The 53,823-nt window shown below is 68.3% G+C and carries 60 protein-coding genes, 1 other RNA gene and 1 pseudogene (1 of these 62 cut by a window edge); 29 read left to right on the top strand and 33 right to left on the bottom strand.

Going from position 1 to position 53,823, the window contains the following annotated elements; genetic code table 11:
• Positions 1 to 60 precede the first annotated feature (60 nt).
• Positions 61 to 438, top strand: coding sequence for a hypothetical protein (locus ACLBWX_RS06370; RefSeq protein ID WP_447676227.1), 378 nt, complete (start codon positions 61 to 63; stop codon positions 436 to 438).
• Positions 439 to 445: 7 nt separating this feature from the next.
• On the opposite strand, the gene ACLBWX_RS06375 is transcribed toward ACLBWX_RS06370, so the two are convergent.
• On the bottom strand, positions 446 to 1,180 hold the full coding sequence (locus ACLBWX_RS06375; protein ID WP_447676228.1) for a M48 family metallopeptidase: 735 nt from the start codon (positions 1,178 to 1,180) through the stop codon (positions 446 to 448).
• Between the two features lie 56 nt (positions 1,181 to 1,236).
• Positions 1,237 to 2,308 (bottom strand): annotated as a pseudogene (gene phaZ / locus ACLBWX_RS06380) (polyhydroxyalkanoate depolymerase); the annotation flags it as partial.
• A 164-nt stretch (positions 2,309 to 2,472) separates the two neighbouring features.
• Between phaZ and ACLBWX_RS06385 the strand changes: the two are divergent.
• From ACLBWX_RS06385 to purQ, 5 genes are all read left to right on the top strand, one after another.
• A complete protein-coding gene (locus ACLBWX_RS06385; protein ID WP_447676229.1) occupies positions 2,473 to 3,858 on the top strand; it encodes an ActS/PrrB/RegB family redox-sensitive histidine kinase in 1,386 nt (461 codons plus the stop codon).
• 54 nt (positions 3,859 to 3,912) lie between these two features.
• Entirely contained in the window at positions 3,913 to 4,515 is a 603-nt protein-coding gene (locus tag ACLBWX_RS06390) for an ActR/PrrA/RegA family redox response regulator transcription factor (protein WP_447676230.1), read from the top strand.
• Between the two features lie 119 nt (positions 4,516 to 4,634).
• On the top strand, positions 4,635 to 4,871 hold the full coding sequence (locus ACLBWX_RS06395) for a hypothetical protein (RefSeq protein WP_447676231.1): 237 nt from the start codon (positions 4,635 to 4,637) through the stop codon (positions 4,869 to 4,871).
• Positions 4,872 to 4,987: 116 nt separating this feature from the next.
• Positions 4,988 to 5,227, top strand: a complete 240-nt coding sequence (purS, locus tag ACLBWX_RS06400; RefSeq protein WP_447676232.1) for a phosphoribosylformylglycinamidine synthase subunit PurS — start codon at positions 4,988 to 4,990, stop codon at positions 5,225 to 5,227.
• Complete coding sequence (gene purQ / locus ACLBWX_RS06405) at positions 5,227 to 5,907, top strand: phosphoribosylformylglycinamidine synthase subunit PurQ (protein WP_447676233.1); 681 nt, start codon at positions 5,227 to 5,229, stop codon at positions 5,905 to 5,907. The genes purS and purQ overlap by 1 nt, the downstream gene beginning before the upstream one ends.
• A gap of 45 nt (positions 5,908 to 5,952) precedes the next feature.
• On the opposite strand, the gene ACLBWX_RS06410 is transcribed toward purQ, so the two are convergent.
• The 8 genes from ACLBWX_RS06410 to gap all read right to left on the bottom strand — a co-directional run bounded on the left by ACLBWX_RS06410 (position 5,953) and on the right by gap (position 13,217).
• Positions 5,953 to 6,498 (bottom strand): adenine phosphoribosyltransferase, encoded by a 546-nt coding sequence (locus ACLBWX_RS06410; RefSeq protein WP_447676234.1) that lies wholly within the window; start codon positions 6,496 to 6,498, stop codon positions 5,953 to 5,955.
• A gap of 51 nt (positions 6,499 to 6,549) precedes the next feature.
• On the bottom strand, positions 6,550 to 7,344 hold the full coding sequence (locus tag ACLBWX_RS06415; RefSeq protein WP_447676314.1) for an inositol monophosphatase family protein: 795 nt from the start codon (positions 7,342 to 7,344) through the stop codon (positions 6,550 to 6,552).
• Between the two features lie 116 nt (positions 7,345 to 7,460).
• Entirely contained in the window at positions 7,461 to 8,465 is a 1,005-nt protein-coding gene (locus tag ACLBWX_RS06420) for a tetratricopeptide repeat protein (RefSeq protein WP_447676315.1), read from the bottom strand.
• Positions 8,466 to 8,482: 17 nt separating this feature from the next.
• Positions 8,483 to 9,145 (bottom strand): thiamine phosphate synthase, encoded by a 663-nt coding sequence (locus tag ACLBWX_RS06425; protein ID WP_447676235.1) that lies wholly within the window; start codon positions 9,143 to 9,145, stop codon positions 8,483 to 8,485.
• A 19-nt stretch (positions 9,146 to 9,164) separates the two neighbouring features.
• Positions 9,165 to 10,238 (bottom strand): class II fructose-bisphosphate aldolase, encoded by a 1,074-nt coding sequence (gene fba, locus ACLBWX_RS06430; protein WP_447676236.1) that lies wholly within the window; start codon positions 10,236 to 10,238, stop codon positions 9,165 to 9,167.
• A gap of 198 nt (positions 10,239 to 10,436) precedes the next feature.
• Complete coding sequence (locus ACLBWX_RS06435) at positions 10,437 to 11,639, bottom strand: phosphoglycerate kinase (protein ID WP_447676237.1); 1,203 nt, start codon at positions 11,637 to 11,639, stop codon at positions 10,437 to 10,439.
• 37 nt (positions 11,640 to 11,676) lie between these two features.
• Positions 11,677 to 12,138, bottom strand: a complete 462-nt coding sequence (locus ACLBWX_RS06440; protein WP_447676238.1) for a hypothetical protein — start codon at positions 12,136 to 12,138, stop codon at positions 11,677 to 11,679.
• Between the two features lie 71 nt (positions 12,139 to 12,209).
• Positions 12,210 to 13,217 carry a type I glyceraldehyde-3-phosphate dehydrogenase gene (gap, locus tag ACLBWX_RS06445; protein WP_447676239.1) on the bottom strand — a complete coding sequence of 336 codons (1,008 nt, stop codon included), beginning with the start codon at positions 13,215 to 13,217 and terminating at the stop codon, positions 12,210 to 12,212.
• Between the two features lie 459 nt (positions 13,218 to 13,676).
• On the opposite strand from gap, the gene ACLBWX_RS06450 reads away from it, so the two are divergent.
• The 7 genes from ACLBWX_RS06450 to ACLBWX_RS06480 all read left to right on the top strand — a co-directional run bounded on the left by ACLBWX_RS06450 (position 13,677) and on the right by ACLBWX_RS06480 (position 18,170).
• A complete protein-coding gene (locus ACLBWX_RS06450) occupies positions 13,677 to 13,958 on the top strand; it encodes a DUF4164 domain-containing protein (protein ID WP_447676240.1) in 282 nt (93 codons plus the stop codon).
• Positions 13,959 to 13,993: 35 nt separating this feature from the next.
• Positions 13,994 to 14,353, top strand: a complete 360-nt coding sequence (locus ACLBWX_RS06455; RefSeq protein WP_447676241.1) for a cell division protein ZapA — start codon at positions 13,994 to 13,996, stop codon at positions 14,351 to 14,353.
• A 77-nt stretch (positions 14,354 to 14,430) separates the two neighbouring features.
• A non-coding RNA gene (ssrS, locus tag ACLBWX_RS06460) (6S RNA) lies at positions 14,431 to 14,588 on the top strand.
• Positions 14,578 to 15,186: a 5-formyltetrahydrofolate cyclo-ligase gene (locus ACLBWX_RS06465; RefSeq protein WP_447676242.1), complete on the top strand. Its 609-nt coding sequence runs from the start codon at positions 14,578 to 14,580 to the stop codon at positions 15,184 to 15,186. The genes ssrS and ACLBWX_RS06465 overlap by 11 nt, the downstream gene beginning before the upstream one ends.
• 9 nt (positions 15,187 to 15,195) lie before the next feature.
• Positions 15,196 to 16,017, top strand: a complete 822-nt coding sequence (locus tag ACLBWX_RS06470; RefSeq protein WP_447676243.1) for a TIGR00282 family metallophosphoesterase — start codon at positions 15,196 to 15,198, stop codon at positions 16,015 to 16,017.
• A gap of 139 nt (positions 16,018 to 16,156) precedes the next feature.
• Positions 16,157 to 17,152 (top strand): flagellar motor protein MotA, encoded by a 996-nt coding sequence (locus tag ACLBWX_RS06475; RefSeq protein WP_447676244.1) that lies wholly within the window; start codon positions 16,157 to 16,159, stop codon positions 17,150 to 17,152.
• A 1-nt stretch (position 17,153) separates the two neighbouring features.
• Positions 17,154 to 18,170 carry a peptidoglycan -binding protein gene (locus ACLBWX_RS06480; protein ID WP_447676245.1) on the top strand — a complete coding sequence of 339 codons (1,017 nt, stop codon included), beginning with the start codon at positions 17,154 to 17,156 and terminating at the stop codon, positions 18,168 to 18,170.
• 9 nt (positions 18,171 to 18,179) lie between these two features.
• Here ACLBWX_RS06480 and ACLBWX_RS06485 read toward each other — a convergent pair whose 3' ends face one another.
• From ACLBWX_RS06485 to ACLBWX_RS06495, 3 genes are read right to left on the bottom strand one after another with little or no spacing between them, the layout of a single operon-like run.
• Positions 18,180 to 18,557 (bottom strand): hypothetical protein, encoded by a 378-nt coding sequence (locus tag ACLBWX_RS06485; RefSeq protein ID WP_447676246.1) that lies wholly within the window; start codon positions 18,555 to 18,557, stop codon positions 18,180 to 18,182.
• Positions 18,558 to 18,568: 11 nt separating this feature from the next.
• Complete coding sequence (locus tag ACLBWX_RS06490; protein ID WP_447676247.1) at positions 18,569 to 20,122, bottom strand: S10 family peptidase; 1,554 nt, start codon at positions 20,120 to 20,122, stop codon at positions 18,569 to 18,571.
• Positions 20,123 to 20,162: 40 nt separating this feature from the next.
• Positions 20,163 to 20,615, bottom strand: coding sequence for a DNA polymerase III subunit chi (locus ACLBWX_RS06495; RefSeq protein WP_447676316.1), 453 nt, complete (start codon positions 20,613 to 20,615; stop codon positions 20,163 to 20,165).
• On the opposite strand from ACLBWX_RS06495, the gene ACLBWX_RS06500 reads away from it, so the two are divergent.
• The 3 genes from ACLBWX_RS06500 (at position 20,592) to ACLBWX_RS06510 (ending at position 22,598) form a co-directional block, all read left to right on the top strand.
• Complete coding sequence (locus tag ACLBWX_RS06500) at positions 20,592 to 21,281, top strand: SDR family NAD(P)-dependent oxidoreductase (protein WP_447676248.1); 690 nt, start codon at positions 20,592 to 20,594, stop codon at positions 21,279 to 21,281. The two genes, ACLBWX_RS06495 and ACLBWX_RS06500, sit on opposite strands and share 24 nt — an antisense overlap.
• Positions 21,281 to 22,192 carry an alpha/beta fold hydrolase gene (locus tag ACLBWX_RS06505; protein ID WP_447676249.1) on the top strand — a complete coding sequence of 304 codons (912 nt, stop codon included), beginning with the start codon at positions 21,281 to 21,283 and terminating at the stop codon, positions 22,190 to 22,192. Before ACLBWX_RS06500 ends, ACLBWX_RS06505 begins: the two co-directional genes overlap by 1 nt.
• A 175-nt stretch (positions 22,193 to 22,367) precedes the next feature.
• Positions 22,368 to 22,598, top strand: coding sequence for a hypothetical protein (locus tag ACLBWX_RS06510; RefSeq protein WP_447676250.1), 231 nt, complete (start codon positions 22,368 to 22,370; stop codon positions 22,596 to 22,598).
• A 28-nt stretch (positions 22,599 to 22,626) separates the two neighbouring features.
• Here ACLBWX_RS06510 and ACLBWX_RS06515 read toward each other — a convergent pair whose 3' ends face one another.
• The 6 genes from ACLBWX_RS06515 to secG all read right to left on the bottom strand — a co-directional run bounded on the left by ACLBWX_RS06515 (position 22,627) and on the right by secG (position 27,643).
• Positions 22,627 to 22,929, bottom strand: coding sequence for a hypothetical protein (locus tag ACLBWX_RS06515; protein WP_447676251.1), 303 nt, complete (start codon positions 22,927 to 22,929; stop codon positions 22,627 to 22,629).
• A 77-nt stretch (positions 22,930 to 23,006) separates the two neighbouring features.
• Entirely contained in the window at positions 23,007 to 24,170 is a 1,164-nt protein-coding gene (locus ACLBWX_RS06520; protein WP_447676252.1) for a glutathionylspermidine synthase family protein, read from the bottom strand.
• Positions 24,170 to 24,799 carry a DUF1190 domain-containing protein gene (locus tag ACLBWX_RS06525; RefSeq protein ID WP_447676253.1) on the bottom strand — a complete coding sequence of 210 codons (630 nt, stop codon included), beginning with the start codon at positions 24,797 to 24,799 and terminating at the stop codon, positions 24,170 to 24,172. The genes ACLBWX_RS06520 and ACLBWX_RS06525 overlap by 1 nt, the downstream gene beginning before the upstream one ends.
• 122 nt (positions 24,800 to 24,921) lie before the next feature.
• The gene (locus ACLBWX_RS06530; protein WP_447676254.1) at positions 24,922 to 25,320 is read right to left on the bottom strand and encodes a DUF350 domain-containing protein; all 399 of its coding nucleotides are present in this window, start codon (positions 25,318 to 25,320) and stop codon (positions 24,922 to 24,924) included.
• A 19-nt stretch (positions 25,321 to 25,339) separates the two neighbouring features.
• Positions 25,340 to 26,968, bottom strand: a complete 1,629-nt coding sequence (locus tag ACLBWX_RS06535; protein ID WP_447676255.1) for a CTP synthase — start codon at positions 26,966 to 26,968, stop codon at positions 25,340 to 25,342.
• 246 nt (positions 26,969 to 27,214) lie between these two features.
• On the bottom strand, positions 27,215 to 27,643 hold the full coding sequence (gene secG, locus ACLBWX_RS06540; protein WP_056476208.1) for a preprotein translocase subunit SecG: 429 nt from the start codon (positions 27,641 to 27,643) through the stop codon (positions 27,215 to 27,217).
• Positions 27,644 to 28,220: 577 nt separating this feature from the next.
• Here secG and ACLBWX_RS06545 point away from each other — a divergent pair.
• Positions 28,221 to 28,673 (top strand): nuclear transport factor 2 family protein, encoded by a 453-nt coding sequence (locus ACLBWX_RS06545; protein WP_447676256.1) that lies wholly within the window; start codon positions 28,221 to 28,223, stop codon positions 28,671 to 28,673.
• Between the two features lie 18 nt (positions 28,674 to 28,691).
• Here ACLBWX_RS06545 and ACLBWX_RS06550 read toward each other — a convergent pair whose 3' ends face one another.
• Both ACLBWX_RS06550 and tpiA read right to left on the bottom strand, forming a co-directional pair.
• Complete coding sequence (locus ACLBWX_RS06550; RefSeq protein ID WP_447676257.1) at positions 28,692 to 29,450, bottom strand: GNAT family N-acetyltransferase; 759 nt, start codon at positions 29,448 to 29,450, stop codon at positions 28,692 to 28,694.
• Between the two features lie 79 nt (positions 29,451 to 29,529).
• Positions 29,530 to 30,294, bottom strand: coding sequence for a triose-phosphate isomerase (gene tpiA, locus ACLBWX_RS06555; RefSeq protein WP_447676258.1), 765 nt, complete (start codon positions 30,292 to 30,294; stop codon positions 29,530 to 29,532).
• 176 nt (positions 30,295 to 30,470) lie between these two features.
• On the opposite strand from tpiA, the gene ACLBWX_RS06560 reads away from it, so the two are divergent.
• From ACLBWX_RS06560 to ACLBWX_RS06590, 7 genes are all read left to right on the top strand, one after another.
• Entirely contained in the window at positions 30,471 to 32,375 is a 1,905-nt protein-coding gene (locus ACLBWX_RS06560) for a peptidyl-prolyl cis-trans isomerase (RefSeq protein ID WP_447676259.1), read from the top strand.
• Between the two features lie 7 nt (positions 32,376 to 32,382).
• Positions 32,383 to 33,936, top strand: a complete 1,554-nt coding sequence (gene trpE / locus ACLBWX_RS06565; protein WP_447676260.1) for an anthranilate synthase component I — start codon at positions 32,383 to 32,385, stop codon at positions 33,934 to 33,936.
• 76 nt (positions 33,937 to 34,012) lie between these two features.
• Positions 34,013 to 34,627 carry an anthranilate synthase component II gene (locus ACLBWX_RS06570; RefSeq protein ID WP_447676261.1) on the top strand — a complete coding sequence of 205 codons (615 nt, stop codon included), beginning with the start codon at positions 34,013 to 34,015 and terminating at the stop codon, positions 34,625 to 34,627.
• Positions 34,628 to 34,691: 64 nt separating this feature from the next.
• Positions 34,692 to 35,717, top strand: coding sequence for an anthranilate phosphoribosyltransferase (gene trpD, locus ACLBWX_RS06575; protein WP_447676262.1), 1,026 nt, complete (start codon positions 34,692 to 34,694; stop codon positions 35,715 to 35,717).
• A 9-nt stretch (positions 35,718 to 35,726) separates the two neighbouring features.
• On the top strand, positions 35,727 to 36,578 hold the full coding sequence (gene trpC, locus ACLBWX_RS06580; protein WP_447676263.1) for an indole-3-glycerol phosphate synthase TrpC: 852 nt from the start codon (positions 35,727 to 35,729) through the stop codon (positions 36,576 to 36,578).
• Between the two features lie 7 nt (positions 36,579 to 36,585).
• Positions 36,586 to 37,071 (top strand): cyclic pyranopterin monophosphate synthase MoaC, encoded by a 486-nt coding sequence (gene moaC / locus ACLBWX_RS06585; RefSeq protein WP_447676264.1) that lies wholly within the window; start codon positions 36,586 to 36,588, stop codon positions 37,069 to 37,071.
• 35 nt (positions 37,072 to 37,106) lie between these two features.
• A complete protein-coding gene (locus ACLBWX_RS06590; protein WP_447676317.1) occupies positions 37,107 to 38,327 on the top strand; it encodes a molybdopterin molybdotransferase MoeA in 1,221 nt (406 codons plus the stop codon).
• A gap of 13 nt (positions 38,328 to 38,340) precedes the next feature.
• Here the strand turns inward: ACLBWX_RS06590 and ACLBWX_RS06595 are convergent, their stop codons facing one another.
• The 3 genes from ACLBWX_RS06595 to ACLBWX_RS06605 all read right to left on the bottom strand — a co-directional run bounded on the left by ACLBWX_RS06595 (position 38,341) and on the right by ACLBWX_RS06605 (position 41,091).
• Entirely contained in the window at positions 38,341 to 38,475 is a 135-nt protein-coding gene (locus ACLBWX_RS06595) for a hypothetical protein (protein ID WP_447676265.1), read from the bottom strand.
• A gap of 81 nt (positions 38,476 to 38,556) precedes the next feature.
• Complete coding sequence (locus tag ACLBWX_RS06600) at positions 38,557 to 39,717, bottom strand: hypothetical protein (protein WP_447676266.1); 1,161 nt, start codon at positions 39,715 to 39,717, stop codon at positions 38,557 to 38,559.
• A 3-nt stretch (positions 39,718 to 39,720) separates the two neighbouring features.
• On the bottom strand, positions 39,721 to 41,091 hold the full coding sequence (locus ACLBWX_RS06605) for an RsmB/NOP family class I SAM-dependent RNA methyltransferase (protein ID WP_447676267.1): 1,371 nt from the start codon (positions 41,089 to 41,091) through the stop codon (positions 39,721 to 39,723).
• An 84-nt stretch (positions 41,092 to 41,175) separates the two neighbouring features.
• Here ACLBWX_RS06605 and ACLBWX_RS06610 point away from each other — a divergent pair, with 84 nt between their 5' ends.
• Together ACLBWX_RS06610 and ACLBWX_RS06615 are read left to right on the top strand one after the other, a co-directional pair.
• On the top strand, positions 41,176 to 41,403 hold the full coding sequence (locus tag ACLBWX_RS06610; protein WP_447676268.1) for a DUF1674 domain-containing protein: 228 nt from the start codon (positions 41,176 to 41,178) through the stop codon (positions 41,401 to 41,403).
• 76 nt (positions 41,404 to 41,479) lie between these two features.
• Positions 41,480 to 41,788, top strand: coding sequence for a cupin domain-containing protein (locus tag ACLBWX_RS06615; protein ID WP_447676269.1), 309 nt, complete (start codon positions 41,480 to 41,482; stop codon positions 41,786 to 41,788).
• Positions 41,789 to 41,795: 7 nt separating this feature from the next.
• Here ACLBWX_RS06615 and ACLBWX_RS06620 read toward each other — a convergent pair whose 3' ends face one another.
• Together ACLBWX_RS06620 and ACLBWX_RS06625 are read right to left on the bottom strand one after the other, a co-directional pair.
• Entirely contained in the window at positions 41,796 to 41,975 is a 180-nt protein-coding gene (locus ACLBWX_RS06620) for a hypothetical protein (protein WP_447676270.1), read from the bottom strand.
• A 68-nt stretch (positions 41,976 to 42,043) separates the two neighbouring features.
• On the bottom strand, positions 42,044 to 43,087 hold the full coding sequence (locus ACLBWX_RS06625; RefSeq protein WP_447676271.1) for a double zinc ribbon domain-containing protein: 1,044 nt from the start codon (positions 43,085 to 43,087) through the stop codon (positions 42,044 to 42,046).
• A gap of 186 nt (positions 43,088 to 43,273) precedes the next feature.
• Here ACLBWX_RS06625 and ACLBWX_RS06630 point away from each other — a divergent pair, with 186 nt between their 5' ends.
• Together ACLBWX_RS06630 and ACLBWX_RS06635 are read left to right on the top strand one after the other, a co-directional pair.
• Positions 43,274 to 43,642, top strand: coding sequence for a DUF4440 domain-containing protein (locus tag ACLBWX_RS06630; protein ID WP_447676272.1), 369 nt, complete (start codon positions 43,274 to 43,276; stop codon positions 43,640 to 43,642).
• Between the two features lie 406 nt (positions 43,643 to 44,048).
• A complete protein-coding gene (locus tag ACLBWX_RS06635) occupies positions 44,049 to 45,053 on the top strand; it encodes an SDR family oxidoreductase (RefSeq protein ID WP_447676273.1) in 1,005 nt (334 codons plus the stop codon).
• 21 nt (positions 45,054 to 45,074) lie between these two features.
• Here the strand turns inward: ACLBWX_RS06635 and ACLBWX_RS06640 are convergent, their stop codons facing one another.
• From ACLBWX_RS06640 to bluB, 3 genes are all read right to left on the bottom strand, one after another.
• Entirely contained in the window at positions 45,075 to 45,962 is an 888-nt protein-coding gene (locus tag ACLBWX_RS06640; protein ID WP_447676274.1) for a 3'-5' exonuclease, read from the bottom strand.
• 554 nt (positions 45,963 to 46,516) lie between these two features.
• Positions 46,517 to 46,981, bottom strand: a complete 465-nt coding sequence (locus tag ACLBWX_RS06645; RefSeq protein WP_447676318.1) for a L,D-transpeptidase — start codon at positions 46,979 to 46,981, stop codon at positions 46,517 to 46,519.
• Positions 46,982 to 47,241: 260 nt separating this feature from the next.
• A complete protein-coding gene (gene bluB / locus ACLBWX_RS06650; RefSeq protein WP_447676275.1) occupies positions 47,242 to 47,874 on the bottom strand; it encodes a 5,6-dimethylbenzimidazole synthase in 633 nt (210 codons plus the stop codon).
• 392 nt (positions 47,875 to 48,266) lie between these two features.
• Between bluB and ACLBWX_RS06655 the strand changes: the two genes are divergently transcribed.
• On the top strand, positions 48,267 to 48,641 hold the full coding sequence (locus ACLBWX_RS06655) for a DUF2794 domain-containing protein (protein WP_056476279.1): 375 nt from the start codon (positions 48,267 to 48,269) through the stop codon (positions 48,639 to 48,641).
• A gap of 88 nt (positions 48,642 to 48,729) precedes the next feature.
• Here ACLBWX_RS06655 and ACLBWX_RS06660 read toward each other — a convergent pair whose 3' ends face one another.
• The 4 genes from ACLBWX_RS06660 to pheS form a co-directional block, all read right to left on the bottom strand.
• Entirely contained in the window at positions 48,730 to 49,497 is a 768-nt protein-coding gene (locus ACLBWX_RS06660) for a Bax inhibitor-1/YccA family protein (protein ID WP_447676276.1), read from the bottom strand.
• 349 nt (positions 49,498 to 49,846) lie between these two features.
• Entirely contained in the window at positions 49,847 to 50,686 is an 840-nt protein-coding gene (locus ACLBWX_RS06665) for a DUF1186 domain-containing protein (RefSeq protein WP_447676277.1), read from the bottom strand.
• Positions 50,687 to 50,701: 15 nt separating this feature from the next.
• Complete coding sequence (gene pheT, locus ACLBWX_RS06670) at positions 50,702 to 53,125, bottom strand: phenylalanine--tRNA ligase subunit beta (protein WP_447676278.1); 2,424 nt, start codon at positions 53,123 to 53,125, stop codon at positions 50,702 to 50,704.
• Between the two features lie 106 nt (positions 53,126 to 53,231).
• Positions 53,232 to 53,823: the 3' portion of a phenylalanine--tRNA ligase subunit alpha gene (pheS, locus tag ACLBWX_RS06675; protein ID WP_447676279.1), read on the bottom strand. It continues 491 nt past the right edge of the window; only the last 592 of its 1,083 coding nucleotides appear in the window; the start codon falls outside the window, past its right edge — the gene reads right to left on this strand; the stop codon is at positions 53,232 to 53,234.

Genomic DNA, 53,823 nt, shown 5'->3' on the forward strand with positions numbered 1-53,823 from the left:
CGCGCCGCGCGTACAGCCTCTAGTGCTGGCCGCCACGCTTGCCCGCCAACGGACAGATCCATGCGACTGCGCGCCATACTCTTTATCACCACTCTCGTCATCGCAGGCCCGGTCATCGCCGACCCTCTGCCGGCGGGCGAGACGACTTACATCGAGCGCTCCCTCAACCGGGACGGCCCCCTTGTCGTCGAGCATCGGCCCGTGGCGCGCACGCCCGGCGGCCGCCGCGGCGGAGGCTCTGCCGAACTCTCAGGCTCCTGCCGTGACGGCGGCATCATTCGCCGCCGCGACGAGTTCGGCCAACCGGTGATCCTGCGCCAGCGTGAGATCTGCGACAGCGTTGCGCCGCGCACCCTGAACCCAGGCGACGTCGACCCTCGTCCGACCTGGCCGGCGGAGCAGGTCGAGCGCAGCCGGGCTCTTCGCGTCCGCGGCTAAGCGGCCCTCAGCCGTATCGGTGTAGGCTGGCGCCGTTGCGCTTGAGCCAGCGCTCCGCTTCGTCCATGTGCGGGCAGAGCGAGCCGACCAGGGACCAAAACCGTGCCGAGTGGTTCATCTCACGCAGATGTCCCATCTCGTGTGCAACGAGGTAGTCGAGCACGAGGGGTGGGGCGAGGATCAACCGCCAGGAAAAATTCAATTCGCCACGCACCGTACAGGAGCCCCAGCGGCTTCGGGTGTCGCGCAGCGTGATGCGGGACGGCCTGTGGCCAAGCTTCTCGGTGTAACGGGCTACCGCCTCGGTTAGATCGCGTCGCGCCTCGCGCTGAAGGAACTCCGTGATCCGTCGGGCGATGTGCGGTGCGTCGCAGGCCACCGACAGAATGGACTCGTCCGCGAGGGCCTCGAGCCGGGTGATCCCGCTGCGGCGCTCGCGATGCACGACTCTGTGTGGAACCCCCCGGATCGGAAGCAGGGCATCGGGCTCGAACAGCACCCGCTCGGGCACCCGCGCCAAGCGCGCCGCGATCCATCCACCATGGCTGATTGCAAAGGTCCGGGCGACACCGACCGAGGTCCGAGGCGGGAGAGTCATCACCACGTCGCCAGTGGCGCTGGAGACGCGAAGCGTCAGGCGGCGCGCGGTCGGCCGGCGACGTAACAAAACGCGAAGCGTTTCGCCTCCATGCACGATGTCGAGGTGATCCGGGTCCGCCCCGCGCAGCAATGCCAAACGCATGACGCCAGCTTAACCGCTGTAGCCCGCCTTCGCCATCGATCCGCGCACCGTCATCCTCAGGCGGGCGATCCAAGCAGATCAGCTTCGGGCTGCTGCGTACTCGCGGGGCCATCGCGGTCGGAACAAGCCATCTCGCGGACGAAGGTGGCGATCCGAGGCGCGATGATGGTACGGTAGGGCGAACCGTTGAAGACGTCGGAATGCCCGACTCCCTTCTGCAGGTGATAGGCTTTTCGCTCGGGCGGGAGGTTTGGTGTGAGGTCCAGGGCGGCCTGTCTCTGCCCAACTCCGGAGATGTCGTCGTTCTCACCCTCGATCGCGTGGATGGCGCAAGTGCGGAGCGCACCGAGATCGACGCGGGCGCCGCGATGAAACATCATTGCTTTCGGCAGCACGTGATCGACTAAGACCGTCTTCACCGTCTGGAGGTAGAACTCGGCCGTGAGATCCATCACGGCGAGGTACTCATCGTAGAACTCGCGGTGCTTCACCGCCGAATCGCCGTCTCCTCTGACGAGATGGTCGAACATCTCAGCATGGGCGTTGACGTGTCGGTCGAGGTTCATCGCCATGAAGCCCGATAGCTAGAAGAAGCCGGGATAGACGCTGCGCCACACGCCGGGATAGCCTGCGGGAACCGTTGTGATGCAGTTGCGCTCGAACCAAGCGGTACCACGCTCCTGTGCCACGCAGTTCACAGCTGTTGGTGAGCACCGGGTGTCGATGGGGCCGCCCATCAGGGTCATGGAGCGCGGAACCGGTGCATAGTCCTGCGCCTCCATCACGGCGATCGCCGCGAGGACCGGTACGGCTGGCTGACACACGGCCATGACATGGAGATCCGGACCGAGGTCGCGGAACATGTCGATGAGGTAATTGATGTAGGAATCGAAATCGAACCGCCCGGTTCCGATCGGTACCATGCGGGCGTCGGCCCAATCGGTGATGAAGACCTGATGGTCCGGAAGCATGGCTTCCACGGTACCACGCAGAAGCGTGGCCTAGTGACCCGACATCGGCGCGACAATGAGGAGCTTGGGCTGCGGCTCTGCGGGGCCGCGCACGAAACCCCCGATCGAAGGTGAAGATGCGGCAGAAGGGGCGCTCGCTCACCGGTACGCTTGTTCCACCTGTGGTGATGCCGGAGAAACGCGAATCCTGCCGGGCGCCCTCCAGAATGATCCCGGCGGATTTGGTCGGATCGATTTAGCGCAAAAGCGACAGCGGCAGGAGCGCATGACGGTGGCCGAAGGGATAGACGCGAGACAGCCGAGCCCTATCGTTTCCCTGACATGATCGACATGAGCACCAACGGCTTCGTCCGCGACGCACGGCACCTGCGTCTCGACACCTTCGTGCGGCTGCGATGGCTCGCGATCACCGGACAAAGCGCGGCGGTAGTCGGAGCCCAGTTCGGGTTGGGCCTGCCGCTTCCCTTCGGCTGGTGCTTCCTCGTGATCGCCACTTCGTCCTGGCTGAATCTCGCGCTACGCATTCGGTTTCCCGCGAGCTACCGCCTGAGTGATGACTCCGCGGCCCTGCTCCTCGCCTTCGACATCGTCCAGCTTGCGGCCCTGCTGTTCCTCACAGGTGGATTGCAGAATCCATTCTCGCTGCTGTTCCTCGCCCCCGTGCTGATCTCGGCGACAGCGCTGCCGCCCGAGCGGACACTGGCGTTAGGGCTCTTGGCAATCGGCCTCGCGACCCTGCTCGCCCTGGTCCACCGCCCGCTCCCTTGGTTCGCCGACGGACGGCTGGAACTGCCCTTCCTGTACATATCGGGCATCTGGACCGCGATCCTACTCGGCACCGCCTTCACCGGCGTCTACGCATGGAAGGTGGCAGACGAGACGCGTCAGCTCGCACAGGCCCTTGCCGCCACAGAACTTGTGCTGGCCCGTGAGCAGCATCTGTCACAGCTCGACGGCCTAGCCGCCGCTGCCGCGCACGAACTCGGCACGCCGCTCGGCACGATCATGGTCGTGACGAAGGAACTGACGCGTCAATTGGCAACCACCGCCAGCCCCTCCGTGAGGGAAGATCTGGCACTTCTGCGCGATCAGGTCGACCGCTGCCGCGGCATCCTCTCGAAGCTGACATCGCTCGACAGCGACGAGGCCGGGTTTCTGCAGACGGTCAGCCTAAGCCACCTCGTCGAGGAACTGGTCGAACCTCAGCGCGCCATGGGCATCATCCTCGACGTCTCGAACAAGGGTGACGGTCCCGAGCCTGCCTGCAGACGCAATCCGGGGGTCATGTTCGGGCTCGCCAACATCGTCGACAATGCCGTCGACTTCGCCACGGATCGCGTGATCATCGAGGCTCGCTGGACCCTGGAGCGGGTCTGGCTTGAGATCCGGGACGACGGACCGGGTTTCTCCAGCGAAGTTCTCCTTCGCGCCGGCGAGCCCTATGTGACGACCCGAAGCCCGGATCGCTCGCGAAGCCCCGACAGTACCGGAGCCGGCTTAGGGCTAGGTCTTTTCATCGCAAAGACACTGATCGAACGCTCCGGCGCGCAGTTGACGTTGTCGAACATCTCGCAACACGAAGCGACAGGTGCCGTCGTGCGGATCAGTTGGGCCCGTCACATCTTCGAGCGGGGCGCACTGACGGTCGATCATGCGCAATTGAGTAGTGGGCAACCCCTGACGAAAACCGGCGCGACACCTATATAACGCTCAGACCAAGACCCTTTCGAGGATCATTGGAAAACTATGGAGGAGCTTCGGATGCTGACGCAGACTGGAACAACGGCGCCGGGTGCCGATATCGCTCAGCTTGCCGACCATGATCCCCTGGCCGCTTTCAGCGATCGCTCGCTGCTGATTGTCGACGACGACAAGCCGTTCTCGACCCGGCTCGCCCGAGCAATGGAAATGCGTGGTTACGAGGTGCAGGTTGCAGAGAGCGTCGCCGAAGGCGTCTCGATGGTCGATGTCCGCCCGCCGGCCTTCGCCGTCATCGATATGCGCCTCGGCGACGGAAACGGCCTCGACGTGATCGCACGCCTCAAGGAGCGCCGCCCCGACGCGCGTGGTGTCATCCTGACCGGGTACGGCAACATCGCTACGGCAGTCACGGCGGTGAAGCTCGGCGCCTTCGATTACCTTGCCAAGCCAGCCGATGCCGACGAGATCCATGGTACGCTGATGGCACAGCCGGGCGAGCGAGCCGATCCGCCGGAAAACCCCATGTCTGCGGATCGCGTGCGTTGGGAGCACATCCAACGGGTCTACGAACTCTGTGGACGCAATGTCTCTGAAACGGCACGCCGCCTTAACATGCATCGCCGCACGCTTCAGCGCATCCTCGCCAAGCGCGCGCCACGCTGAGATTCGACGTGAAGAGAGGGGAGACGTTGCATGACCGGGTCGGTCCGCGCTACGTCGCCCTCCATCATGTTCGCGTCGGGTTTTCTCCCGTGCGAGGCCGATAGCGGGGCGCCACAGCAGTGAATACGCGGAATCTTATCACCATCGTGAGCATGATGGTGCTCGTCGGTACGGAGGTGTTCGCAGTCGCCATCGCCGCGGGCTGGGCCCTAGCCGGTTTGTTTGACCTCGGCGACACGGTCGGCCATGTGCTCATGGCACTGTTCAGCCTCTTCGCGGCCTGGGTGATGCTTCAACTCTGGCGTCGTGCCACCAGCATCGAGCCATTGCGCGGAACAGGCCCAAGCGCACGCTGAGTGAAAACCGGTGTTTCGAACGACCAAGTGCGGCCCCTCCGGGGCCGTTTCGCGTTGCCTGCCCGGCGTTTCCCGATTATCCGCAGAGTACCCTGACACCAGACGAGTCCGAATCCATGAAAGCACGCATCATCGTCACCCTGAAAACCGGCGTGCTGGACCCGCAGGGCAAGGCGATCGAGGCGGCTCTGACATCGTTCGGCCTGTCCGGTGTCGACAGCGTGCGCCAGGGCAAGGTCTTCGACGTTGAGATTGTGGGCGAGGACCGGGCAGCGGCCGAGGCGACGCTGAAGAGCGCCTGCGAGAAGCTGCTCGCCAACACCGTGGTCGAAAACTACGCCATTGAGATCGCCTGATGCGTGCCGCCATCATCGTTTTTCCGGGCTCCAACCGCGATACGGATGTCGCCCGGGCTCTGACCCAGTCGGGTGCCGAGGTTGTGAGGGTCTGGCACGCTGAGAGCGAGCTACCTGCAGGGACCGATCTGGCCGTCCTACCAGGTGGGTTCTCGTATGGTGACTACCTGCGGTGCGGCGCCATCGCCGGGCGTGCGGCCGCGATGGATGCTGTCCGGGCCCACGCGGCTCGCGGCGGCCTGGTGCTCGGCATCTGCAACGGCTTTCAGATCCTATGCGAATCGGGTCTACTGCCCGGCGTCCTGATGCGAAACGTCGATCGGCGCTTCATCTGCCATCGCCAGTTGCTTCGCGTGGAGCGCGCCGATACGCGGTTTACCTCTGCCTACACCAAGAATGAGGTCATCGACGTCTGCGTGGCCCATGGCGAAGGCAACTATTTCGCTGATCCCGAAACCATTGCGCGCCTCGAAGGCGACGGTCGGGTGGCGTTCCGCTACTCCGGAGCCGACGGAAAGCTGACGGTCGATGCCAACCGCAACGGCTCGCTGAACTCCATCGCGGGCATCTACTCCGAGAAGCTCAATGTGCTTGGCCTCATGCCGCACCCGGAGAACTTCGTCGAAGATCTCGTCGGTGGAACTGACGGGAGAGGACTATTTAGGAGCCTCGCCGCCTGAACCGCCGCCGCATCGTTCCATTGGCGGGGAACGACGCGTCCGGGCTCAGTGCCCTTCGAATTCCATCAATGTCCGGACCGGCACGTCGAGGTCGCGAAGCTTCTGAGCACCGCCGATCTCCGGCAGGTCGATGACGAAGCAGGCCGCCACGACCTCGGCGCCGATCCGGCGCAGCAGGTTCACCGCCGCGCAAGCCGTGCCGCCTGTGGCGATGAGATCGTCTACGAGAAGCACGCGGTCGCCCGGTTTGATCGCGTCGACGTGGATTTCCATCTCGTCCGTGCCGTACTCGAGTGCGTAGGCAATCGAAACGGTCTTGTGCGGCAGCTTGCCCTTCTTCCGGATGGGCACGAAGCCGGACGAAAGCTGGTGCGCTACGGCACCGCCGAGGATGAAACCCCGTGCCTCGATGCCCGCCACCTGATCGATGCGGCCGCCTGCATAAGGGTGCACCAGTGCGTCGACCGCGCGACGGAACGCCCGCGGGTCGCTCAGCAGCGTTGTGATATCGCGAAAGACGATGCCAGGTTTCGGGTAATCCGGAATCGACCGGATCGAGTCCTTCAACGCGATGTGGCGGCGGGTTTCCATGCGGGCGGCCCTTGTCGAAGAGAACGGAGACGAGGAGGCACTCGGCACCCCTCAGGCGTTGGCGCGGCGCAGGAGCTTCACGAGTTCACCGTGCAGGACTTCGTTGCCACAGGCCACCGAGCGGGCGGCCAATGGTTCGGCACCACCATCCGCACTGGTGACGAACCCGCCGGCCTCGCGCACCAGGATGATCCCCGCAGCAATGTCCCAGGTCTGAAGGTCGCGCTCCCAGTAGAGGTCGGAGCGACCGCAGGCCACGTAGGCGAGATCGAGGGCGGCCGAGCCGAAGCGACGGGCACCGCCTGTCACGGCCATCACGGCGGCGACCTCGCGCAGAAGCTTCGGATGATCGCCTCGGCCGAGATACGGAGAGCCGTAGGCGACCAAAGCATCGGCCATGTCGGTTCGCCCGGAGACGCGCAGGCGGCGGTTGTTCAAATAAGCGCCCTTGCCACGCTCGGCGACGAAAAGTTCGTCTTTGGCCGGATCATAGACCACGCCGGCGACGATCTGGCCCTCGCGCTCCAGACCGACAGAGATCGCGAAGTGTGGGATGCCGTGAAGAAAGTTCGTAGTGCCGTCGAGGGGATCGACGTGCCAAGTGTGGCTCTTGTCCGCACCCTCGACGTTGCCGGACTCCTCCAGAATGAGCCCGTAGCCCGGCCGCGCCTTCATCAGCGCATCCTTCAGAACTTCCTCGGCCTTACGGTCAGCCGCCGAGACGAAGTTTCCCGGTCCCTTACGGGAGACCTGCAGGTTCTCGATCTCGCCGTAGTCGCGCTTGAGACCGCGGGCCGCCTTGCGTACGGCGTCGACCATGACGGTCATAAGAGGTGAGCTGATCATTGATCTTCGGGTCCAGGCCGATTCAAAGAACATCGGTTGGTGAAACATTCGGCGCGGCCATAGCACGTTTACGCGCTGGCTCACCCCTTTCGAATGCGGGGCTGCCGCCCGGTCCGCTAATTGACCTTCGCGCGATCGGCCGCCAGAGCCTCGGCGCGCTGGCGCTCCGCCGGCTCAAGCCCCTTCAGGTTCTCGTCGAGCCAGGGGTCCGACAACCCCTGCGCCGAGGCCGCAAGATTCCAGGCCGCGGCCTCGACCAGATTCTTTTGAACACCGCGTCCGACCACGAACAGCCGCGCGATTCGGTTCTGAGCGATGGCGTTACCGCGAGCGGCGGCGTGCTGGAAGTAGCGCGCGGCGCGCGTCTCATCCTTCGGCAGCCCGGTGCCATTGAAGAGGAGAATGGCGAACTCGACTTCGCCGGCCAGATCGCCGTTATCCGCCGCACGCCGAAACCATTCAGCGGCCTGGGTCGGATCCTTGGTCACGCCGCGGCCCTGCAGGTAGAGGACCCCGAGATCGTGCTGTGCGGCTCCGATCTCACCATCTGCGGCCCTGCGGAACAGGGTGGCGGCGCGGGCCTGATCCGGTTCGGTGCCGCTGCCCAGGAGGATCAGCGCAAGGTTGTAGGCTGCGGTCGTGTCACCCTTGTCGGCGGCTTTCTCAAGCCATTGCCGCCCGGCTTTCATATCCTTGGTACCGCCACGTCCGTCGATGGACATCAGGCCGAGCGAGGCCATCGCGTGCACGTCGCCTTGCCCCGCGGCGAGGCGATACCATTCCGCGGCCTTGACTGGGTCCTGCTTGAGGCCGAGGCCCTGATTGTAAAGTTCGCCCAACAACGTCATCGCCGCCGCATCCTTCGGATCGGCCGCAATCCGCTTCGTCGCCTCACGGAATGCGGTCGTGTATTGTCCGCGTTGATAGGCGCCGAAGGCTGTATCTACCGGCTTATCGCTCGGCTTCGCCGTGAAAGGCACCGACCGCATGGCGTTCGGCGAATAAGGAGTCGGCAGCTCCTTAGGGGGTGCCGAGAAAACCTCGCGTGTTGCCGGCTTCGCCGCTTCCGGCGACAGCGACGACGCGCCATGAACCTCGCCGAGACTGAACATCAGCGCCATAAGGCTGAGCGCCACCCTCACGCGGTCGCCTCCCGGGCGGCGGCTACCTGCATCTGGATGGCGGCGATGTCGGCGGTCTCGCCGATCCAAAGGGTGCTTTCCAAGCCGAGGAACTCGGCCCCCGTAGCCAGGAGCGGACCAACCTGATCCGTTGCATGCGCGACGGCAATACAGGGGGTCTCGAAGATCTCGGTCCACCAGCCGGCGCGGTCTCTCACCGTCTCGGCATCGGGCGCCATGCCATCGGCGTAGAGACCGCCGAACATCACGTAGTCCACGCCGGCCTCGCCTGCATCCATGGCCGCGTGTTTCTGCTCATGCCCGCCTGCGCCGAGGATCCGGCCGTCGGCTAGGCGCTCGCGGAGGTCGCGCAAGTCACCGTCCCTCGCCTTGTCGAGGTGGATTCCGTCGGCTCCGCCGCGCGCGGAGACGCTGACGAGGTCGCCGGTGAAGCCCGGGCAGGCGACGACCACCGCCGCACCCGCATCCTGGGCTACCGGCGCCAAACGCTTGACCAGATTGACGAGGCTGCGCTCGTCGGCCAGGGCCAGGCGTAGGATGACGGCGGCGACATCGCCCGCCGCACAGGCGGCCGTGATCGCGGCGGCGAGCGCTTCGGCGTCACCGGCCTCGACCCGGTAGGGGCTGAGCAGAGCAAGGCGGGTGCGGGGTTCCGACATAGAGGGTCCTTCCGACGCCTCAGCTCGCCGCGCCGATTTTCGGGTCGAGGGAGCCGTTGGCGTAGCGCTTGGCCATGGTGGCCACGGAAACCGGGCGGATTTTGGAACCCTGACCAGCGGTGCCGAACTCTTCGAAGCGCTGCTTGCACAGCTTGGTCATCGCCTCCATCGCCGGCTTTAGGTATTTGCGCGGATCGAACTCGGCTTTGTTCTCGGCGAGGATCTTCCGGATCTGGCCCGTCATCGCCATCCGGTTGTCGGTGTCGATGTTGATCTTGCGCACGCCATGCTTGATCCCGCGCTGGATCTCCTCGACCGGCACGCCCCAAGTCGGCTTCATCTCGCCGCCGTACTGGTTGATGATGTCCTGGAGGTCCTGCGGCACGGACGAGGAGCCATGCATCACGAGGTGCGTCGTGGGCAAGCGGCGGTGAATTTCCTCGATCACGTTCATTGCGAGGACGTCGCCGTCGGGCTTGCGGGTGAACTTGTAGGCGCCGTGCGAGGTGCCCATAGCGACGGCGAGTGCATCGACCTTGGTAGCCTCGACGAACTTCACGGCCTCGTCGGGATCGGTGAGGAGCTGGTCGTGGCTGAGCACGCCCTCGGCGCCGTGGCCGTCCTCGGCCTCGCCCTGGCCACTCTCCAGGGAGCCGAGCACACCCAGCTCGCCCTCGACCGAGACTCCGGCCCAATGGGCCATCTTGGTGACGTTGCGCGTGATCTCGACGTTGTAGTTGTAGTCGGCGGGAGTCTTGCCGTCCGCTTTCAGCGATCCGTCCATCATCACCGAGGTGAAGCCGTACTGGATGGCGGTGGCGCAGGTGGCTTCGTCGCTGCCGTGATCGAGGTGCATGCAAACCGGGATGTGGGGATAGACCTCCACGAGACCATCGATGAGCTTGGCCAGCACGATGTCATTGGCGTAGGCGCGCGCGCCTTTGCTCGCCTGCAGGATTACCGGAGAGTCGGTCGCCTCCGCCGCCGCCATGATGGCGAGACCCTGCTCCATATTGTTCAGGTTGAACGCCGGTACGCCGTATTCATGCTCGGCGGCATGATCCAGGAGCTGCCTCAGGGTGATGCGGGCCATGGGTTTCTCCTCAGATACGACCGCCCCGAAGGCGATCCGCACAGCGACGCGCCAGGGGGCGCAATCTTTCCGAAATCGTTCGTCTTTTCGGACCTTTGCCGGTCCGTTGCAACTCTCGCGGGACAGCAATCAGCGGACGCAGCGCTGTTTCGGAGGACGTAAACCGTCCTCCCGGAACGCATCGCATCGCTGTTGCGGTCAGCCCTTGACCCGCAGGGCCTCGACGCCTGGCAACTCCTTGCCCTCAAGCCATTCGAGGAAGGCGCCGCCGGCGGTTGAGACGTAGGAGAAGGTCTCGCCGACGCCAGCATGGTTCAGGGCAGCCACGGTGTCGCCGCCGCCCGCCACCGAGACGAGCTTGCCGGCCCTGGTCCGTTCCGCCGCGTGCTGGGCGGCGGCGACGGTAGCGGCATCGAACGGCGTCAGCTCGAACGCTCCGAGCGGACCGTTCCAGACCAAAGTCGCAGCCTCGTCGATGGCCGCATTGATCTCGGCGACTGAGGCGGGGCCAGCATCGAGGATCATCCCGCTGTCTGGCACGGCATCGACCGACACCGTCTCGTGCGCCGCATTCGCCTTGAACTCGGAGGCCGAGACCGCGTCGACCGGCAGGATGATCCGGCACTTGGCCGCCTTGGCCGCTTCGACGATGCGCAGGGCGGTATCGGCGAGGTCCTTCTCGCAGAGCGACCTGCCAACGGCCTTGCCCTGGGCATGCAGGAAGGTGTTGGCCATGCCGCCGCCGATGACAAGCATGTCGACTTTGGCGACGAGGTTCTGAAGCAGGTCGATCTTCGAGGAGACCTTGGCACCGCCGACGAGGGCGATGACCGGACGGGCCGGGGCTTCCAGGCCCTTGGCCAGGGCATCGAGCTCAGCCTGCATCAGACGGCCGGCATAGGCGGGCAGCAGATGAGCGAGGCCTTCCGTCGAGGCGTGCGCCCGATGTGCGGCCGAGAACGCCTCGTTGACGTAGAGATCGCCGTTGACGGCCAACTGCTCGGCGAAGGCCTTGTCGTTCTTCTCCTCGCCGGCGTGGAAGCGGGTGTTCTCGAGGAGGAGAACGTCTCCGTCCTCGAGGCGTGCGACGGCATCGGCTGCGGCCGGCCCGACGCAATCTTCGGCGAAAGCGACCGAGCGGCCGAGCTTCTGGCTCAAGGTCTCCACCACGGGCTTCAACGACTCGGACGCGACGGGCTTGCCTTTCGGACGTCCGAAATGCGCCAGCAGCACGACGCGACCGCCTTGGTCGGCGATCTCGGCGATCGTCGGCAAGATCCGCTCGATTCGGGTGGCATCCGTGACGCGTCCGCCGTCCATCGGCACGTTCAGGTCCACGCGAAGAAGCACGCGCTTGCCCTGAAGTGGGCCTGCGTCGTCGAGGGTGTGGAATGCGGTCATCGGGGCCTTGGCTCTGGTCGGGCGGGACGAATCTGGATCAGCGCGGCGGCAGCATCGCGTCCAGGTGGAAGCGCTGGGCGGCGATAGTCAGTGCGACCGTGAGGACTGCAGTGATGATCGCGGTGAGCACGAGGGCGCCGGACCCGGGCAGACCGCGAGTGCGGTCGGCGATGGCGCGGACTTCACTGCGGAGGGCCGAGAGGTCGCTCTGGCGAGCCGCCTCGTTCATACGGCCGGCGGCACCCTCGACCTTCTCCTCGACGCGCGACAGCAGAGCCTCGGAGCGGGCGTACTTGTCCTCGATCCGCGAACACTTGTCTTCGATCCGGGCCAGTTGGTCGCTGCTCGGTGCGGTACCGTGCACCGAGAGAGGTTCGGCCTTGCCGATCACGACCGGAGTCACCGGAACCGAACCGGTGGGGGTCGCTGCCGACGCAGGCCCCGGGGGTGCTGGCGTGCCTGGAATGAAGTCGCGTCCGATGGGGGAGGTCTCTGTCATATCAGGCACACCATGCTGGTCGTCGCGTGGGCTTCGGGAGCGTTCGAACCGTTAGAAGGCGGTTCAGCGGCTCAGAGCAGCTTGCCCATGGCCACCGCCGTGTCGGCCATACGGTTCGAGAAGCCCCACTCGTTGTCGTACCAGGACAGGATGCGCACGAAGGTGCCGTCCATGACCTTGGTCTGGTCGAGATGGAAGGTCGACGAGTGGGGATCGTGGTTGAAGTCGATCGAAACGTTGGGCTGATCGGTATAGGCCAGCACACCCATGAGCGGACCGTCTGCGGCGGTACGGATCGCGTTGTTGATCTCCTCCACGGTGGTCTGGCGCTTGGCCGTGAAGACGAGATCGACAGCCGAGACATTCGGGGTCGGCACACGGATCGACGTTCCGTCGAGCTTGCCCTTGAGCTCCGGCAGCACGAGGCCGACGGCCTTGGCCGCGCCGGTGGAAGTCGGGATCATCGAGAGCGCAGCGGCACGGGCCCGATAGAGGTCCTTGTGCATCTGGTCCAGCGAGGGCTGGTCGTTCGTGTAGGAATGGATCGTCGTCATGAAGCCGCGCTCGATCCCAACAAGATCGTTCAGGACCTTCGCCACTGGCACGAGACAGTTGGTGGTGCAGGAGGCGTTCGAGATGACGAGGTGATCAGCGGTCAACTTGTCGTGGTTGACGCCGTAGACCACCGTCAGGTCTGCACCGTCGGCGGGCGCCGAGACGATGACGCGCTTGGCGCCGGCGTCGAGGTGGGCCTTGGCCTTGTCCTTTGACGTGAAGATTCCGGTGCACTCGAGGGCGATGTCGACGCCGAGTTCGCGGTGCGGCAGCTCGGCCGGGTTGCGCACGGCCGTGACCTTGATGCGCTGGCCATCGACAACGATGAATTCGCCATCGACCTCGACCTTGGCGTTGAAGCGGCCGTGGATCGAATCGAAGCGCAGCAGGTGAGCGTTGGTCTCGACCGGGCCGAGGTCGTTGATCGCCACCACCTCGATGTCCTTGCGGCCGGCCTCGTGGATGGCACGCAGGACGTTGCGGCCGATGCGTCCGAACCCGTTGATGGCAACCTTAACCGACACAGCGTGAGTCCTTCCCATAATCGGGCGCCGGCCACGCAGCACCCTCCAGCATGTTGATCGTCGCAGCGTACCCGACGGGCAGGCCGCGATCCGTTGCCCGCTCTGTGCGAGTCCCGATTGAACGACAGATGAACTGCCGCGCAGGCTAGGGCGCGCGATCGCAGCCGAAGACCGGAGGACGCGCGCGACGGGACACTGACCAAGCTGGCGGACAAGGGCCTGTCCGTTCGCCTGGACGCATCACGGGTTGCCGTATAGCCGGTCTGCGGGCGGGCGGTCTCTAACATGGTGACAAATCGAGGCAAAGGTTACATGGCATGGAACACGAGATGGATAACCCTTTACCGGTGGATGCCCTGCGCATCCCAGCATGGCGCTGGAGCGACCCTCCGTTAGAACCGAGGTGCCGCTGAGCGCTCGGACGCTGGAACGTTGTTGAAGAAAAAGGGGCATTCATCCGTGAGCCAGACCATCGATCTGGCGCTGCAGCGCCTTGAGGCCGTGCTCTCCCGCCTGGAGGGTGCCGTCACCCAGCGCTTCGAGGCTGCGCGGGACCCGAGTGACCTCGAGACCGAGTTGGCGATCATGGGTGAGGATCGGGCGCGCCTCGCCGCCGAACTCGATGCCGCGAGCGCCCGCCTCGCCGAAGTCGAGGCGACCTCGGCAGATATCGATCACCGTCTGGGGCTGGCGATCGATGCCGTCGAGGGCATGCTGGCCCCATCCCGCGGCAATCGCTAACCCCCGAAACCCAACGCTCCAGCGATCCGAAGCCGATGCCTCAAATCAATGTCACCATCGACGGCAAGAACTACCGGATGGCCTGCGCAGACGGCGAAGAGGCACATCTCACCGCCCTCGCCGAGGGGCTCGACGGTCGCATCACCGAGATGCGCCGATCGTTCGGCGAGATCGGTGACATGCGCCTCCACGTGATGGCGGCCCTGATGCAGGCGGATGAGTTGCAGGAAGTGCAGGGGCGACTCGCCGCACTGGAGCAAGAGGCTGCCGCCCTTCGGGCTACAGTGGCATCAGGCGACTCGGTGCGGGCGGCCGAGGAGGAACGGCTCGCAGAAAGCCTCGTGCGTTGCGCCGAGCGGATCGAGCGCCTTGCACATGTCATTTCCGCGGGGTGAAGCCTCTGCGGTGGGAAAACCTCCGGCGACGAGGCGCCCCCCTGGCGCTCCTGGCTTGCCGACGCTACATAAGTAAGGCGGGGCTGCCGGGTCCGTCAGGAGAACTTTTCCCCGGGGCCTTATCGACTCCCCAGGGAGCTGTCCCTGGCCTTGTCCCTGGACTTGGCCAACACGGCGCCCACCTACATTGTAGGTTTCCCGGGATCGACACTTCAACGGCTCACGTGGCTCCGCACTCAGACTCCTCTCCCGCCGAACACGTCATCTCCGCCCGCAAGTCTGGTCTCCGGACCGAGGCCTTGGCACGCCGAGACGCCCTTTCCGAGGAGGATCGCCGCACCGGCTCGATGCAAATCGCCGAGACGGTGATGGGTATCGGCGCGCTGGCCGAAGCCGAGATCGTCGGAGCGTTCTGGCCGATCCGCAGCGAGGTCGATCCGCGTCCGCTCGCTCGCCTGCTGTTCGCGCGCGGACAGCGGATAGCCCTGCCTAAGGTTACACCTGATGGACTCGTCTTTCGGGAATGGCGCGACGGCGAGGCCCTGGTCGCCGGTCGATTCGGCCTCAGCGAACCGAACGACGCCCTGCCGTCCCTTGATCCCACTGCGTTGATCGTTCCGCTGGCGGCCTATGACCGACGCGGCCATCGCATCGGCTACGGACGCGGCTATTACGATCGGGCCATCGCCCGCCTGTCCCGGAACGGTCGGGTGCTTACGATCGGCGTGGCCTTCTCCGTGCAGGCGGTGGATGAAGTGCCCTCGGAGCCGCACGACCAGCCGCTCGATCATCTCGTCACCGAAGCGGGTCCGGTCCCGCTGATACGGACCTGACTTTCCGCGATGCGCATTCTCTTCCTCGGCGATGTGGTGGGCCGTCCCGGCCGCACCGTCATCTCGGACCGTCTTCCCGCGCTCCGCGAGCGCTGGCGCCTCGACTGCGTGGTAATCAACGGCGAGAACGCCGCTGGCGGCTTCGGTCTGACGGAAGCCATCTGCGACGAACTCCTTCAGGCTGGGGCCGACGCGGTGACCCTCGGCAACCATTCCTTCGATCAGCGCGACGCCCTCGTCTTTATCCAGCGCCAGACACGCCTCGTGAGGCCGGCGAACTATCCGACGGGCACGCCGGGTCGTGGCGCCACCGTGATTGAGACCCAGAAGGGCGCCCGCGTCCTCGTCTTGAATGTCATGGGCCGCCTCTACATGGACGCTCTCGACGACCCATTCGCCTCGGCCGAGCGCGAACTCTCAGCCTGCCCCCTCGGCGCCGTGGCGGACGCGGTCATCGTCGACGTGCATGCCGAGGCCACCAGCGAGAAGCAGGCCTTTGGCCATTTTCTCGACGGCCGCGCCAGCTTGGTCGTGGGCACCCACACGCACACGCCGACCTCGGATCACAGAATCCTGCCCGGCGGCACCGCCTACCTGTCGGACGCCGGCATGTGTGGTGACTACGATTCGATCCTGGGCATGCAGAAAGACGAGCCCCTGCGCCGCTTCTTGCAGAAAACGCCCGGTGCTCGTCTCGAAGCGGCCCAGGGTGAGGGCACGCTCTGTGGCATCGCTGTAGAGACCGACAACGCGACGGGCCTGGCGAAAAGCGTTGCCGCGGTGCGCCTCGGGCCATATCTGGAGGAGACGTGGCCGCGGGCGTGGGATTAGCCGGCGCGAACCCAACCATCCACGGCCCGACGCCGCTGGCGACTTGATCGGCGCCGAACCACCCTGCAATGTGCCGCCGCGTCCGCCCTGCTCGCTGCGCGCGGGCTGCCAGTTCCGCGTTGAGAGTGTGCCTGAGCCGATGGCGACCCCACCCGCACCCGCGACGATCGCCAAGCCAGGCATCTATCTCGTCCGGATGCTGGTCTTCCTGATCTTGGTCGGGTTCCTCGCCTTCGTTCTATTCCGCCAGATCACGCCGGCCTTCCTGGCCAATCCGGGCCTCAATGGGCTTATCCTAGGCGTCCTGCTCATATCGGTGCTTCTGGCCTTCGGGCAGGTGATACGGCTCTATCGAGAAGCGAATTACGTCAACGCCGTCGCTGCCGGCGAGAGCCCGGGTCGGCCGGCGCCTCTGCTGGCGCCGCTGGCGCCTGCCATCGGCGCCCGGCACGATGGGATGACTCTTTCCACCAATCGCGCCTTCCTCGACACCGCGGCCGCCCGCCTCGACGAGGGAAGGGAGATTCTCCGTTACGTCTCGGGTCTCCTCATCCTGCTCGGCCTCCTCGGCACGTTCTGGGGCCTCATCGACACGCTGAGCGCGGTCGGCTCGGTGATCAGGACCATGCGCGGCGGAGGCGAGGCCGCGGCGATGTTCGACGAGCTGAAGAACGGCCTTGCGGTGCCGCTCTCCGGCATCGGCCTTGCCTTCTCGGCCTCCCTGTTCGGCCTCGCGAGTTCGCTGATCATCGGCTTCCTCGACCTGCAGGCCGGGCAGGCGCATGCGCGCTTCCACAACGAGCTGGAGGACTGGCTTCTCTCGGGCGATATACCGCAGGGTCGTGTCGAGGTCGCGGCCCCGACGAGGGCGCAATCCGCCCCACTTCCGATGCAGGACCCCGCCAGCGCCCGCGAGCTCAAAGAAGCGGTGGACCGCCTGACCACGGTGGTGGCCGAGGGCGCCAACGGCCGCGTCGCCACGCAGGCGATGACGAATCTCGCGGAAGGCATTCAGGGTCTCGTCCAGCACATGCGCGCCGAGCAGCAGATGATTCGCGACTGGGTCGAGGCACAGGCCAATCGCGAGCGCGACCTCAAGCAGGCGCTCGACCGCCTCGGCCGCGAGCGAAGCTGAGATGGCCTCGGCGCGCGGCGGCCGGCGCGACCGGAGCCTGAACGTCTGGCCGGGCTACGTCGACGCCTTGGCGACGCTGCTGCTCGCCGTCGTCTTCCTGCTCACGATCTTCGTGGTCGGTCAGTTCTTCCTGTCGCAGGAGATCAGCGGCCGCGACTCGGTTCTGACCCGCCTGAACCGTCAGATCTCGGACCTCACGGAACTGCTCGCCCTGGAACGTTCGACCCGGAAGACCCAGGAGGAGCAGGCTTCGTCCCTGCGCAACACGCTGCTGGGAGCGCAGGCCGAACGGGACCGTCTGAAGTCCCAGGCCGAGGCCGCCCAGGGCTCGGCCGGGCGCCAGGGCGAGGTCGACCGGCAGCTGGCTGCGGAGCGCGCCAACACCGCCCGCGCCGCCTCGCAGATCGACCTCCTGAACGAACAGATCGCGGCGATGCGGCGGCAGCTCGCGGCCCTGGAGGATGCCCTCGCCGCTTCCGAGACCCGGGACCGCGAGAGCCAGGCGCGCATCGCCGATCTCGGCAGCCGCCTGAACGTCGCGCTCGCCCAGAAGGTGCAGGAGCTGGCGCGCTACCGCTCGGACTTCTTTGGACGCCTGCGACAGATCCTCGGCAACCGCCAGGACATCCGCATCGTCGGCGACCGCTTCGTGCTGCAATCCGAGGTGTTGTTTCCGGCGGGCTCCGCCAGCCTGAAGCCGGAGGCCGGTCCCGAGCTCGACCGTATCGCGGGCGCGATCCTCGACCTCGCCAAGCAGATCCCGGCCGACATCCCCTGGGTGCTGCGCATCGACGGCCATACCGATGCACGGCCGATCGCCAGTGCGCAGTTCCCCTCGAACTGGGCGCTCTCGGCGGCGCGCGCCATCGCGGTGGTGCAGGCCATGGTCGCCAAGGGCATCCCGCCCCAGCACCTCCTCGCGGCGGCCTTCGGCGAGTTCCAGCCCATCGAGGCCGGAACGACCGAGGAGGCCTACGCCCGCAACCGCCGCATCGAGATGAAGCTCACCGAGCGCTGAGCCGGCGCCTCACTTCACGATCCGGTCGAGGCGGTTGTTCACGAAGAAGTACAGCTCCTTCGCGCCGGGCTCGTTGTAGAGCACCTGCACCTCGCGGCCGGCGCGCCCCTCCCCCACCAGCACGTCGGTCGGCGGCTTGCCCTTGAGCCGGACGAGATCGCATTCGCCGATTCCGATCTCGATCGCGGCGGCGCCGGCCGGCGCCGGCGCGGTGCAGGTCCCCTCCCCCGTCAGGACGGGTCCCTGGAAGGTCGGCGCCGGCGCGGGCTTCGGCAGCGCCACCGGGACCGGAGCGGGCGCCCGGGTCTCGGTGCTGGAGCAGGCGGACAGGCCACCGCCTGCGAGAACGGCCAGGACGAGCAGGCGGGGTCGGTTGAAAGCTGGCACGCGACGAGTCCTCAGCGCTGGGCGGGGCTCCGCGCGCTGAGCGCGGCCGCATAGAGAGCCGCCGCGTCCCGATGAAACGCGGCGCGCGAATCGGGCCGGGAATAGAACATGTGACCACCCGGGTACACGGCGAGATCGAGGCGTCCGCCGCCATAGGCCGGCATTTGGTCGATCAGGAGCTTCGACGCGAAGTACGGGGTGACGAGGTCGGTATACCCATGGGCGACCAGCACGCGCAGGTTGCCGTCGAGGGCCAGCACGCCGCGCAGGGCGCCGAGGGATTCGGGCGCCGAACGCCCGCCGCCCCAGGACCAGCCCCGGTTCACCGCGCCGTTGAGGAGTTCGTAGCGCAGGTCCGGCACCCGGTAGTTCAGGGTGTCGTTGTAGAGCGCGATCATCGCGCTGGTCAGGGGCGCCTGGAGCCCGGTGAGCAGCGGGTCCTCGAAACCCGAATGGGCGGCATTCGGGTCCGGGTCCCATCCGGTCACGCCGGTGTCGTAGGCGCTGGCGACCCGACCGGTGTCGCGGCCGATCTCGCGCTGGACGCTCTGACCGGAGAGCCGCCCGGCCTGGCGCCGGACGAAGCCCGGGTCGAGGCCCGTCAGGGCACCGACCCGGTCGCCCAGGCGAGAGACGGCGGCCGCGTCGGAGGGACCCTTCAGCAGGTCGGCGAGGTAGGGTCCGGTGGCATAGGCCTCCGCATCCGCCATGGTCTCGCGCGTCGGCGTGCCGCCCGCCCGCTCGACCGCGGCGGCGGCGAAGGACGGAAGCTTGATCACATGCCCCCAGGGCGTGGTGCGGGGTGCCTGCAGCCAGGCGAAGTCGAGCACGGGCGAGAGCAGAACCATGCCGGACAGACCGACGCCGATCTCCTCCTGGAGCTTCGAGGCGATCAGCGGCCCCCGGAAGCCGCCGTAGCTTTCTCCGACGTAGAACTTCGGCGCCGGCAGGCGGTCGTTGGTCCGCAGCCAGCGGGCGATGGCCGAGGCCAGCACGGACGCATCGGCGTCGATGCTCCAGTAGCGCTTGGCGTCGCCGTCGGTCGCACGGCTGTAGCCGGTGCCCACGGGGTCGATGAACACGAGGTCGGTGAAATCGAGCCAGGTCCCGTCGTTCGGCACCAGGCCGATCGGTGCCGACGGACTGATGCTGGCGCCCTCCACGGGCAGGCGCCAGGGGCCGATCGCCCCGATATTGAGGTAGGCCGAGGCGGCACCCGGACCGCCATTCACCGCGAAGGTGACGGGGCGCGCCGGATCGCTTTTCCTGCCGCCGGCCGGGCCGGCCAGCGTGTAGGCGATGAAGGCGATCTCCGCCTGGAGCTTCCCGGCCTCGTCGACGAGCGGCAGGCTTCCGGCCCGGGCGGTGAAGGCGAGAACCCGGCCATCCGGCAGCGTGACGCGGTGCTCGGTGACGGCGTCCGCCGGGAGTTTTCCACCCTGGGTGCCGCGGGGCTCGGCGGCCTTTCGTGCGTCAGCCGGCCGATCGCCCTGCGGCGCGGGCTGCGCCTGAAGGGGCGGTGCAGCGAGGAGAAGGGCCGCGAGGCCGATGGCGAGACGTCTCATGGCGTTTCCTCTCGGCGATCGTTGGAATGCGGGAGCGCGGTCAGGCCTTCTTCTGCCAGCGGCCGTCTTCGTCCTGCTGCCAGTAGGCGATCGCATGTCCGGCGGCCTTCGCCGCCTTCCACTGCTCGCGGGCGCGCAGCAGGGCATCCTGGTCGTTCCCGTCGAACAGCACGCAGATGCGTGCGTAGTCGGCGGCGTCCGACGGCAGGTCGGCGCCTTCCACCAGGAAGCGGATCGAAGCGGCGTTCGGGTTGGTATCCTTCAAGGTCAGCACGACGGGCTGGCTGGCCGCATCGGCGTCGCGATCGGTCCCGTGGGGCAGAAAGCCGTCGTCGCTGTAGGTCCAGAGCTGGTCGTCGAGGGCCTGAAGCCGCTCCTCGCTGGCAGCCTGAATCGCCGCACGCCACTGGCGCTCCAGCGAGCGCTCCAGCAGGTTCGGCAGCACCGTCTCGAGGGGCTGGTTCTGGAGATGGTAGAACAGGATCTCGGTCACAGCCTGCAAGGTAGTCATACCATTCGCCTTTGCCAGCGGCAGGACCTCACGCAGCACCCGTTCCGCCGGGCGAATCCGCGCGTGAAAACCGCGCAGGCGCGCGGCCGGGACAGAACCCGCGACGTTCTCGTGGGTAACCGTTCGGGCAAGCGGACGACGATACGGGCGAGTGACGATCCGCGCGCGATCGGGGGAAGGGACATCATGCGGCACCGGAAGACGCGGCGCGATCAGGTCATGGGCATCAGCTGGGCCTCGCGCGGCATCGGTCCCGCGACAGCCCGCATGGCTGCGAGGGCGGGGGTCCGTGTCGTCCTAGCGGACCGCAGCGGCGAAACCCGCGTGCGCAGCGCGCGGGACATCGGAGCCCAGGGCGGCCACGCCGTCGCCGTGGCGGCCGACCTCGGCAAACGCGAGAAGGGACAGCCAGTGGCGGATCACGCGATCACTGCCGTCGGCGGCTTCGACATTTGGATCAGCGTCGCCGGCCTGACCATCGACGGTCCGCTGAGCGAAGGCACCGATGCCGACTTCGAGGTCCGGCGCGCCAGCGGATCCACGCGGCCGTCCCTTCGCCCGGCCTCGACTGCGGTCCGACATGGTCCGGGCCTGACCGCGACGGCCTTCCCGGCTCGGCAGAACCGGCGCTGCCGGCGTCCGCTCTGATGGCGCTGGGACCCGTCACCAGCCCGGTCGGGCGCATCTCGCCACGTGTGGCCTCGCGCCTCGTTCCGCGTTCGACCATCGATCTTCCCGGCGGCCGGACGCTGGCCTACGCCGAGATGGGACAGGGCCCATCCCTCGTGATCATTCACGGGACGCTGATGTCCCTGGAGGACATGTGGCTCGGTCCCGTGCCGCATCTCGCCGAGCGTTTTCGGGTCATCGCCGTCGACCGCCCGGGCCACGGCTTCAGCCGGCGCCAGGGCATCGCCGATGCGCATTCCTGGCGACAGGCCGCCTTGATCCGCGACGGCGTGCGGGCGCTCGGCCTGGAGCGGCCGATCATCGTCGGCCATTCCTTCGGGGGAGCGGTGGGTCTCGCCTACGGCCTGCAGTTTCCGGACGAGATCGCGGGCGTCGTCGCGCTGGCGCCGATCTGCTTTCCCGAGCCCCGGCTCGAGCACCTGTTGTTCGGCCCCCGGGCGGCGCCGGGTGGCGGCCTCGCCTCGGCGCTGCTCGGACACTCCGTCGATCCCGCGCTTCTGCCGCTCCTGTGGAACATGATGTTCCTGCCAGCCACGATGCCGGCCGGGTACGCAGAAGCCTATCCGTTCGGACTGGCCGGGAATGCCGAGCAGTTGGTGGCCGAGGGCGCGGACGCCGCGGGGCTGTTGGCCGGCCTGACCCGAAGCGCCCTCGCCTATCACACCTGCCGCGTCCCGGTCCGAATCCTGGCCGGTGATTCCGACATCGTCGTCAGCACCCCGAGGCACGGATACTGGGCCTCACGGTGCATCCCGGGCGCGGTCTTCTCCGGCCTGTCCCGAACCGGGCACATGCTGCACCACCAGCATCCCGAGGCGGTCCTGGAAGCGGCCGTCGCGATCGAGGGGCAGGCGCGCCGAAAAACCTGATCACATTCTCGCGTCGCCCGATTCCGCTCAGGCTTCGTCAACCTGAAGCCATTATTGCAGTGCACATGCAGGTCGCCGGCGCCGCGGATACGCGCGCCGCGTGCACGCCTCCCTCTCGACCCTATGCCGGCGGCCTGAGACCGGGCGTCCGGCGATCAGCCAAGGATCTCATCCCGTGAGCTTCACCGTCAGCGCGCGCGTCTCGGAGCGTTGCTTCAGCTTCCACCACAGCTCGATCCTGGGTGCGGTGGATCAGGGCTGGTCGCTCAAGATCGCCGGTATGACGGACGTCCGAATCACGGATGCGGACGGGCGCGTCCATTGCCCGGATGCCCTTCACCAGCATCTGTTCGGGCTGCGTGGCCACGCGCACGCCGACATGGCCGTGACGAAGCTCGCGGCCTGAGCCGCGAACGTCGTCCGATTTCTCGACATCAACGCTGGATGGTCTTGCCACCGAACGTCGAGAAGGATTCGTCGATGACGCCGCGCTGAGCGGAATCGGCCTCGACGCGAACCTGGATCGCCCCGGTCAGCGCCGGTTCACCCTCGGTCTCGGTCTTGTTGCGGCCGCCTTCGAGATCGCCGCCGGCTTGCTCCGTGCCAGCGCTGTTCCGATCGCCCGCCGAGACCACCGTGATCGCCTTCCGGTCGATGCCGTGCTCCTGAACGAGGTGTTCCACGCTCATCTCGGCATCGCGACGCGTCTCGAAATCGGCGGTGAAGATCGGTGGCATTCGATGGCTCCCTGCAGGGCGACAATGGTATCGGGTCCCTGTCAATCGAACAGCGCTGGCGACGTTCCGCCCGGGCGTCATGCCGGCGCGATGTAATGCGGGACGAAGAGGGCCGCGTTCGTCGTCACCGGACCGGCCCCTTCCCGGATGCAGAGCCCGGCCGGCGCGTCACCGACGATCCAGGATCCGACGAGCGGTCGGCGCCCGCCAAAGTCCGGAAGCGGCGCCAGCGCCTGGCGGATATGGCCTTCCATCCCATAGGGACCTTCGGGCCGCGCGATCGTCACGCCGTTCTCGACCATCAGGATGTTGGCCCCCTCCCGTGACAGGAGGGGCTTGCGGACGAAGCTTTCCCCCAGGCGAGCCTTGGCCGGATCGGACTCGAAATAGGCCGGCAACAGGTTCGGGTGGTTCGGCTCGCGCGCATAGAGGTGCGGCAGCAGTCCCTTGTTCGACAGCACCGCTTTCCAGGGGGGCTCCAGGAACCGGGTCTCGGTCCGGCCGAGTTCCGCCGCGAAGGCATCCCGGAAGGCCCACTCCCACGGGTAGAGCTTGAACAGGCGGCTGATCGGCACCGCGCGCCGATCGACGAAGCGGGACCGCTCGTCGAGACCGATATCGGCGAGATCGAGGAACCGGCCATCGAGACCGGCCTGCCGCGCGCAATCCTCCAGATAGGCGACGGTGCCGCGATCCTCGGCGGCCTCCGCGAAGGCGGCGAAGGCCAGGGTGCCGTCCCCGGGCATCTCGCGAAAACGACCGATCAGTCGCTCGTGCACCGCGTTGAACTGGTCGGAGCCGGCCGGAAGCCGCCCGCGCGCCAGCAGGTCCTCGAACCAGATCCACTGGAAGGCGCCGGTCTCGTAGAGGGCCGTCGGCGTGTCGGCGTTGTATTCGAGGAGCTTGGCCGGCCCGGAACCGTCATAGGCCAGGTCGAGCCGGCCGTAGAGGGACGGATCCCCGCGGCGCCAGCTCTCGCGCACGGCGTCCCAGGCGTGCTCCGGGATCTGGAGCGAGGTGAGGATGCGCGCATCCGCGACGGCCGCATCGACGAAATCCAGGCAGAGGGCGTGCAGGTCGGCGCTCGCCGCTTCGATGTCCCGCTCGATCTCCGTGAGCGAGAACGCATAGGCGTGGCTCTCGTGCCAGTACGGCATGTCGTCCAGCGTGTGGAAGTGGAAGCCGTTGCGCGCCGCGGAATCACGCCAGTCGGGACGTTCCCCGAGGAAGACGCGGCGCATCAACCGCCCCCGTGATGCGTCGTTTCGGGCTCGCCGCAGATCTCGCGTCCCGTCGCGCCGAAGCCGCCGAAGACCGTGCGCCGGACGGACGCCGCCGGCACCCGCGCGGCGCTGCTCGTCCCGTCGGCGGCCGGAGCGATCGGGCATCCCCAGCTCGTCCGATAGCTCGCCGGGGATGCCGGGCCGAGGCTTCGGTCCGCGCCGGCATTCCGAAAGAGCGGCTGGGGTTCGAGCTCTTGCGCCGCCGTGAGCCCGACCGCGTAGGCCACCATCAGCGGGACGAACGATTCGTCCCCCGGCTGCGCGGCCGTGTCCCGCCGCCGGCACTGCCCGATGCCGTGCTGGGCCTCGCACAGATCGCGCGTCGGATAGGCGGGGGCCGCCGTCGCGTAGGTCCGAAGGGCCTCCGCATACTCGGCCCGGCAGTCCTCGACCGTTCGCACGCGGCCCAATCCGCAGGCCTCCGCATTCGGATAGACGCGGATGTCTTCCATCCTCTGGGTCGGATCGATCCGGGCCAGGGCCACCGATGCCGCGCCCGCACCCGCCAGGAGGATCAGCGTCACCGTCTCGGAGCGCTTCAGGCCCCGGCTCCGATCCGTGCCACCCGTCTCGTCCTGCGAAGGCATTCCCGTTCAGGCCGCACGTCGCGGCCAGCTCCTTGCCGGTCCGATGACCCGGCCAGACGCGGATGTGGTGACGCGCTTGACCGCCGGAAAGGGATTTGCCGGAACGGATCTTCGAAACCGGTTCAGTAGGTCATCGCCGCCGCATCGAGGATCCCGGCCGCGAGCGAGTTCGCCGCGAGCAGGGTCGCGGCCGCGGTCTCGCCGGCCTCGATGCGCCGGGACAGGTCCGGCAGGAGAAGGCGCGTCGCGAGATAGACCGTGACCTGCACGATGAGCGCCACCAGCCCCCAGACGATGCAATCGAGAATCGATTGCGCGTTGTGGATCGAGACGGCGAGCGGCAGCGTGTAGCCCACCAGGCTGCCGCCGAGCGCGAGCGCCGCCGCGAGATTGTTCCGGCGGATCAGCGCGATCTCGCGGTGCCCCGTCGCCTGGAGATAGACGCCGAGGTAGAGCGCGACCAGACCGAGGGCGACCGCCAGATAGGCCAGGAAAGGCCCCAGCCCCGCGATCGACGTCATGCGGAGCGCCTCCGGGGCATCAGACCAGACGGCTCTGCACGATGGCGGCGCCGATGAAGCTCTCGAACAACGGGTGCGGCTCGAAGGGGCGAGACTTCAGCTCGGGATGGAACTGCACGCCGATGAACCAGGGATGCCCGACATGCTCCACGGTCTCCGGCAGGAGTCCGTCCGGCGAAAGGCCCGAGAATCGCAGACCCTTCGCCTCCAGGCGCTCGCGATAGGCCATGTTGACCTCGTAGCGATGGCGGTGACGCTCGGAGATGGCGGTGGTGCCGTAGATCTCGGCGATCTTCGAATCCGGGCGCAAACTGGCCTGATAGGCTCCGAGACGCATGGTGCCGCCGAGGTCGCCGGCCGCGGCGCGGCGCTCGAGCTCGTTGCCCTTCAGCCACTCGGTCAGGAGGCCGACCACCGGCTCGGTCGTCTCGCCGAACTCGGTCGAGTTGGCGTCCGTGACGCCTGCCAGCGCACGGGCCGCCTCGATCACGGCCATCTGCATGCCGAAGCAGATGCCGAAATACGGGATCTTGCGTTCGCGGGCGTAGCGGGCGGCGCGGATCTTCCCCTCGGCGCCGCGCTGGCCGAACCCGCCCGGCACGAGGATGCCGTGGATGCCCTCCAGGAACGGCGCGGGATCCTCGCGCTCGAACACCTCGGCCTCGATCCATTCGAGGTTGACCTTGACCCGATGGGCGATGCCGCCGTGGGTCAGCGCCTCGGTCAGCGACTTGTAGGCGTCCTTGAGCCCCGTGTACTTGCCCACGATGGCGATGGAGACCTCGCCTTCGGGGTTCTTCACCCGCTCGGAGATGGTGCGCCAACGCGACAGGTCGGGCTCGTCCTGCGAGGGCAGGCCGAAATGCGCCAGCACCTCGCGGTCGAGTCCGGCCTCGCGATAGGAGAGCGGCACGTCGTAGATCGAGGCCACGTCGCGCGCCTCGATCACCGCGGTCTCGCGCACGTTGCAGAACAGGCCGAGCTTGCGCCGCTCGTCGTTGGGGATCGGCCGGTCGCAGCGGCAGAGCAGCAGGTCGGGCTGGATGCCGATGGAGCGCAGCTCCTTCACGGAGTGCTGCGTCGGCTTGGTCTTCAACTCGCCGGCGGACGGAATGTAGGGCAGCAGGGTCAGGTGCACGAAGGCGGTGGCGCCGCGCGGCAGTTCCTGCCCGAGCTGCCGGATCGCCTCGAAGAACGGCAGGCCCTCGATGTCGCCGACGGTGCCGCCGATCTCCACCAGCACGAAGTCGAAGGCCTCGTTGCCTTCGAGGACGAAGTCCTTGATCGCGTTGGTGACGTGCGGGATCACCTGGATCGTCGCGCCGAGATAGTCCCCGCGCCGTTCCTTGGTGATGATGTCGAGGTAGATCCGCCCGGTGGTGATGTTGTCGGCCCGGGTCGCGGCGAGCCCGGTGAAGCGCTCGTAATGCCCGAGGTCGAGATCAGTCTCGGCGCCGTCGTCCGTGACGAAGACCTCGCCGTGCTGCGTCGGGCTCATCGTGCCCGGATCGACGTTCAGGTAGGGATCGAGCTTGCGCAGCCGGACCTTGTAACCGCGCGCCTGCAGCAGGGCAGCGAGCGCCGCCGATGCGAGACCCTTGCCGAGCGAGGAAACCACGCCGCCGGTGATGAATACGTACCGCGTCATGGGCCTCGGTCCATAAACAAGGGAAGACGATTCGCCAAACAACAAAAACGCCTGTCCCCCGCGATGCGAGCGCAAGCGCGGCGAGGACGTCGTTGCATCGGCATTTCAACGATGATCGGCGTCCAATCCCTTGGACGCCGCATTCCTCGACGACCTGTCCGCTCGGTCGACCCCGATGGATCCCGCGAGCCCGTCGCCGCTACGCCTTCGCCGGGACAGGCGCCCGACGTGCCCAGGCGCGCGTGATCAGCGCGACTGCGGTGCCTGCGGAACGGCCGGCTGGGCCGGCGCGGTCTCGGGCACCTGGGCAGGAGTACCGGGCTGAGCCGGCGTGCCGGGCTGGCCGCCGCTCTGGCCCCGGAGGGTGTCGAGCAGGTTGCCGGCATTCGGCTGCGTCGCCGGCTGGCTGGTCCCGGTGCCTTCCAGGATCGAACGCGGCGCGGCACTCCGATGGGACAGGATCGCCAGCGCCATGCTGGTTGTGAAGAACAGCGCGGCGAGGATGGCGGTCGCCCGCGTCAGGGCGTTGGCCTGGCCGCGACCGGTCATGAACCCCGCGACGCCACCGCTGCCGCCGCCCCCGAGGCCGAGGCCTCCCTCGGAGCGCTGGAGCAGGACCACGGCGATGAGGCCGAGGACGACGATGAGATGGATCGAGATCAGAACGGTCTGCATCGGGTTTCCGGAAGATTCATCGACCGCATGCCCGTTCCGGAGTGATGGAACAGGTACGGGTGCACCACGGGCCGGAGAGTCCTGGCACCGCCGACATATCCGCGGGGCCATACACCAGATGGCCCCGCGCGCCAACTGGACCGATGCGCCGGCCAGGGCGTCGCATTCCGGTCCTTCGCATTCCGGTCGACGCGGCATGGCTTCACTTCGATGGCTTCCCTGCGATCGATCCGGCTCCGTCGTTCCGCGTCCGCGCAGCGAAGCCCGGAATCCAGAGCCGTGACGCGCGCTCGACCCGGCAGCGGGATCGGCGGCTCCGGCTTCCGGGCTCGCCCCTGGCGAACCGGAACGACGCGGTGGGGGGACAAAGCCGCGGTGCCTCCCGGAAGGGATCCTCCGCCCGGAATCAGGGTTCGGGGACCCGTGCGCCACAGGAACGCCGGATGGTCCGAAAATCCGAGGACGAGCACGGTCCCCATCGGGGCGCGACGGGTTTATGGTGGCACCAGATCGAAGCGCGAGACGCCCTGCTCCCAAACGGCGTGGCGTCGAAGCCCACATGTGGAAGGCGAGCGTCTTGACCAAGCCCCGTTCATCCGTCCTCGGAGCCCTGCTCGGCTTCGTCCTCGCTGTCGCGTGTCTCGTCGCGCTCCCGGTCCGGGCCGCGGGTCCCGAGGGGGACGTCGAGGCGGCGGTCGATGCCCTCACGCGGGCCATGCTGGCCGCGGATGGGACGGCCCTGGAGGCGCTGGTCCTCGATGGTCTGAGCTACGGCCATTCGAGCGGGGCGGTGCAGGACAAGGCCGCCTTCGTGGAGGCGTTGACCAGCCGGCGCTCCCAATTCCCCACGATCACGCTGACGAACCGCAGCGCCTCCGTCGTCGGGGACGATGCGGTGGTCCGGCACGTCTTCGACGGAGAAACCGTCGCGAACGGCAAGACCGTGCCCGTGCATGTCGGCGTGCTTCAGGTCTGGCATCGAGAGGGCGGTCGCTGGCGGCTGCTGGCCCGCCAAGCCTTCAAGCTCTGAGAGGCATCGCGGGGAGGCTCAATCTCGGCGCCGATAGCGATAGCCGTAGAGGCCGCGGGAAAACCCGAGCCCGGCATAAAGGGCACGGGCCGGCGCGTTCCCGGCGACCACCTGCAGGCAGGCTCCGGTCGCTCCCCGACCCCGCGCCCATGCCATCAGGGCCAGGATCAGGCTGCGCGCGTGTCCCGCCCGGCGATGGGCCGGGTGGGTCGCGACGGATTCGAAGACGAGGATTCCCCGGTGCACCGAGCCGTAGGCAACGGCGACCGTGACGTCCGCTTCGATTCGCCGGACGAAGAGGCGCGGCAGGATGAGGCACGCGAGCGAGGCGCTGTAGCTCTCCGAGGCCGCCTCCGACACCACCCCCTCGCAGGCCGCCCGCGCCGTCAGCCACGCCGCGTCCGGGGCCGCGGAGACTCGGACCTCCCCGAAGGAGCAGGTCTCACGCGTAGCGAGCTCCGCGTAGAGCGTGCACGTCTCGCCTTCCCGGCGGTACCCGAGATCGTCGAGGAGGAGATCCATCTCCGGCACGAGATCGGGCACCCGGACGATCAGGGGCTGTCCGAGGCCGCGGTAGACGGTCTCGGCCTCCGCGACGACGACGGCGGGATCGTCGCGCCACCCGCGCAGGGGATTGAGCGAGTTCGTCCGCCGCGTCGGGCCGCCGGACGCCCGCAGCATCCAGCCGCCGAGGGCGATCTCGAGCGGCGAAGGCCGGGCGTTGCGGCAGGCCTCCTCGACAGCCCAGGCGAGGTCCTCGTCCGATCGCCGGGTCATCTCAGCCGTCGGGTCATCGACGTGGCCTCGCCCGCGCCACCCCGAAGAACCCGCGCGCGCGAAGCGTCCTGAAGGCCGTTCAACGCAGGTAGGCGCGGGCGATGCCGAGGAAATCGTCGGCGACGAGGCTGGCGCCGCCCACCAGCGCACCGTCGACGTTCTCCACGGCCATCAACTCGCGGGCGTTGCTCGGCTTCACCGAGCCGCCGTAGAGGATTCGCACCGCCTGCGCCTCGGCGCCGATGAGCTGCCCCAGCATCTCGCGAAGCGAGGCGTGAACCTCGGCGATGTCGGCCGGGGTCGGGGTCAGGCCGGTACCGATCGCCCAGACCGGCTCGTACGCGATGACCGTGTCCTTCGCCGTGGCCCCCTTCGGCACACCGATCGCGAGCTGCGCGCGTACGATGTCGAGGGTCCGGCCCTCCTCGCGCTCCTCCTTGGTCTCGCCGACGCAGATGATGCCGCAGAGGCCGGCGCGGCGGGCGGCGAGCGCCTTGGCGTGGACGCCGTCATCGGTCTCGTGATGGTAGGCCCGGCGCTCGGAATGGCCGACGATGACGTAGGAGGCGCCGAGATCCGACAGCATCTCGGCCGAGATGCTGCCCGTGAAGGCGCCGTTCGGCTTGGCGTGCAGGTTCTGGCCGCCGATGGCGATGGGCGAGCCGTAGGTGGCGGCGACGCAGGAGGCGATCAGCGTGGAGGGCGGGCAGATCAGGACGTCGACCGTCTCGAGGAGGTCGGCGGTCAAGCCATTGCGGACGGCCTCGACCACGGCAACCGAGCTGCGCAGCCCGTTCATCTTCCAGTTGCCGGCCACCAGCGGCCGTCGCCCCGACTTCGTCATCCCATTCCTCGCTGATATGGCTTCGCTTCGCGGTTGTGCCGGCCCTAACAGAGCCTAATAGGCGGCGCAAACCGCGAACGCCCTTTGCGGTGACAGCCCGGATGGTCTATCGCGAGCGACTTTCCCAGGAATGACGGGCGCTCCCGGCGCCCACCCGACGGGTACGCGGACGTCCGATGCTGCAGAACATGCGCAAGGCCAGCCAGCACTGGCTCGGCAAGATCATTCTCACGGTGGTCTTCACCTTCCTGATCGCCGGCGTGGCGATCTTCGGCGTCGAGGAGTTCTTCCGCGCGGGCTCGTCCACCAGCGTGGCCACCGTCGGCCGGGCGCAGATCTCCGCGGAGACCGTGCGCAGCGCCTACCAGAACCAGCTCCAGCGCTACCAGAGCCAGACCCGCCGCACCCTGACGCCGGATCAGGCCCGCGCCCTCGGCATCGACCGGCAGGTCCTGGCGCAGCTGGTCAGCGAGGCTTCCCTCGATCAGCAGACCGCCGCCCTCGGCCTGAGCATCCCCGACGCGGCGGTGCTGCGGGCGATCCAGGAGGAGAAGAGCTTCCAGGGCGCGGACGGCAAGTTCGATCCCGCCCTCTTCTACCAGACCCTTCAGCGCGCCGGCATCAACGAAGCCACCTTCGTGCGCGAGCAGCGGGCCGTCGCCGCCCGCCTCCAGCTCGCCGAGGCGGTCGCGGCCGACCTGCACGTCCCGGAGGCCCTGCGCGAGGCGGTGCACCGCTATACCACCGAGCGCCGGTCGGTCGCCCTGATGATGCTGCCGCCCTCCGTGGCCGGCGACGTCCCGGCCCCTTCGGAAGACGCGGTCAGGGCGTATTACGAGGAGAACAAATCCGCGTTCCGCGCGCCGGAAGCGCGCGCCGTCACCCTGCTGGTCCTCGACCCGCAGGCGATGGCCAAGCCGGAGGCCGTGACCGCCGAGGACATCGCCAAGCGCTACGATTCCGAGAAGAGCCGCTACGGCACGCCCGAGCGCCGCACGATCCAGCAGATCGTCTTCCCGGATCAGGCCGCCGCCGAGGCGGCCCGCAAGGCGGTCGAGTCCGGCGAGAAGCCGTTCGAGGCGGTGGCCGCCGAGACCGGCGCCGATCCGAAGAACCTCTCCCTCGGCACCCTGTCGAAGGCCGAGCTGTTCGATCCCGCCGTGGCGGACACCGCCTTCGGCCTGCCGGTGAACACGGTCAGCACTCCGGTGAAGGGCCGCTTCGGCACCGTCCTGCTGCGCGTCACGGCCATCGAACCGGAGACGGTCAAGCCGCTGGCCGTCGTTTCGGCCGACATCGCCAAGGCCATCGCCCTGGAGCGCGCCGGCAGCGGGATCGATGCGGCGCACGACGCGATCGAGGAGCAACGCGCGAACTCGAAACCCCTGGCCGACATCGCGAAGGAGCGCGACCTGCCTCTGCGGACCATTCCGGCCGTCAGCGCGCAGGGTCTCGATCCCGCGGGGAGGACCGTCGAGGGCATCCCGGATCGCGACACCACCGTGACGGCCCTGTTCCGGGCCGAGATGGGCGGCGACAACGAGCCCCTGCGCACGAAGACCGGCGGCTACGTCTGGTACGACGTGACGAGCATCGACCGCGCCCACGACAAGCCCCTGGACGAAGTCCGCGACGAGGTCGTCACGCGCTGGCGCGCGGCCGAGGTCCAGAGCCGGCTCCTCGCGAAGGCCAAGGACTTGTCGGCGCGCCTCGACAAGGGCGAGACCGTCGAGGCGGTCGCGTCGGACACCGGCCTGAACGTCCAGACCCTGACCGATCTGGCCCGCAACCAGGCGCAGGGCGACCTGACGGCCGAGGTGGTCAACCGCGTCTTCGCGACGGCCGTCGACAAGTCGGCCTCGGCCGAGGCCGGCGAGAGCCGCGCCCTGTTCAAGGTCACCGCCGCATCGATGCCGGCCTTCGTGCCCGGTTCGCCGGAGGACGAGGCGATCACCAAGCGATTCCAGCCGACCATCGCCGACGACGTCCTCGGCGAGTACATCGGCGATGTGCAGACCTCCGTGGGCGTGACCGTCAACCAGGCGGCCTTCCGTCGGGCGATCGGCGGCGGCGAGTACTGAACCGGCGATGACCCGCGAGTCGGAATTCCGAGAATCAGCCTTCCAGGACCAGGCCTTCCCGGCCTTCGCGGACGCCTACGCTGCGGGTCGTCCGACCCTTCTCAACATGACTCTGGTGGCGGATCTCGAGACCCCGGTCGCCGCCTTCCTGAAGCTGCGGGCGCAGCATGCCGGCACGGCCTTCCTCCTCGAATCCGTCGAGGGCGGCGTGGTGCGCGGGCGCTACTCGATGATCGGCCTCGACCCCGACCTGGCCTGGCGCTGCCGCGACGGGCGACCGGAGATCGCGCGGGGTCCCGACCTGTCCGCGTTCACGCCCGAGGACGCCGCACCCCTGGCGAGCCTGCGCGCCCTGATCGCCGAGAGCGCCATCGGGGCCGGCGCCGACGCCGACGTGCTGCCGCCGATGGCGGCCGGCCTGTTCGGCTATCTCGGCTACGACATGGTCCGCGCCATGGAAACGCTGGGCACGCCCAATCCCGATCCCATCGGGGTGCCCGACGCGATCCTGGTGCGCCCGCGCGTCATGGTGGTCTTCGATTCGGTGCGCGATCTGATCACGGTGGTCGGCCCGGTGCGTCCGGCGCCCGGGATCGGCGCCCGCGCAGCCTACGAGGCGACGCTGGCACGGCTCGAGCGCGTGGCGGAAATCCTCGAAGGCCCCCTCCCCGTCGAGGCCCGCATCGACCCGCGGGCGATCGCGCATCCCGAGCCGGTCTCGAACACCACGCCGGACGCGTACCTGGCGATGGTGGCCCGGGCCAAGGAGTACATCGTCGCGGGCGACGTCTTCCAGGTGGTGCTGTCCCAGCGCTTCGAAGCCCCCTTCACGCTGCCGGCCCTGGCCCTCTATCGCTCGCTTCGGCGGACCAACCCGGCCCCGTTCCTGTGCTACCTCGACTTCGAGGATTTCCAGCTCGTCTGCTCCTCGCCGGAGATCCTGGTGCGCGTGCGGGACGGGCGCGTCACCATCCGGCCGATCGCCGGAACGCGCCGGCGCGGGGCCGACCCGGCCGAGGACAAGGCCCTGGCGGAGGAACTGCTCGCCGATCCGAAGGAGCGCTCGGAGCACCTCATGCTGCTCGATCTCGGCCGCAACGACGTCGGCCGCGTCGCGCGCATCGGCAGCGTCACGGTGACGGGCTCGTTCTTCCTCGAGTTCTACAGCCAGGTCATGCACATCGTCTCGAACGTCGAGGGCGACCTCGACCCGAAGCACGATACCCTGGCGGCGCTGGCCGCCGGGTTCCCGGCCGGCACGGTCTCGGGCGCGCCCAAGGTGCGGGCCATGGAGATCATCGACGAGCTGGAGCGCGAGAAGCGGGGTCCCTACGGCGGCTGCATCGGCTATTTCGGAGCGCGCGGCGAGATGGACACCTGCATCGTCCTGCGCACCGCGCTCGTGAAGGACGGCCGCATGCACGTCCAGGCCGGCGCCGGGATCGTCTACGATTCCGACCCCGCCTCCGAACAGCAGGAATGCGTCAACAAGGCCAAGGCGCTGTTCCGCGCGGCGGAGGACGCGGTGCTGTTCGCGAGCCGCGCGCGGCGGGGGCAGTAACGCGACGGCGCCGGGATGTGTTGACCCCCCGGAGGAGTCCGGTCAAACCGCTCCCATGCCCGCGCGTGAGCCGCCCATGTCCGACGTCCTCGTCATCGACAACTACGATTCCTTCACGTGGAACCTCGTCCACCTGATCGGCCCGCTCTGCGGCACCATCGCTGTGGTGCGCAACGACGAGATCGGCACCGAGGAGATCCGGGCGCGCCGGCCCGACGCCGTGGTGCTGTCGCCCGGTCCCTGCTCGCCGAACGAGGCCGGCATCTGCCTCGACGTCGTCAGGGATCTCTCGGCCGAGATCCCGATCTTCGGGGTCTGCCTCGGCCTGCAGGCCATCGGGCAGGCCTTCGGCGGCGACGTCGTGCGCGCGCCGACGCCCATGCACGGCAAGGTCTCCAGCATCCAGCACCGGGCCTCGGGCATCTTTCGCGGCCTCAATGGCCCCTTCGATGCGACCCGCTACCATTCCCTCGTGGTGGAGCGCGACGGCTGTCCGACCGACCTGAGCGTGACGGCGGAAGCCGACGGCCTGATCATGGGGCTGCAGCACGCGCACCTGCCCGTGCACGGCGTGCAGTTCCATCCCGAGAGCATCCTCTCGCACCATGGATCGCAGATCCTGCGGAATTTCCTGGACATCGCGGCGGCGTGGAACGCGGCGCGTGACAAGGCGCGCCACGGCGTGCATTGACGGGACAGGTCACCCCTCAGGAATAATCCCGGTCCTTCGCACCGGATCCGCGCGCCCGAGTGTCATGGAATCCTTCAAGCCCCTCCTCGCGAAGGTCGCCACGGGTGCGAGCCTCACGCGCGACGAGGCCCGCCGGGCCTTCGACGACCTGCTCTCGGGCGACGTCACGCCGGTCCAGGCCAGCGCCTTTCTGATCGCCCTGAAGGTCCGCGGCGAGGCGCCGGACGAGATCGTCGGCGCCGTCGAGGCGATGCGGGCGCGGATGCTGCCGGTCCGCAGCGTGCCCGGTGCGGTCGACGTGGTCGGCACCGGCGGCGACCATTCGGGCAGCTACAACGTCTCGACCCTGGCGGCGATCATCACGGCGGCGTGCGGCGTGCCCGTGGCCAAGCACGGCAACCGGGCCGCCACCTCTCGCTCGGGGGCGGCCGACGTGTTGGCGGCTCTCGGCGTGCGCATCGGGCTCTCTCCCGACGCGCTGAGCCTCTGCCTGGCGGAGGCGGGCCTGTGCTTCATGTTCGCGCAGACGCACCACGCCGCCATGCGTCACGTGGCACCGGTGCGGGCCGAACTGCCGACGCGCACGATCTTCAACATGCTCGGCCCCCTGGCCAACCCGGCCGGCGTGCGCCGCCAGCTCTTCGGGGTGTCGTCCGCGGCCTGGGCGGAGCCGCTGACCGAGGTGCTGGCCCAGCTCGGCAGCGACCGGGTCTGGACGGTGCACGGCAGCGACGGCCTGGACGAGATCACCGTCACGGGTCCCACCGCCGTCGTGGCGCTGGAGGGCGGCCGCGTCTCGCGCTTCACCATCGACCCGCGCGAGGTCGGGCTGCCGCTGCACGGCCTCGATGCCCTGCGCGGCGGCGATCCGGCCCACAACGCCGCCGCCCTCGGACAGGTCCTCGACGGCGCGCGAAACGCCTATCGCGACATCGCGGTGCTGAATGCCGGTGCCGCCTTGGTCGTCGCGGAGGCCGCGCAGTCCCTCGCCGAAGGCGTCGCGCGGGCCGGCGAAGCCCTCGACAGCGGCGCCGCGCGCGCCACCCTAGACACGCTGGTCCGCCTCTCAAATCTTCGCGCGAACGCTTGAAAGCCCGTCATGTCCGAGCCTAAGCCCGGGTCCGTCTCCGAGATCCCTTCCACGGAGCGGAAGGATGTGCTCGCGCGCATCGAGACCTACAAGCGGCGCGAGATCGCGGAGGCGAAGCTGCGCGTTCCGCAGACCAAGCTCGAGAAGCGCATCGCGGACGTCTCGGCCCCGCGCGGTTTCGCCGACGCCATCGCGGCGCATATCGCCCGAAAGCGGCCGGCGCTGATCGCCGAGGTGAAGAAGGCGTCTCCGTCGAAGGGCTTGATCCGGGCCGATTTCGACCCGGCGGTCCTCGCCGCCGCCTATGAGGCCGGCGGGGCCACGTGCCTGTCGGTCCTCACCGACGCGCCCTCGTTCCAGGGCAAGCCCGAGTATCTGACCGAGGCGCGCGCCGCCTGCTCCCTGCCCGTCCTGCGCAAGGACTTCCTGTTCGAGCCCTATCAGGTGTTCGAGGCGCGGGCCTGGGGCGCCGATTGCATCCTCGTCATCATGGCCTGCCTCGACGACGAGGAGGCTGCCGCCCTGGTCGAGACCGCGCACGACCTCGGCATGGACGTTCTGGTCGAAGTGCATGATTCCGACGAACTGGCGCGGGCCATCCCGCTCGGCACCCGGCTCGTGGGCATCAACAACCGCAACCTGAAGACCTTCGAGGTCTCGTTCGAAACGGCGATCCGGCTTGCCGAGGGTGTGCCGGCCGATCGGATCGCCGTGGCCGAGAGCGGCATCGCCGGACATGCCGACGTGGTCCGCCTCGCCGAGAGCGGTCTCGACACCGTCCTGGTCGGCGAGAGTCTGATGCGCGAGGCCGACGTGACCGCCGCCACCCGCCGCCTGCTCTTCGGCGACGCGAAGGCCTGAGGAGCCCATGGCCGAACTCACGCATCTCGACGCCTCCGGCGCGGCCAACATGGTCGATGTCTCGGAGAAGGACGCCACCACCCGGACGGCGCGCGCGACCGGCTCGGTGATCATGCTGCCCGAGACCCTGCGGCTGATCCGGGAAGGCGATGCCAAGAAGGGCGACGTCATTGGCACGGCGCGGCTCGCCGGCATCATGGCGGCGAAGCGAACCCACGAGCTCATTCCCCTCTGTCACCCCCTCCTGCTCTCGAAGGTTCGCGTGGATTGCGAGCCCGATGACCGGCTGCCGGGCCTGCGGGTGACGGCGGAGGTGAAGGTGCTCGGGCCGACCGGGGTCGAGATGGAGGCGCTGACGGCCGTCTCGGTGGCCTGCCTGACGATCTACGACATGGTGAAGGCAGCCGATCGCGGCATGCGCATCGAGGGTATCCGCCTGCTGGCCAAGGATGGCGGGCGCTCCGGCGACTACCGCGCCGAGGACCAGGCTTGAACGACGCGCCCTCGAAGGGGAAGGGCACCGGGGGCATGATCCCGGTCGCCGAGGCGCTGTCGCGGGTCCTCGCGGCGATCCCGGGTCCGGTCGAGGCGGAAACCGTCCCGATCGCGCAGGCGGCCGGGCGCACGCTCGCGGCGGATGTGCTGGCGACCCGCACGCAGCCGCCCTTCCCGGCCTCGGCCATGGACGGTTACGCCGTCCGCAGCGCCGACCTCGCCGACGCGCCCGCGACGCTGCGGCTCATCGGCACCAGTTCGGCCGGTCACGGCTTCGCCGGTTCGGTGAGACGCGGCGAAGCCGTACGGATCTTCACCGGCGCGCCCGTGCCGGAGGGCGCCGACGCGATCCTGATCCAGGAGAATGCCGAGGCGACGCCGGAGACCGTCACCGCACGGGAGCCGGTGCTCCGCGGGCGCTTCGTCCGCCCGAGCGGACTCGATTTCCGAACGGACGACCGGCTGGTCGCCGCCGGCGACGGCCTGGATCCCCGTCGTATCGCCCTCGCGGCGGCGGGCGGGCACGGCACGCTGTCGGTCCGGAGGCGCCCGCGCGTGGCGATCCTCGCCACCGGGGACGAACTCGTCGCGCCCGGAGACCCGGCGCGGTGGGATCAGATCGTCGCCTCGAACGGGCTTGCCGTGGCGGCCCTGGTCCGCGAGGCCGGCGCCGAAGCGATCGATCTCGGAATCGCAGGCGACACGCTGGCCGCCCTCGACGATGCGATCCTTCGCGCCGTGGCGGCCGACGCCGATCTCCTGATCACGCTGGGGGGTGCGTCCGTCGGCGACCACGACCTCGTGCAATCGGCGCTGAGGACCCGTGGCCTGGAGCTCGGCTTCTGGCGCGTCGCCCTGCGCCCCGGGAAGCCCTTGATGCATGGCCGCCTCGGGCGCATGGCGGTCCTCGGACTCCCAGGCAATCCCGTCGCCTCGGTCGTCTGCGGGCTGCTCTTCGTCGTCCCGGCGATCCGTGCACTCTTGGGCGATCCGCGTGCCGCCGCGGACCTGTCCGAACCGGCCGTCCTCGGCCGGGATCTCGCCGCGAACGACGTGCGCCAGGATTACCTCCGGTCGCGGATCGAGACAGACCCCGATCGGGTTCCGGTGGTCCATCCCGAGAATCGTCAGGATTCCTCGATGCTCTTCGTCCTGGGGTCGGCCGAGGCCCTGCTGATCCGCGCTCCGCATGCGCCGGCCGCCAAGGCCGGCGACCCCTGCCGTATCCTGCGGCTCGACCGGCGCCTTCTCTGAGCGTCGGAGCGGATCAGACGAGATAGAGCGTGGTCGCGGCCCGAAAGACCCGCGGACAATGCACGGCGTCGATCCAGGCCCGTGCCTGATCGAGACTGATGCTGCGGGCGTCGGCGATGTCCTGCAGGGTCATCCAGCGTGACGACATGGTGCGCTCCCTCGTGATTGACGAGGCAACGGAGCGAGGCTCCGTTTTGTTTCCCCGATCCGTTGGATGCGGCCGGGGCGCTCAGCGCAGATACGTGACGCTGTAGAGTGTGCGGCGCAGGGCTTCCTCGTCGACCCAGACCCGGCCGTTTTCACAGGCCTCGCGCATGCCCGGCCGCATGCGGGCGCAATATTCGCCGGTGTTGTCCTGCACCCGGTACTCGCAGCGCCCGCCGACCCTTCGCCGGCCGATGACCGGACTGGCATGATCGGCGTGGATGTCCGGATCCTTGGGATCACGGTCCTCCAGCAGGTACCAGCTGTAGCCGATGGTCGGCACGCGGCCATGGTCGAGGGCGTAATCGATCATCGACAAGATACGGCCGATCGCACGCGAACTCGGCGGCGTGCCGGAATCACGCATTTCGACGAACTCGGCCTGATTGGCCGCGATCCGGTAGGACACCGGCAGCAGCGGCACCGGCAGGGGCACGCGCCGGCACCGCGCCTCCACATGGGCGATCCAGCCCGCATTGAAGGTGTCCGTCAGCGGGTGGCGCAGATGCGCAACCGTCCCGGCGAGGCTGCGAAAGCACATCCGTTGCGGCGCAAGGCGGCTGCGGTAGCGCAGGCGCTTCAGAACCGGAGTGACGTAGCGGTAGCCATCGTTGGAGGGCAGGTCGCGGTCCTCGCACAGCCCGCCGATATTGTAGAGGAGCGCGGCCGTGTCCTCCTCGCCGCCCTCGATCTTGTCGAAGTACGGCAGCAGCTTCGGATTGCCGATGTTGGACATCTCGGCGGCATTGCGGCTCCAGGCGATGTCGGCCCGCCACCGCGGATGCGCCTCCAGGTGTTCGCGAAGGGCCGGGATCGTCGTCAGGCGCTCCGGGTCGGCGAAGTAGTACTTCGTCGCGACGTCTAGGGGTGCGACTTGGCGTCCCAGTCGGTGCGAGATCATATCGGCGGTGGCGTAGGCAAAACAGATCGCGCTCTCGCCCTGGTTCAGGGGCATCTCGCGCGGTGACGGCGACAGGGCGACGTCGCGGGTTCCTTCGTGCACTTCGAAGGGGATGCTGGTCTCGACGGGCGCGCAGGTGGAATTGCGCGCATAGGTCGGGTGCAGCGGCAGGATGCGGCCATCGAACTGCGCCCGGGCGACCGTGGGACCGGCGACGAGCGATGCCAGCAATGCGGCGGTGGCGGTCGCGTTGCGAAGGACCTGTCCAGGCCACGGCGGCCCCATCGATCAGTCCCTCCGGCGAAGGCGGCTCGCGAAGAACCCGTCCAGGCCACCGCGCAGATCCGGCGTCGCGCCGTTGAGGTGTGCGGGCAGCGTTCGCAGATCCCCCGCGGCGTCGATCGGGTCCGACAACCCGCCGAGCTCCGCGGCCTCGATGGGCACGCGCTCGAAGTTCGGGTTGCGATTGAGGAAGGTCGCCACCTGATACTCGCCCTCCTCGCGCTCGAGGGAGCAGGTGCAGTAGACGAGGCGCCCGCCGGGCCGCACCAGGGCGGCGGCCTTGTCGAACAACCGCTTCTGCAGCCCGATCAGGCGACTGATGTCGCTGTCCGTCTTCGTCCAGGCCACGTCGGGGTGGCGTCGCAGGGTGCCGGTGGCCGAGCACGGCGCATCGAGGAGGACGGCGTCGAAGGTCAGGTCGTCAGGCAGCGCCAGGGCGTCGCCGACGCGGATCTCCGCCTCCAGACCGAGTCGGGCGAAGTTCTGCGAAAGGCGTTCGAGGCGCGGGCTCGACCGGTCCACGGCCAGCACCGAGGCACCGGTGGCGGCGAGCTGCGCGGTCTTGCCGCCGGGGGCGGCACAGAGGTCGGCGACGCGCTCGCCGGGACGGACGGAAAGAAGTCGGGCCGGCAGCGCGGCGGCGGCGTCCTGCACCCACCACTGGCCTTCGGCGTAGCCCGGCAGATCGGCGACGGAGGCGTGAACGTCGTGCAGGCGCACGCTCCCCGTCGGCAAGGCCACACCGCCAAGACGTTCCGCCCACGCATCGGCCGATCCTCGGACGGTGATGTCGAGGGCCGCGCCCTGAAGGTGGGCGGTCGCGATGGCGCGGGCGGTGTCCTCGCCATAGGCGGCCCGCCAGCGGCGCGCGAGCCACTCCGGCGTGTTGTCCGACAAGGGGTCGCCCGGATCGGCCACGATCTCGGCGCGCTCGCGCACGATCCGGCGGAGCACCGCGTTGACGAGACCGGAGAGGTGCTGGAGCTGCGGATCGGCCTTCGCGAGGCGCACGCCGAGGTCGACGGCAGCGTGGTCGGGAACGTTGAGGTCGAGGATCTGCACGGCACCGGTCGCCAGGAGCGCCACGAGGCGCGGCTGGTCCCCGGGAAGTCCCTGCGACATCCGCGCAGCGAGCACCCGGTGCAGAAAGCCGAGGCGACGGAAGCTGGCTGTGGCGATGGCGCGGGCGAGGCCCGCATCGGCGGCGTCCAGTCCGGCGTTTCGGCTCGCCTGAGCGAGGGCATCCTCCAGGGCGAAGCCGCGGGTCTTGCCGATGAGGTCGGCCACCACGCCGTGGGCGACCTGCCGGGCGGCCAAGCCCGCGACGCTGCGGTCGATCGGCGCCGTCGGCCCATCCGTGTTGCGGCGTATCGCCATGAATGCCACTTCCTAACCCAGGAGCCCGTTCGCGACGGGCCGATCTCCGATTGCCCTTCCACTCGACACACCGAGATGCAAGCCATGACCACCACGGAACCGATGGAAATCCTCGCCGACGAGGCGCCGACCGAGCGCCGGGCGCTGACACCGGAGGCTGTCCGGGCGCTGGCGGAGGCCGCGGAGCGGCGCGCGGAGATCGACGCGCATGCGGCCGGAATTGCGCAGAAGCGGGAGCGCCAGGGCCGGGGCGGCCTGGAGCCGGTGCGCTACGACGACTGGGAGATCAAGGGCATCGCCGTCGACTTCTGAGGACGCTTCGCCGCCGGAACGGGGTCGGTCCCCTCCCGTTGTCCCGGCCGGGACTCCACCGGGAAGGACGACGGCGATGGTCATCAAGGTTTCGAGCCGGAACGCGAACGAGGGCGCTCACGGCGAGATCGCCCTGGCGCGCGGCCAGACGGTCGCGATGCGGATGTGGCGCGACGAAGCGCCCAATACCGATAAGCCCATGTCCAGAAGCCCCTACGACACGGTGGGCTACGTGGTCGCCGGCAGGGCCGAATTGGTCCTCGAAGGCGAGACGGTCCTCCTCGAACCCGGCGATTCCTGGCTCGTGCCCGAGGGGGCCGAGCACACCTACCGCATCCTCGAGTCCTTCACCGCGATCGAAGCGACGGCGCCTCCGGCGCGTTGATGCGGCGCTACCGTCCCTGTGCCGGCTTGATCGAGCCCGTGAGCGCCGGCTCGACGAGGGCGGACGCGAAGGTGCTCTGGTCCTTTCGGTCGACGATGGTGGCCGAATAGAGGGATCCGGCCGCCAGAAGCCCAACCGCGAGTATCGCCTTCACGGTGATCCAGAGCCGGCTGAAGGCTGCGCGCATGATCCATTCCCGAGGTTGCGCCCAGGGTGCTTCCATCGGGTTAGGGTCGGCTTAACGACGCGAGACGTTCAGGCGGGTCCCGCGGCCGGGGTTCCGCAGGCGTAGCAGAAGCGTTCGAAGGTGCTCTTGCGGTGCGTGCAGGCCGGGCAGCGCTCGAACACACCGATCCCACAATGCGGGCAGAAGTTCGCCTCCGGATTGATGAGGTCGACCGGCCTTTCGCACCCGGGACAGACTTTCTTGGCGAGCCGGAGCAGGGCCTGGTCGGTCGCGATCTCCGTCCGGCGCTCCTCGTTCGGTCGTGCCTCGGCGGCCTTCTGGCGCTCGTTGTAGGCATGCAGGGCGTTGATCGCCGAACGACCGACGACAAGGGTCAGGATCACCCCGACGCCGTACTGCACGTAACCGCCGTAGCTCGGCAGGTAGGGCACGAGTTCGACGAAGAACGCGAAGGCGGCCGCGAAGGCGAAGCCCCAGACGAAGGGCCAGTTGCGCGTGTGGCGCCGCTTCAGAAGCAGCCAACCGGCCAGGGCCAGCAGCGGCAGCGTGAGGGCGAGGCGATAGCCGAAGACACGCAGTTCCTGCTCGCTTTCGGCGGCGTTGAGTTTCGCCTGAGCCGCTTCACGCAGGGTGCTTTCGATCCGCTCCTGGGCCTCCTCCCGCTCGACGAGGCCGAGCTGGGTGCTCGCCCGCTCCTCGAGGCGCTCCTCGATGGTGCGTTCCGCACTCTTCAGGGTATCGAGCTGCTGCGTGCGCGCGATCAGGCCTGGATCCTGGTCGACCCGCTGGGTGGCATCGCGGGTCTTCAGCCAATTGGCGAAGGTCTCCTGCGCAGCCTCGGAGGCGGAACGCGCGGCCGCGAGGGCAAGCTGGTCCTGCTCCGTCCGGCGCCGGCTGTCCGCCTGCTCGCGGCGGATCTGCCGCAAGGCTTCGGCGGCCGGCCGCGCCTGCTCCGCGTCGAGGAACTGATCGACGCTGTAGCGGTGCTCGACCTGCGGCAGATCACCGACGACGAGGGACCCGAGGCCGATCAGGAACCAGGCGAAGAGGATCGCGACGAGCCAGAGCAGGAAAGTGAACCAGCGTTCGGAAAGTCTGCGACCGGCTGCCATGTCAGGGACCTTGTTCGGCGACGACGCGCGCATTCGTCCGTGCGTCCCGCCTGCCTAGCAGAGACCGACACCTCCGGGCGTCCTGTATTCGGCCGGGCGAGGAGAAAATGCCGCTGCCTCGGTCAAGGGAACGAACCGATCGCAAGGGGCGTCATCCTTCGAACCTGAGAATTCGAGGAGTTGACCATGGACGATGATCGCGTTTGGTCGTTCGAGAAGAGCTTGTGGACCGGAGATGCGGACCATTATCGCGAATTGGTCGACGACGAATGCCTGATGGTTCTGCCGACGCCCCCCTTCGTACTGAGCGGGACGCAGGCCATCGAAGCCGTTGCTGCGACGCCGCGCTGGTCGAACATCGAGATCTCCCACGGCCAGATCGCGCGTCCGCAGGAGGGACTCATCGTCATCGCCTACAAAGCCAGGGCATCGCGCGACGACGAATCTTACGAAGCCGACTGCACCTCGACGTACCGGCGTGTCTCCCACGAGGTCTGGCGCGTCGTACAGCACCAGCAGACACCGCCCCTCGCCGTCTCGGCCGTCAACGATTGATCGGCACGGGCGTCGGATCCCCGATGGAAGTCGAGGCGGGACGGCAGCATGCCGCGGGTGGGTGCGAGGACGGCCTGAACGCCTCTCGGCGTGCGAGGCCGGGCGACGAGTTCGTCGTCCCGCCGCTGCACGAACTCCTCCGTTCTCTCGACCGGAAGGGCGCCACGCCCCGACTGGCCCTCCGACAGCGCGGCATCGTCGGAGCGGTGTCGATGCCGAAGAAGCCTAACGCCGACACGAGCGCGCTCGTCCGTTGCGCCCGGTCCTCGGCGGCAGGTCGCCGGCGCGGGTCGCCGACGCTTCGGGCGACATTCCCGCAAGCGGCTCTCACGGACGCAACGGGCGGCTCCTCCGCGCGTCGTTTCCTCCACTGGCAGACAGACCAACTCGAACGGGAGACGCGCGCATGAGACATAAGTCCCTGCGGGATCAGGTCATCGTCATCACCGGCGCCTCCAGTGGAATCGGGCTGGCGACGGCGCGGATGGCGGCCCGGCGAGGCGCCCGGGTCGTGTTGGCGGCGCGCAGCACCGACGTGCTCGCCCGCGTGGCCGGCGAGATCGAGGCCGAGGGAGGGCGTGCCGTCCATGTCACGGCGGATGTCGGCCGGCGCGCGGACGTGCAGGCGATCGCCGACGAGGCGCGGGCAAGCTTCGGCGGCTTCGACACCTGGGTCAACGTCGCGGGCCTGACCGTCTACGGCCCCTTGAGCGAGATCGAATTCGACGACCACGAACGCCTGATCCAGACCAACCTCTGGGGCACGGTGTACGGCTCCCTGGTCGCGGTCGAGCACCTGAGGCGGCACGGAGGCGCGCTGATCAACGTCGGCAGCGTCGCCTCCGACCTCGCCTTCCCCTTCCAGGGCCTCTACGCGACCTCCAAGCACGCGGTGAAGGGCTTCACCGATACCCTGCGCATGGAGCTGATCGCCGAGGGTGCGCCGGTCTCCGTCACCCTGGTCAAGCCGGCCTCCGTCGACACCCCGCTGCCGAACCGGGCGCGCAACTACATGGACCGCGAGCCGACGCTGCCGCCGCCGATCTACCCGCCGTCCGAGGTCGCCAACGCCATCCTGCACGCCGCCGTGCATCCGCAGCGGGACATCTTCGTGGGCGGCGGCGGGAAGTTGTTCGTGATGGGCAAGGAGTTCGTGCCCGGCGCCTACGACGAACTCGCCCCTGCGATCATCGCGCTGCAGAAGCGTGGGGAATCGCCGCGCAATCCCGCGGGCGCATTGCATGCCCCTGTCCAGGCGGGCGCGGAGCGCGGCGATCCGCCGATCTACGTCATGCGCACGAGCGCCTATACCCGCGCCACCCTCCATCCCCTGACGACCCTGGCGATCGCCACAGGCCTCGCGACGGCCGCCGCCCTGGTCCTCGGACGGCGAGCGAAGCGCCCGCTCTGACGTTGGAGGCCACGGCCCGGGTCAGGCTTCCGGGTTGGTGCGGATGGAGAAGCGGTCGCGGGCGGTGATCCGGTCGGCCACGAGGTCGTGGATCTCGCGCTGGTAGATCTCACGGCACAGGAAGGCGCGCTCGAGATCGAGCCGGTCTTCCTCGATGTCAATGTACCAGCAGCGCCGCCGCCCACTCCAGCGGTAGCTGCGCCCCTTCAGGACGTCCTTCGTGGTGATGGGCGAACCGGCGGCCCAGACCCGCACGGTGGGTTTGCGCGCGGTCTCGAGCAGGCAGGACAGAGCGAGGCGTCCGGAGGTCTTGAGAGGCGCCGCCAGCAGCGCCAGCAGCGCATGGCAATCGTCGATGGCGCGGTGGCCCTTGTGGAAGTAGCCGAGGTCGATGAGCAGGTAGCCGAGCTTCGACCCCTCGTGCCCTTCCGTGCGCCAGGGTACCTGATGGCACGAGCAGGCCCAGTTCTTCTCCGCGAAGACAGGCCAGCGGGCCTCGCATATCTGCCGGTCGAAGCCGGCATTGTGCGCGATCACGACGGCGGCGTCGGCCGCCATGGCCGCCACGGCGCCGTCGTCGATGCTTTGCCCAGCCACGTCGGCGTCGCCGATCCCGGTCAGGCGTGTGATCTCGGCCGGAATGGGCCGGCCCGGGTCCTGGAGCTGGTTGAGCGTGGCGAGCACTCGGTAGACACGCCCGCTCGCACCGTACTCGAACTTGATCATGCCGAGTTCGATGACCGTGTCACGGGTGTGATCCAGGCCCGTGGTCTCGGTGTCGACGATCAGGCCGATGAAGGTCGGCTCGTCGGGCCGCGTCTCGGCGGCCGCGAACGGCTCGATCTGACGAAGCACCCGGTACGCCCCCGTCGTCTCGAGGGCGGCTGCGATCGCGTCCAGGGCGTGCATCGATGCCACTTCGTCCAGGTCCGGCAGGTCTCCGATCGCGCGGGTCGAAACCCGCGCCGCGTCGCAGGGACCCTAGACGCGCAGGCGTAACGTCGGATAGGCGGCCCGATCCGGCATCAACAGAAGACTGCGCATCGACGCAGATGACCGGCCCTCGCGAACATGACGACAGGGTGTTCGATCGATCGCTCAGCCTTTCGCGCGGTCGAGCCCGAGATGCCGGTGCGCTTCGGCGGGCGTCAGCATCCTGATCTCATCCTCCGAAAACCCGAGGGCGCGGAGATCGGCTCGCTGACGATTGGTGATCATCAGGGAGACGGCGGGAGATGCGTCAGGATGTCTGCCGGCCGTCTCCGCCTGTAGGGCGGCCGTTTGGAGAGGAGGCTCCGGGGGAACCGCCTCCGCTTCATCCCGATCGAGGGCCCGTCGCCGGTCGTCATGATCCACCATCATGCCATCCAACGTAGGCGGCCGGCGCTGCGGGTCGACACCTCATTCCACACGTGATGCTGCGCATGGGAAATGCAGGAGGAGATCCGACGGCGTCGGATCCATCAGCGGGTCACATAGACCTGGGTGCCCACCGAGACGCGGGCGTAGAGATCGGTGATGTCCTGATTGAACATGCGAATGCAGCCATAGGATGCGTAGGTGCCGATCGAGTTCGGCCGATTGGTGCCGTGGATGGCATACTCGCCGCCGGCCAGGGTCATCGCCGCCACGCCCATGGGGTTCGACGGTGAACCGCCGGCGATCACGGCGGGCAGGCGCGGGTTGTCGCGCTTGACCTCGCGCGGGGGCGACCAGGCCGGCTCCACATACTTGCCATCGATCTGCGTGGCGCCGCTCCACTGCTTGCCCGGCTTTCCAACGGCGACGGGATAGCGGATCGCGGTTCCGTCACCGTTGACGAGATAGAGCCGTCGCTCGGCGGTGCGGACGATGATCGAACCGGGCGTGACGCCGTCATGGAAGGCGACGACCTCCCGCGCCTGGGCCGGCAGATCCAGGAGACCCATGCCGAAGGCAACGCCCGCCGCCGCAATCCACTTCCCATACCCGACCATGACCTGACTCTCCGAAAGCGTGACCGTTTGCTTGGCCATCAATCGCGGATGCAGGTTCTCGTTTCGGTAAAGCGAGGCGATATGCTGGTGGTCATACCCCGAAACTCTCCGGCGCGGTAAAGCATGGCATCCGGGATCCGGACAAAAGCCACGCCTCGTCTTATGAATCCATTGACTCTCCCTATCCCGGCAAGATCAACGTCCCGGCAATTTCAACGCTCGATCAGCGTCGTCCCGGTGCCGAGGCGCTGTTGCCAGCCATGCCGGACGAGTTCCGGATCCTCGTGCTCCTCCACCGGCAGGCCGACGCAGAGGTAGGCGACGAGGCTCCAGGCGCAGGGCACCTGCAAGGTCTCGCAGACCGCGTCGGGTTCGAGGATGGAGACCCAGCCGACCCCGAGGCCGTGCGCCCGCGCCGCGAGCCAGAAGGTCTGGACGGCGGTGACGACGGAGTAGCGCAGCATTTCCGGCATGGTCGCGCGCCCGAGGCCGTGCCCGGTGGCGGTGGCTTCGTCGCAGAAGACAGCGAGGTGGACCGGGGCCTCGCGCAGGCCGGCGAGCTTCAGACGGACATAGGCTTCGCGCTGCTCGGCCGCGTAAGCCTCGGCGGCAGCGGCATTGCAGCGCTCGAAGCTCGCGATGACCGCGCCGCGGCGTTGCGGGTCGGCGACACGGACGAAACGCCACGGCTGGCTGTTGCCGACGGAGGGGCTGAAGCTCGCCAGATCGAGGCAGCGGCGCAGCAGCGCCTCGTCGACCGGATCAGCCCGGAAACGGCGTACGTCGCGGCGCCAGGCGAACAGCGTCGCGAGCGTCTGGCGAAACTCGGCATCGAAGCTGACCACGACCCGTCCCCGGCGGTGAATTGGCCTCCTTCATAGACGGACTTTCTCCGTGAGGCCGAATTTTTGGAATCGGACGAGGGGGACAGGGCCAAAAAAAGGGCCGCGCTCCGGGGAGGCGGCCTGAAGTCCTTGGGTCTCGAAACCTCTGAGATGTCGGTCCCGCCGAACCGGGCGCCGGCCGAAGAGCTGGGGAGCCGGTGAGATCGGACGCCGCTCGGGGACAGGATCGACGAAGTTTCGGCAACAGGTGTCGCGCCGCATCAAGGCCGACGCTGGGCCTTATGGCGGCGAAATCGTGGTGATGTGTTTCGGAGGCGCGCAGCGAATCGGCGCCCTTGCGGCGGTGGATGAGCGGCACCATGATGGAGGATCAGTCCGGAACAGGAGTGACGATGAGCGAGAGAGCCGGTGCCGATCCGCGATTGCCCGACGCGGCCGCGCGGGTCATTCCCTTTCCGAACGCGCCGGTTCCGCCCCAGATCGCCTTCGACCGTGCGGAGCTGCGCGTCCTCTTCAATCTCTACGGACGGATGGTCTCGCAGGGTGAATGGCGCGACTACGCCCTCGATTTCCGGCGCGACAAGGCGGTGTTCTCGATCTACCGGCGCAGCTCGGAGATGCCGCTCTACCGGGTGGAGAAGGACCCGAAGCTCGCGCGACGCCAGGGCGCCTACGCCGTCGTAGCGGCCTCCGGCCTGGTATTGAAACGCGGCACCGACCTCGCCCGGGTGCTCGCCGTGCTGGAGCCACCCCTTCGCGCGGTGTGACCGAGCCAGGCGAGCCCTCGGCCCAGCAAAAAGGCCCCGGCGGTGGTCACCGCCGGGGCCTTCTCATTCGTCCGGGTGGCGAATTCGCTTAGCGGCGGTCACCGAGGAGCGAGAGCAGCATCTGGAACATGTTGATGAAGTCCAGGTACAGCGTCAGGGCTCCGTTCACCGACAGCTTGGCCGCGCCCTCGGCATCGGCGCCGCTGTAGAGGAACATCTCCTTGAGCTTCTGCGTGTCGTAGGCGGTGAGGCCCGCGAAGATCAGGACGCCGATCACCGAGATCGCGAACTGAAGCGCCGAAGAGGCGAGGAAGATGTTCACCAGCGAGGCGATGATCAGGCCGATCAGGCCCATCACCAGGAACGAGCCCATGCCCGACAGGCTGCGCTTGGTGGTGTAGCCGTAGAGGCTGAGGCCACCGAAGGTCGCCGCCGTGATGAAGAACACCCGCACCACGCTCGCGCCCGTGAAGACGAGCAGCAGCGAGGACATCGAGGCACCCATCACCGCCGCGAAGGCGAAGAAGGTCAGGCGCGCGGAAGCGGCGGACATCCGATCCATCCGCATCGAGAAGATGAAGATGAAGGCGAGCGGCGCCAGCATCACGACCCACTTGAGCGGGCTCGTGTAGAGTAGCTGGCCGAACGGCGTCAGGGCAACGCGGCCGGTCGCCGTCTGGGCGACGGCGGCCATGTTGAGGCCGAGCGCCACGAGACCGGAGATCCCGAGGCCGATGACCATGTTGTTGTAGACGCCGAGCATGAAGGTACGCAGGCCCTGGTCGATCTCGACCTGGCTGCCGGCATACCCGGTCGGCTGGGCGCCGTACCGGAAGGGGCTGTTATCGAATGCCATGGGAGTTTCCCTTGGAAGCTCTCTCAGCGTGTGATTTCGGAATGAGGCTCACGCACACGACCTCTTGGCGCCAAGCGACGCCTCACGACGAAATATGTTCGGTCACGCTGCCCCGCACAAGAGGCCGGCCAAGGCTGAATCGCGTGAATCGCACCCGCCTTTGCTGGTATTTTATTCGGGTCTGACGGGATTAAAACGCCGCCTGACCATGCGAGAATTTCGCGGCGGACAGGATTAACCACGCCGTCGCGACCGGTGTCGTTACATCCTGGTGCCGGCAGAAGGGGATCGACGAGCGAGCCGGCGGCCTTCGGGCTGGTGCCCGGTGCGGGCGCCCCCTCCGCGGTCGTCAGGCCACGGCCTTGTCCAGGCAGCACTTCTTGAACTTCCGGCCGCTGCCGCAGGGACAGGGATCGTTGCGGCCGACATGCTTGAGGGGATTGCGGATCGGCTGGCCGAATCCCTCCGCCGTCCAGGCGAGCTCTGCCACCGGGTCATCGAGGGTCCCGAAACGGTCCGGGTCGAACCGGGCGGGGTCGTCGATCTCCATCGCCTCGCGCAGAGCTCCCGGGAACCAGGACGGGTCGCTGATCTCCGCGGTGAGCCGGCCGTCCTGGCGCGCGGCCGAAACGCGAGGCGCCAACTCGCCGAGACCAAGGAGCGCGATCGCCTCCTCCCAGCCGGCCCAGGCGAGATCGCCCTCGACGGCGGCCCGCTTGTCGTCGAAGCGGACCAGAACGTCGTGGGCCTGGCGGCGCGGAATGCGCCCGATCTGGCTCAGGAAGGCCACGGCGGCGAGGGCTTCGTTCCGCACGACGTCGTCGACCGTGCTGTCGACGAGCAGGGTGAAGAGAGGCTCCACATCGCCGTCGAAAACGCTGACCAGAACCTTGGTCAGCGTCGTCGTCAGCGCATCGCCGAGGAGGATGTCGAGGGTCTCCCCGTCGCGATGGAGGAGCCGGATCAGCGGGCGATAGACCCGGGTGTCCTGGGCTGCGGCGAGGACGTGCAGGCCCCAGAACAGGAGGTCGGCGTCGGACTCCCCGAGGTCCGGGTCCCGGGCGGCCCGATCCAGGACGTCGAGCACCGCGTCGGCGATGCGCTGTGGCTCCGCGAGCGCCGCGCGCATCTCGGGCACCGGCAGGTGCTTGGCGGCCGAGAGCGCGGCGACGAGATCCGGATCGAGCATGGATAACCTATCCTGTCAGGAGCGGAGGGTCGCACCGGTCTTGCGCGCGACCTCGGCGACGATCCGGGCGGTGACCGCCTCGATCTCCGCATCGGTGAGGGTGCGGTCCACCGGCTGGAGCCGAACCGCGATCGCCACCGACTTCGAGCCCTCGGGAATACCGACGCCCTCGTAGAGATCGAACACGTCGACGCCGGTGATGAGCTTGCGCTCGGCGGCCTGGGCGGCCTTCACCACCTCCCCGGCCGCCACGTCGCGGCCGACCACGAAGGCGAAATCGCGGGAGATCGGCTGGAAGTCCGAGAGGGCCAGGGCCGGCTTGACCTTGGTGGGACGGTATTTCGGCAGCGGCACCGCGTCGAGGGTGATCTCGAAGGCGACGAGCTGGCCCTTGAGGTCCAGGGCCTTCATCACGCGGGGATGCACCTCGCCGAAGAAGCCGACCGGGTTCCTGGGTCCGAACTGAAGGGTGCCGGAGCGGCCCGGATGCAGCCAATCCGGCCCGCCGGCCACGACCTGCAGGCCGCCGGTCGGCACACCGAGCGACGCCAGGAGCGCGAGGGCATCGGCCTTGGCGTCGAAGGCGTCGACGCCGTCGGTGCGCCCGTCCCAGTGCCGGCCCGCACCGGCATGGCTGGCGGTGCCGCGCCGGATCGCGGCCGCTCGGTTGGTCTGGCCCTCCGGCTGGTCGGTGGCGAAGCACTGGCCGACCTCGAACAGGGCGACGTCGGCGCTGCCGCGGTCGGCGTTGCGCTGGGCGGCGCGCAGCAGGCCGGGCACCAGGCTCGGGCGCATGTCGGAGAGATCGGCGGCGATCGGGTTGGCCAGCGCCAGGTCGGCCCCGCCCCCGCCGAACAGCACGGCGTCCTCGTGCGGGATGAACGACCAGGTCACCGCCTCGACGAGGCCGCGGCTGGCCAGCGCCCGCTTGGCGAGGCGGGTGCGCTTCTGCATCACGGTCAGCACCGGCTTGCCCACCGCCGCTTCGATGCGCGGCAGGGGCTTCGCCTCGATGCGGTCGAGCCCGGCGATGCGCACGATCTCCTCGACGAGGTCGGCCTTGCCCTCGACGTCCGGGCGCCAGGACGGGGTGAGCACCTTCACGCGGTCGCCCGATCCGGCCACGTGGAAGCCCAGGGCCTCGAGCGTCACCTTCATCTCGGCCCGGGAGAGTTCGATGCCGGCGAGACGCCGGGTCTCGGTCCAAGGGAAATCGATGACCCGCTCGGTCTGGGGCGGTTCACCGACGATCACGGGCCGGCTCGGGCTGCCGCCGCAGATCTCCAGCACCAGGCGGGTGGCGAGGTCGAGGCCCGGCAGGGTGAAGGCCGGGTCGACGCCGCGTTCGAAGCGGTAGCGCGCATCGGTGATCACGCCGAGGCGACGGCCGGACTGGGCGATGTTCACCGGGTCCCACAGGGCCGACTCGATCAGCACGTCGGTGGTCGACGCATCGCAACCCGAGGCCTCGCCGCCGATGATACCGCCGATGGACTCGACGCCGTTGTCGTCGGCGATGACCACGGTGTCGCCGGTCAGGGTGTAGGTCTTGCCGTCGAGGGCCTTCAGGGCCTCGCCGTCGCGGGCACGACGAACCACGAGGCCCCCCGCCACCTTGGCGGCGTCGAAGACATGGAGCGGCCGGCCACGGTCGAAGGTCAGGTAGTTGGTGATGTCGACGAGGGCGTTGATCGGGCGCAGGCCCAGAGCCCGCAGGCGGGCCTGCATCCAATCCGGCGAGGGGCCGTTCCTGACGCCACGCACGAGGCGCAGGGTGAAGTAGGGGCAGAGGCCCGCGTCGGGCGCCGCGAAATCGAGGGTGACGGGAACGGGACACTCGCCCTCCCCCCGTACCGGCGGCTGCGGCTCGCGCTTGAGGTCGCCGATCCCGGTCGCCGCGAGGTCGCGGGCGATGCCGTGGATGGCGGTGCAGTCGGGCCGGTTCGGCGTGAGGTTGATCTCGACCACCGGGTCGTCGAGCTTGGCGTAGAGGGCGTAGGGCTGACCGGTCGGCGCGTCATCCGGCAGGTCGAGGATGCCGCTGGACTCATCGCCGAGGCCGAGCTCGGCGCCCGAGCACAGCATGCCGAGGCTGTCGACACCGCGAATGCTGCCGACCGCCAGGGTCTTGTCGAGGCCGGGCACATAGGTGCCGGGGGGGGCGAACACCGTCTTCATCCCGGCCCGGGCGTTGGGCGCGCCGCACACCACCTGCACGGGCTGTCCGTTGCCGGCATCCACCGTGCAGACGCGCAGGCGGTCGGCGTTCGGGTGCTGCTCCGCGGTGAGCACGTGGGCGACCACGAAGGGCTTGAGGCTCGCCGCCTTGTCCTCGATGCCTTCGACCTCGAGCCCGATCCGCGTCAGGGTCTCGGCCACGGTGTCGAGGGACGCCTCGGTGTCGAGGTGATCCTTGAGCCAGGAGAGAGTGAGTTTCATCGCTTGAATCCCCTGGCGTCCGAGGGTCCCGGGAAGATGGGATGCCGGCGCCGAACAGGAAAGGAAAGGTCTCGTCCGGCGGAGGCCGGCGCGCGAAGGCCGGGGATCAGCCCGTCAGCCCCGCCACCAGGCTCGGGATATCGAGGGGGCGGAAGCCGTAATGGTCCAGCCAGCGCACGTCCGCCTCGAAGAAGGGGCGCAGATCCGGCATGCCGTATTTCAGCATCGCGATCCGGTCGATGCCGACGCCGAAGGCGAAGCCCTGGACGCTGTCGGGATCGAGGCCGCAATTGCGCAGCACGTTGGGGTGGACCATGCCGCAGCCGAGGATTTCGAGCCAGTCGGTGCCCTCCCCGAAGCGGATCTCGCCGCCCTTGCGCGAGCACTGGATGTCCACTTCCGCCGAGGGCTCGGTGAAGGGAAAGAACGAGGGCCGGAAGCGCATCTTCACCGCCTCGACCTCGAAGAAGGTGCGGCAGAACTCCTCCAGCACCCATTTGAGGTTGGCGATGTTGGCAGCCTTGTCGATCACCAGGCCCTCGACCTGGTGGAACATCGGCGTGTGGGTCTGATCGGAATCGTGCCGGTAGGTCCGGCCCGGGCAGATCACCCGGATCGGCGGTTGCTGGGCACGCATCGTCCGGATCTGAACCGGAGAGGTGTGGGTGCGCAGCACCTTGCGCTGGCCGTTCCGGTCG

This window comes from Methylobacterium sp. M6A4_1b (genome assembly GCF_053345175.1).

Coding starts and splice junctions, on each gene's coding strand:
- tpiA (WP_447676258.1), bottom strand. CDS start 30,294: ATGACGAAGTCGGGGCGACGGCCGCTGGTGGCCGGCAACTGGAAGATG.
- ACLBWX_RS06470 (WP_447676243.1), top strand. CDS start 15,196: ATGCGCATTCTCTTCCTCGGCGATGTGGTGGGCCGTCCCGGCCGCACC.
- ACLBWX_RS06440 (WP_447676238.1), bottom strand. CDS start 12,138: ATGACAGAGACCTCCCCCATCGGACGCGACTTCATTCCAGGCACGCCA.
- ACLBWX_RS06535 (WP_447676255.1), bottom strand. CDS start 26,968: ATGACGCGGTACGTATTCATCACCGGCGGCGTGGTTTCCTCGCTCGGC.
- ACLBWX_RS06420 (WP_447676315.1), bottom strand. CDS start 8,465: ATGGCGCTGATGTTCAGTCTCGGCGAGGTTCATGGCGCGTCGTCGCTG.
- ACLBWX_RS06590 (WP_447676317.1), top strand. CDS start 37,107: ATGATCCCGGTCGCCGAGGCGCTGTCGCGGGTCCTCGCGGCGATCCCG.
- ACLBWX_RS06605 (WP_447676267.1), bottom strand. CDS start 41,091: ATGGCGATACGCCGCAACACGGATGGGCCGACGGCGCCGATCGACCGC.
- ACLBWX_RS06620 (WP_447676270.1), bottom strand. CDS start 41,975: ATGCGCGCAGCCTTCAGCCGGCTCTGGATCACCGTGAAGGCGATACTC.
- trpD (WP_447676262.1), top strand. CDS start 34,692: ATGGAATCCTTCAAGCCCCTCCTCGCGAAGGTCGCCACGGGTGCGAGC.
- ACLBWX_RS06425 (WP_447676235.1), bottom strand. CDS start 9,145: ATGTCGGAACCCCGCACCCGCCTTGCTCTGCTCAGCCCCTACCGGGTC.
- ACLBWX_RS06475 (WP_447676244.1), top strand. CDS start 16,157: ATGGCGACCCCACCCGCACCCGCGACGATCGCCAAGCCAGGCATCTAT.
- ACLBWX_RS06500 (WP_447676248.1), top strand. CDS start 20,592: ATGGTAGAACAGGATCTCGGTCACAGCCTGCAAGGTAGTCATACCATT.
- pheT (WP_447676278.1), bottom strand. CDS start 53,125: ATGAAACTCACTCTCTCCTGGCTCAAGGATCACCTCGACACCGAGGCG.
- trpE (WP_447676260.1), top strand. CDS start 32,383: ATGACCCGCGAGTCGGAATTCCGAGAATCAGCCTTCCAGGACCAGGCC.
- trpC (WP_447676263.1), top strand. CDS start 35,727: ATGTCCGAGCCTAAGCCCGGGTCCGTCTCCGAGATCCCTTCCACGGAG.
- secG (WP_056476208.1), bottom strand. CDS start 27,643: ATGCAGACCGTTCTGATCTCGATCCATCTCATCGTCGTCCTCGGCCTC.
- ACLBWX_RS06570 (WP_447676261.1), top strand. CDS start 34,013: ATGTCCGACGTCCTCGTCATCGACAACTACGATTCCTTCACGTGGAAC.
- ACLBWX_RS06455 (WP_447676241.1), top strand. CDS start 13,994: ATGCCTCAAATCAATGTCACCATCGACGGCAAGAACTACCGGATGGCC.
- ACLBWX_RS06505 (WP_447676249.1), top strand. CDS start 21,281: ATGGCGCTGGGACCCGTCACCAGCCCGGTCGGGCGCATCTCGCCACGT.
- ACLBWX_RS06415 (WP_447676314.1), bottom strand. CDS start 7,344: ATGATCAGCTCACCTCTTATGACCGTCATGGTCGACGCCGTACGCAAG.
- ACLBWX_RS06550 (WP_447676257.1), bottom strand. CDS start 29,450: ATGACCCGGCGATCGGACGAGGACCTCGCCTGGGCTGTCGAGGAGGCC.
- ACLBWX_RS06595 (WP_447676265.1), bottom strand. CDS start 38,475: ATGTCGTCACGCTGGATGACCCTGCAGGACATCGCCGACGCCCGCAGC.
- ACLBWX_RS06480 (WP_447676245.1), top strand. CDS start 17,154: ATGGCCTCGGCGCGCGGCGGCCGGCGCGACCGGAGCCTGAACGTCTGG.
- fba (WP_447676236.1), bottom strand. CDS start 10,238: ATGGCCCGCATCACCCTGAGGCAGCTCCTGGATCATGCCGCCGAGCAT.
- ACLBWX_RS06615 (WP_447676269.1), top strand. CDS start 41,480: ATGGTCATCAAGGTTTCGAGCCGGAACGCGAACGAGGGCGCTCACGGC.
- ACLBWX_RS06610 (WP_447676268.1), top strand. CDS start 41,176: ATGACCACCACGGAACCGATGGAAATCCTCGCCGACGAGGCGCCGACC.
- ACLBWX_RS06525 (WP_447676253.1), bottom strand. CDS start 24,799: ATGCCTTCGCAGGACGAGACGGGTGGCACGGATCGGAGCCGGGGCCTG.
- ACLBWX_RS06385 (WP_447676229.1), top strand. CDS start 2,473: ATGATCGACATGAGCACCAACGGCTTCGTCCGCGACGCACGGCACCTG.
- ACLBWX_RS06645 (WP_447676318.1), bottom strand. CDS start 46,981: ATGGGTCTCCTGGATCTGCCGGCCCAGGCGCGGGAGGTCGTCGCCTTC.
- ACLBWX_RS06390 (WP_447676230.1), top strand. CDS start 3,913: ATGCTGACGCAGACTGGAACAACGGCGCCGGGTGCCGATATCGCTCAG.
- ACLBWX_RS06655 (WP_056476279.1), top strand. CDS start 48,267: ATGAGCGAGAGAGCCGGTGCCGATCCGCGATTGCCCGACGCGGCCGCG.
- ACLBWX_RS06375 (WP_447676228.1), bottom strand. CDS start 1,180: ATGCGTTTGGCATTGCTGCGCGGGGCGGACCCGGATCACCTCGACATC.
- ACLBWX_RS06520 (WP_447676252.1), bottom strand. CDS start 24,170: ATGCGCCGCGTCTTCCTCGGGGAACGTCCCGACTGGCGTGATTCCGCG.
- ACLBWX_RS06435 (WP_447676237.1), bottom strand. CDS start 11,639: ATGACCGCATTCCACACCCTCGACGACGCAGGCCCACTTCAGGGCAAG.
- ACLBWX_RS06635 (WP_447676273.1), top strand. CDS start 44,049: ATGAGACATAAGTCCCTGCGGGATCAGGTCATCGTCATCACCGGCGCC.
- purS (WP_447676232.1), top strand. CDS start 4,988: ATGAAAGCACGCATCATCGTCACCCTGAAAACCGGCGTGCTGGACCCG.
- ACLBWX_RS06370 (WP_447676227.1), top strand. CDS start 61: ATGCGACTGCGCGCCATACTCTTTATCACCACTCTCGTCATCGCAGGC.
- ACLBWX_RS06660 (WP_447676276.1), bottom strand. CDS start 49,497: ATGGCATTCGATAACAGCCCCTTCCGGTACGGCGCCCAGCCGACCGGG.
- ACLBWX_RS06630 (WP_447676272.1), top strand. CDS start 43,274: ATGGACGATGATCGCGTTTGGTCGTTCGAGAAGAGCTTGTGGACCGGA.
- ACLBWX_RS06515 (WP_447676251.1), bottom strand. CDS start 22,929: ATGCCACCGATCTTCACCGCCGATTTCGAGACGCGTCGCGATGCCGAG.
- moaC (WP_447676264.1), top strand. CDS start 36,586: ATGGCCGAACTCACGCATCTCGACGCCTCCGGCGCGGCCAACATGGTC.
- ACLBWX_RS06560 (WP_447676259.1), top strand. CDS start 30,471: ATGCTGCAGAACATGCGCAAGGCCAGCCAGCACTGGCTCGGCAAGATC.
- purQ (WP_447676233.1), top strand. CDS start 5,227: ATGCGTGCCGCCATCATCGTTTTTCCGGGCTCCAACCGCGATACGGAT.
- ACLBWX_RS06665 (WP_447676277.1), bottom strand. CDS start 50,686: ATGCTCGATCCGGATCTCGTCGCCGCGCTCTCGGCCGCCAAGCACCTG.
- ACLBWX_RS06490 (WP_447676247.1), bottom strand. CDS start 20,122: ATGAGACGTCTCGCCATCGGCCTCGCGGCCCTTCTCCTCGCTGCACCG.
- ACLBWX_RS06530 (WP_447676254.1), bottom strand. CDS start 25,320: ATGACGTCGATCGCGGGGCTGGGGCCTTTCCTGGCCTATCTGGCGGTC.
- ACLBWX_RS06640 (WP_447676274.1), bottom strand. CDS start 45,962: ATGCACGCCCTGGACGCGATCGCAGCCGCCCTCGAGACGACGGGGGCG.
- ACLBWX_RS06600 (WP_447676266.1), bottom strand. CDS start 39,717: ATGGGGCCGCCGTGGCCTGGACAGGTCCTTCGCAACGCGACCGCCACC.
- ACLBWX_RS06410 (WP_447676234.1), bottom strand. CDS start 6,498: ATGGAAACCCGCCGCCACATCGCGTTGAAGGACTCGATCCGGTCGATT.
- ACLBWX_RS06625 (WP_447676271.1), bottom strand. CDS start 43,087: ATGGCAGCCGGTCGCAGACTTTCCGAACGCTGGTTCACTTTCCTGCTC.